The organism is Spongiactinospora sp. TRM90649 (genome assembly GCF_029382225.1).
Classification (GTDB): domain Bacteria; phylum Actinomycetota; class Actinomycetes; order Streptosporangiales; family Streptosporangiaceae; genus Spongiactinospora.
In genome coordinates, this window is sequence record NZ_JARLTC010000019.1 from 173,015 (window position 1) to 216,155 (window position 43,141).

General features: G+C 72.4%; 40 protein-coding genes and 1 tRNA gene (1 of these 41 only partly in view). 19 read left to right on the forward strand and 22 right to left on the reverse strand.

From position 1 onward, the window contains the following. A protein-coding gene (locus tag P3X83_RS22595) for a hypothetical protein (RefSeq protein ID WP_277307155.1) crosses the window boundary here: on the forward strand, nt 1-96 show its final stretch. It extends 249 nt beyond the left edge of the window; only the last 96 of its 345 coding nucleotides appear in the window; the start codon falls outside the window, past its left edge; it ends in the stop codon at nt 94-96. Nucleotides 97-129: 33 nt separating this feature from the next. Here P3X83_RS22595 and P3X83_RS22600 read toward each other — a convergent pair whose 3' ends face one another. From P3X83_RS22600 to P3X83_RS22610, 3 genes are all read right to left on the reverse strand, one after another. Next, nucleotides 130-693 carry a thioredoxin family protein gene (locus P3X83_RS22600; RefSeq protein WP_277307156.1) on the reverse strand — a complete coding sequence of 188 codons (564 nt, stop codon included), beginning with the start codon at nt 691-693 and terminating at the stop codon, nt 130-132. Between the two features lie 156 nt (nt 694-849). Then, nucleotides 850-3,378, reverse strand: coding sequence for a DNA topoisomerase IV subunit A (locus P3X83_RS22605; protein WP_277307157.1), 2,529 nt, complete (start codon nt 3,376-3,378; stop codon nt 850-852). A 103-nt stretch (nt 3,379-3,481) separates the two neighbouring features. Then, a complete protein-coding gene (locus tag P3X83_RS22610) occupies nt 3,482-4,042 on the reverse strand; it encodes a GNAT family N-acetyltransferase (protein ID WP_277307158.1) in 561 nt (186 codons plus the stop codon). Between the two features lie 82 nt (nt 4,043-4,124). Here P3X83_RS22610 and P3X83_RS22615 point away from each other — a divergent pair, with 82 nt between their 5' ends. Further along, the gene (locus tag P3X83_RS22615; protein ID WP_277307159.1) at nt 4,125-6,218 is read left to right on the forward strand and encodes a RecQ family ATP-dependent DNA helicase; all 2,094 of its coding nucleotides are present in this window, start codon (nt 4,125-4,127) and stop codon (nt 6,216-6,218) included. Between the two features lie 137 nt (nt 6,219-6,355). On the opposite strand, the gene P3X83_RS22620 is transcribed toward P3X83_RS22615, so the two are convergent. Further along, the gene (locus P3X83_RS22620) at nt 6,356-7,249 is read right to left on the reverse strand and encodes a sugar kinase (RefSeq protein ID WP_277307160.1); all 894 of its coding nucleotides are present in this window, start codon (nt 7,247-7,249) and stop codon (nt 6,356-6,358) included. A gap of 201 nt (nt 7,250-7,450) precedes the next feature. Between P3X83_RS22620 and P3X83_RS22625 the strand changes: the two genes are divergently transcribed. From P3X83_RS22625 to P3X83_RS22635, 3 genes are all read left to right on the forward strand, one after another. Then, a complete protein-coding gene (locus tag P3X83_RS22625) occupies nt 7,451-10,078 on the forward strand; it encodes a bifunctional GNAT family N-acetyltransferase/acetate--CoA ligase family protein (RefSeq protein ID WP_277307161.1) in 2,628 nt (875 codons plus the stop codon). A 76-nt stretch (nt 10,079-10,154) separates the two neighbouring features. Next, complete coding sequence (locus P3X83_RS22630) at nt 10,155-10,745, forward strand: DUF5998 family protein (RefSeq protein ID WP_277307162.1); 591 nt, start codon at nt 10,155-10,157, stop codon at nt 10,743-10,745. A 39-nt stretch (nt 10,746-10,784) separates the two neighbouring features. Next, the gene (locus P3X83_RS22635; protein ID WP_277307163.1) at nt 10,785-11,621 is read left to right on the forward strand and encodes a sulfurtransferase; all 837 of its coding nucleotides are present in this window, start codon (nt 10,785-10,787) and stop codon (nt 11,619-11,621) included. Here the strand turns inward: P3X83_RS22635 and P3X83_RS22640 are convergent. The 4 genes from P3X83_RS22640 to P3X83_RS22655 are packed head-to-tail and all read right to left on the reverse strand — an operon-like array spanning nt 11,592 to nt 16,352. After that, complete coding sequence (locus P3X83_RS22640; RefSeq protein ID WP_277307164.1) at nt 11,592-14,120, reverse strand: CHAT domain-containing protein; 2,529 nt, start codon at nt 14,118-14,120, stop codon at nt 11,592-11,594. The genes P3X83_RS22635 and P3X83_RS22640 overlap by 30 nt on opposite strands. Nucleotides 14,121-14,144: 24 nt before the next feature. Next, nucleotides 14,145-14,603 (reverse strand): hypothetical protein, encoded by a 459-nt coding sequence (locus P3X83_RS22645; protein ID WP_277307165.1) that lies wholly within the window; start codon nt 14,601-14,603, stop codon nt 14,145-14,147. Further along, entirely contained in the window at nt 14,600-15,226 is a 627-nt protein-coding gene (locus P3X83_RS22650; RefSeq protein WP_277307166.1) for a sigma-70 family RNA polymerase sigma factor, read from the reverse strand. The genes P3X83_RS22645 and P3X83_RS22650 overlap by 4 nt, the downstream gene beginning before the upstream one ends. 22 nt (nt 15,227-15,248) lie before the next feature. Beyond that, nucleotides 15,249-16,352, reverse strand: coding sequence for a S8/S53 family peptidase (locus P3X83_RS22655; protein WP_277307167.1), 1,104 nt, complete (start codon nt 16,350-16,352; stop codon nt 15,249-15,251). A gap of 197 nt (nt 16,353-16,549) precedes the next feature. Between P3X83_RS22655 and P3X83_RS22660 the strand changes: the two genes are divergently transcribed. Then, nucleotides 16,550-17,044: a DUF3145 domain-containing protein gene (locus P3X83_RS22660; protein ID WP_277307168.1), complete on the forward strand. Its 495-nt coding sequence runs from the start codon at nt 16,550-16,552 to the stop codon at nt 17,042-17,044. Between the two features lie 120 nt (nt 17,045-17,164). Here the strand turns inward: P3X83_RS22660 and P3X83_RS22665 are convergent, their stop codons facing one another. From P3X83_RS22665 to P3X83_RS22690, 6 genes are all read right to left on the reverse strand, one after another. Beyond that, entirely contained in the window at nt 17,165-18,589 is a 1,425-nt protein-coding gene (locus tag P3X83_RS22665; protein ID WP_277307169.1) for a carboxyl transferase domain-containing protein, read from the reverse strand. A 10-nt stretch (nt 18,590-18,599) separates the two neighbouring features. Next, nucleotides 18,600-19,832: a beta-ketoacyl-ACP synthase II gene (gene fabF / locus P3X83_RS22670; protein ID WP_277307170.1), complete on the reverse strand. Its 1,233-nt coding sequence runs from the start codon at nt 19,830-19,832 to the stop codon at nt 18,600-18,602. Nucleotides 19,833-19,921: 89 nt separating this feature from the next. Next, entirely contained in the window at nt 19,922-20,161 is a 240-nt protein-coding gene (locus P3X83_RS22675; RefSeq protein WP_277307171.1) for an acyl carrier protein, read from the reverse strand. An 81-nt stretch (nt 20,162-20,242) separates the two neighbouring features. Next, on the reverse strand, nt 20,243-21,199 hold the full coding sequence (locus P3X83_RS22680) for a beta-ketoacyl-ACP synthase III (protein WP_277307172.1): 957 nt from the start codon (nt 21,197-21,199) through the stop codon (nt 20,243-20,245). Beyond that, a complete protein-coding gene (locus tag P3X83_RS22685; protein ID WP_277307173.1) occupies nt 21,196-22,092 on the reverse strand; it encodes an ACP S-malonyltransferase in 897 nt (298 codons plus the stop codon). Before P3X83_RS22685 ends, P3X83_RS22680 begins: the two co-directional genes overlap by 4 nt. A 117-nt stretch (nt 22,093-22,209) precedes the next feature. Continuing rightward, nucleotides 22,210-23,322: a helix-turn-helix domain-containing protein gene (locus tag P3X83_RS22690; protein ID WP_277307201.1), complete on the reverse strand. Its 1,113-nt coding sequence runs from the start codon at nt 23,320-23,322 to the stop codon at nt 22,210-22,212. A gap of 253 nt (nt 23,323-23,575) precedes the next feature. Between P3X83_RS22690 and P3X83_RS22695 the strand changes: the two genes are divergently transcribed. From P3X83_RS22695 to P3X83_RS22705, 3 genes are all read left to right on the forward strand, one after another. Continuing rightward, nucleotides 23,576-24,292, forward strand: a complete 717-nt coding sequence (locus tag P3X83_RS22695; protein WP_277307174.1) for a YafY family protein — start codon at nt 23,576-23,578, stop codon at nt 24,290-24,292. 81 nt (nt 24,293-24,373) lie between these two features. Next, nucleotides 24,374-24,781: a VOC family protein gene (locus P3X83_RS22700; RefSeq protein WP_277307175.1), complete on the forward strand. Its 408-nt coding sequence runs from the start codon at nt 24,374-24,376 to the stop codon at nt 24,779-24,781. A 159-nt stretch (nt 24,782-24,940) separates the two neighbouring features. Beyond that, a complete protein-coding gene (locus P3X83_RS22705; RefSeq protein ID WP_277307176.1) occupies nt 24,941-25,432 on the forward strand; it encodes a hypothetical protein in 492 nt (163 codons plus the stop codon). 3 nt (nt 25,433-25,435) lie between these two features. Here P3X83_RS22705 and P3X83_RS22710 read toward each other — a convergent pair whose 3' ends face one another. Further along, nucleotides 25,436-26,650 (reverse strand): ATP-binding protein, encoded by a 1,215-nt coding sequence (locus P3X83_RS22710; protein ID WP_277307177.1) that lies wholly within the window; start codon nt 26,648-26,650, stop codon nt 25,436-25,438. Then, nucleotides 26,647-27,300: a response regulator transcription factor gene (locus P3X83_RS22715; RefSeq protein WP_277307178.1), complete on the reverse strand. Its 654-nt coding sequence runs from the start codon at nt 27,298-27,300 to the stop codon at nt 26,647-26,649. The genes P3X83_RS22710 and P3X83_RS22715 overlap by 4 nt, the downstream gene beginning before the upstream one ends. A gap of 196 nt (nt 27,301-27,496) precedes the next feature. Between P3X83_RS22715 and P3X83_RS22720 the strand changes: the two genes are divergently transcribed. The 3 genes from P3X83_RS22720 to P3X83_RS22730 are packed head-to-tail and all read left to right on the forward strand — an operon-like array spanning nt 27,497 to nt 30,521. Continuing rightward, complete coding sequence (locus P3X83_RS22720) at nt 27,497-28,558, forward strand: peptidoglycan-binding protein (protein ID WP_277307179.1); 1,062 nt, start codon at nt 27,497-27,499, stop codon at nt 28,556-28,558. Further along, nucleotides 28,555-29,274: an ABC transporter ATP-binding protein gene (locus P3X83_RS22725; protein ID WP_277307180.1), complete on the forward strand. Its 720-nt coding sequence runs from the start codon at nt 28,555-28,557 to the stop codon at nt 29,272-29,274. Before P3X83_RS22720 ends, P3X83_RS22725 begins: the two co-directional genes overlap by 4 nt. Further along, on the forward strand, nt 29,271-30,521 hold the full coding sequence (locus P3X83_RS22730) for an ABC transporter permease (RefSeq protein ID WP_277307181.1): 1,251 nt from the start codon (nt 29,271-29,273) through the stop codon (nt 30,519-30,521). Before P3X83_RS22725 ends, P3X83_RS22730 begins: the two co-directional genes overlap by 4 nt. 54 nt (nt 30,522-30,575) lie before the next feature. Here P3X83_RS22730 and aceE read toward each other — a convergent pair whose 3' ends face one another. After that, nucleotides 30,576-33,329, reverse strand: coding sequence for a pyruvate dehydrogenase (acetyl-transferring), homodimeric type (gene aceE / locus P3X83_RS22735; RefSeq protein WP_346742734.1), 2,754 nt, complete (start codon nt 33,327-33,329; stop codon nt 30,576-30,578). A 396-nt stretch (nt 33,330-33,725) separates the two neighbouring features. Here aceE and P3X83_RS22740 point away from each other — a divergent pair, with 396 nt between their 5' ends. The 7 genes from P3X83_RS22740 to P3X83_RS22770 all read left to right on the forward strand — a co-directional run bounded on the left by P3X83_RS22740 (nt 33,726) and on the right by P3X83_RS22770 (nt 37,191). Then, complete coding sequence (locus P3X83_RS22740) at nt 33,726-33,920, forward strand: DUF1918 domain-containing protein (RefSeq protein WP_277307182.1); 195 nt, start codon at nt 33,726-33,728, stop codon at nt 33,918-33,920. Between the two features lie 9 nt (nt 33,921-33,929). Beyond that, nucleotides 33,930-34,337 carry a YjbQ family protein gene (locus tag P3X83_RS22745; protein WP_277307183.1) on the forward strand — a complete coding sequence of 136 codons (408 nt, stop codon included), beginning with the start codon at nt 33,930-33,932 and terminating at the stop codon, nt 34,335-34,337. Between the two features lie 147 nt (nt 34,338-34,484). Further along, nucleotides 34,485-34,913, forward strand: a complete 429-nt coding sequence (locus P3X83_RS22750; protein WP_277307184.1) for a DUF3052 domain-containing protein — start codon at nt 34,485-34,487, stop codon at nt 34,911-34,913. A gap of 127 nt (nt 34,914-35,040) precedes the next feature. After that, complete coding sequence (locus tag P3X83_RS22755) at nt 35,041-35,496, forward strand: peroxiredoxin (protein ID WP_277307185.1); 456 nt, start codon at nt 35,041-35,043, stop codon at nt 35,494-35,496. Between the two features lie 118 nt (nt 35,497-35,614). Further along, nucleotides 35,615-35,929, forward strand: coding sequence for a hypothetical protein (locus tag P3X83_RS22760; RefSeq protein ID WP_277307186.1), 315 nt, complete (start codon nt 35,615-35,617; stop codon nt 35,927-35,929). Between the two features lie 209 nt (nt 35,930-36,138). Further along, nucleotides 36,139-37,098, forward strand: coding sequence for an ROK family protein (locus P3X83_RS22765; RefSeq protein ID WP_277307187.1), 960 nt, complete (start codon nt 36,139-36,141; stop codon nt 37,096-37,098). A gap of 18 nt (nt 37,099-37,116) precedes the next feature. Further along, nucleotides 37,117-37,191, forward strand: a tRNA-Val gene (locus P3X83_RS22770). 56 nt (nt 37,192-37,247) lie between these two features. On the opposite strand, the gene P3X83_RS22775 is transcribed toward P3X83_RS22770, so the two are convergent. The 5 genes from P3X83_RS22775 to P3X83_RS22795 all read right to left on the reverse strand — a co-directional run bounded on the left by P3X83_RS22775 (nt 37,248) and on the right by P3X83_RS22795 (nt 42,983). Then, nucleotides 37,248-38,414 (reverse strand): site-specific integrase, encoded by a 1,167-nt coding sequence (locus tag P3X83_RS22775; protein WP_277307188.1) that lies wholly within the window; start codon nt 38,412-38,414, stop codon nt 37,248-37,250. Next, a complete protein-coding gene (locus tag P3X83_RS22780; RefSeq protein WP_277307189.1) occupies nt 38,414-38,635 on the reverse strand; it encodes a helix-turn-helix domain-containing protein in 222 nt (73 codons plus the stop codon). The genes P3X83_RS22775 and P3X83_RS22780 overlap by 1 nt, the downstream gene beginning before the upstream one ends. After that, on the reverse strand, nt 38,632-39,786 hold the full coding sequence (locus P3X83_RS22785) for an AAA family ATPase (protein WP_277307190.1): 1,155 nt from the start codon (nt 39,784-39,786) through the stop codon (nt 38,632-38,634). Before P3X83_RS22785 ends, P3X83_RS22780 begins: the two co-directional genes overlap by 4 nt. Then, entirely contained in the window at nt 39,783-40,685 is a 903-nt protein-coding gene (locus P3X83_RS22790) for a bifunctional DNA primase/polymerase (protein ID WP_277307191.1), read from the reverse strand. Before P3X83_RS22790 ends, P3X83_RS22785 begins: the two co-directional genes overlap by 4 nt. Nucleotides 40,686-40,964: 279 nt before the next feature. Continuing rightward, a complete protein-coding gene (locus P3X83_RS22795; RefSeq protein WP_277307192.1) occupies nt 40,965-42,983 on the reverse strand; it encodes a hypothetical protein in 2,019 nt (672 codons plus the stop codon). Nucleotides 42,984-43,141: the final 158 nt, after the last annotated feature.

The window sequence follows — 43,141 nt, forward strand, 5'->3', positions numbered from 1 at the left end:
GGCGAGCCCTGGCAGCTCCTGCTGTCCATCAGGACGGCCCGCCGCACCCCTACCGCCTCCGCCCACCACGCCTCCGCCCACCACGCCCCCGCCTGAGCACGCCGGCCCGGGCCTGTGGGGGCCGGGCGGTCAGGAGGGCTCGTTGCCCGGCTTCCACTTGATTCCGCAGCCCAGGCTGGGCTGCTGGGCGCCCGATGGCCTGCCGCCCGCGAGGACGGCGTCGGCGGCCGCGCGCAGGGCCGCTCCGGTGACCGGTGCGTCGTTGCGCGGGCGGGCGTCGTCGAACTCGCCCCGGTACGCCAGGCGCAGCTCGCCGTCGTAGAGGAAGAAGTCGGGAGTGCAGGCGGCCCGGTAGGCGGCGGCGACCTCCTGCGTCTCGTCGAGCAGGTACGGGAAGCCGAACCCCGCCCGCTGGGCCTGCTCGGCCAGGTGGGGAGCGTCGTCGTCAGGGTAGTTGACCACGTCGTTGCTGCCGATGGCGACGACGGCCACCCGGTCGCGGTAGTCGGCCGCGAAGGCCCCGATGCCGTGCTCGATCCGCCGGACATAGGGGCAGTGGTTGGACAGGAAGATCACGAGCGTCGCAGGGCTGCCCTTGAGATCGTCGAGGGACACCCGCCCGCCCCCGACCGCCGGCAGTTCGAACGCGGGCGCCTGGGTGCCGAGCGGAACCATGAACGAGGTGACTGGCATGCGCTCATTGTCGCTCACGAGGGCGGCCCGGCACGCTGTTCGGGCGAAAGCGCCGTGTGGGCCACGTGGGGCCGCGTGTGACCCGACCTGGCCCCCGGGCGGCCCGGCCGTCTGTTCGGCCGGGCCACGGCGTCGTGAGGCCCGTTCAGCGGGTGATCAGAAGAGCTCCGACGAGTCGTCGGCGGGGGAGTCGTCTCCGGAGCCTGAGGCCTGCGGCTCCGGGTCGGGGTGGGCGCCGAGGGCGCCGCCGACCGCCACGACCGTGTTGGTGAGCCGCACGCCGGAGCCGTCGCGCCGCCCCAGCTCGTCGGGCAGCGGGACCGGCTTGCCGGTCGCGGACGTGCCCCTGGCCGGCGCGGGGCCCGCCCAGGCGAGCAACAGGGTGTCCTCGCCCTTCAGGAACCGCTGGGCGCGGACGCCGCCGGTCGCCCGGCCCTTGGCCGGGTACTCCGCGTAGTCGGAGACCTTTCCGCCGCCCGTCTGGGTGCCGGGCAGGGCGGTGGCGGACCCGGCGATGGTGACCACGTGGGCGGGCACGCCGGGATCGACCGCGCCGAAGAAGAGCACCGTGTGGCCCGCGTCGAGGCGCACGCCCGCCATGCCTCCGGCGGGCCTGCCCTGCGGGCGCACCGATCTGGCGGGAAAGCGTAGCAACTGGGCGTTGGTGGTGATGAACACCAGGTCGTGGTCTTCCGAGGTGAGTTCGACCGCGCCCACCACCCGGTCGTCGTCCTTCAGCCCGATCACCTCGAAGTCGTCGCGGTTGCCCGGGTAGTCGGGGGTGACGCGTTTGACCACGCCGGAGGCGGTGCCCAGGGCCAGGCCGGGGCCGTCGGGGTCGAGGGAGCCGAGCCCGACGACCGTCTCGCCGGGGGTGAGGGTGACGTACTCGCTCACCGGGTGCCCGCCGGACAGCGACGGCGGGTTGGCCGACGGCGGCAGCGCGGGCAGGTCGATCACGGCGACCCGGATCATCCGGCCGAGCGAGGTGACCACGCCGATCTCGCCGCGCACCGTGGAGTTCACGACGGACACCAGGACGTCGTGGTTGGACCGGTCGCCCTCGCCCGCGAGCGGCCCGGCGTCGCCGGTGCGCGCCAGCAGCCCGGTGGAGGACATCAGCACCCGGCACGGGTCGTCGGGGACCTCCAGCGGGACGGCGGTGGCCGTGGCCACCCCGGAGGACTCGAGCAGGACCGTGCGCCTGGGGGTGCCGAACTGCTTGGACACCTCGGCCAGCTCGGCCGAGACCACCTGGCGCAGCCGGTCCTCCGACGACAGGATCGCGGTGAGCTCCGCGATCTCGTCCTGGAGGGTCTGCTTCTCGCGTTCGAGCTCCAGCTTGTCGAACTTGGTCAGGCGCCGCAGTGGCGTGTCGAGGATGTAGGCGGCCTGGATCTCCGACAGCCCGAAGACCTGCATGAGCCGCGACCGCGCCTGCGCCGAGTCGTCGGAGGAGCGGATGACCTGGATGACCTCGTCGATGTTGAGCAGCGCGATGACCAGGCCGTCGACCAGGTGCAGACGCTCCTCACGCTTGCGCCGCCGATAGGAGGAGCGGCGGCGGACGACGTCGATGCGGTGACCGACGTAGACCTCCAGCAGCTCCTTCAGGCCCAGCGTGCGGGGCTGCCCGTCGACCAGGGCGACGTTGTTGATCCCGAAGGTCTCCTCCATCGGCGTGAGCCGGTAGAGCTCCTCCAGCACGGCCTCGGGGTTGAAGCCGTTCTTGATCTCGATGACCAGGCGCAGGCCCTTGTGCCGGTCGGTGAGGTCCTTGAGGTCGGAGATGCCCTGCAGCCGCTTGGAGGTGACCAGCTCCTTGATCTTCGTCACGACCCGCTCGGGGCCGACGTTGAACGGCAGCTCGGTGACCACGATGCCCTTGCGGCGCGGCGTGACCTGGTCGATCGCGCACTTGGCGCGCATCTTGAAGGTGCCCCGGCCGGTCTGGTAGGCGTCGCGGACACCGTCGAGGCCGATGATCGTGCCGCCGGTGGGCAGGTCGGGGCCGGGGACGAAGCGCATCAGCGCCTCAAGCGTGGCTCCCGGTTGCTTGATCAGGTGGCGGGCGGCGGAGATCACCTCGACGAGGTTGTGCGGCGCCATGTTGGTCGCCATGCCCACCGCGATGCCGGTGGCCCCGTTGACCAGCAGGTTGGGCAGCGCGGACGGCAGGACCGTGGGCTCGGTCTCCTGGCCGTCGTAGTTGGGCTTGAAGTCGACGGTCTCCTCGTCGATCGACTGCACCAGCATGGTGGCCGCCGTCGCCAGCCGCGCCTCGGTGTACCGCATGGCGGCCGGCGCGTCGTCGGGGGAGCCGAAGTTGCCGTGCCCGTCGATCACCGGCAGCCGCATGGAGAACGGCTGCGCCATCCGCACCAGCGCGTCGTAGATCGCCGCGTCGCCGTGCGGGTGGAGCTTGCCCATGACGTCGCCGACCACGCGGGAGGACTTGACGTGCCCCCGGTCGGGCCGCAGGCCCATCTCGCTCATCGAGTACAGGATGCGGCGCTGCACCGGCTTGAGGCCGTCGCGGGCGTCGGGGAGCGCGCGCTGGTAGATGACCGAGTAGGCGTATTCGAGGAAGCTGGTGCGCATCTCGGCGGAGACATCGATATCGATGATCCGCTCCTCGAAGTCCTCCGGCGGGGGTGTGGTCGTTCGTCGGGCCATGTCGAACATTGTGCCGAAGGTGGGGGGCGTTCCGCGACCTGGACTCGGCTCGCCATACGGCATGCGCCGGATGTCTCAAACGTCGCTCTCGTCGGATATTTCGCCTTGCCGGCTATTCCGCGCCGGGCCACGGGCCGGGGGTCGCCCCCGGCTCCTGCCGTTCGCTCACCACGGCCCGGAACACGGTGAACCCGCGTGCCCGGTAGTTGGCCAGCGCGTACGGCCCGTCCATGGAGCAGGTGTGCACCCACACCCGCCGGGTCGGTTCCCGCCCCGCCACGCGCTCGCCCATGTCCCACGCGCGGGCGGCGCCCTCCGACAGCAGCAGCCCGCCGACGCCCGCGCCGACGGCGTACGGCAGCAGCCCGAAGTAGAGGATCTCCACCACGCCGTCCGCCTGGCCCTCCAGCTCGACGTATCCGGCGGGCGTGCCGCGATGCCACGCCACCCAGGTCTCCACCTGCGGCCGGTCCAGATGCTCGGCCCACCGCTCGCGCGACCACCCCAGCCGGTCGGTCCAGTGGTAGCCGCCGCCGACCGACGTGTAGAGGAACCGGCTGAACTCCGGAGAGGGGATCTCGGCGCGGACGACCTCCACCGCGAGCCGCGCGGGCCCGGCCGGGACCAGCCGGGAGCGGTCCGTCTGCTCCAGATGCCAGGTGGTGAGCTCCATGAAGGGCCAGCGTAACGCCGGGTTTCCACGGCTTGGCGCCGGGCGGGCCAAAGCGGGTGGGAAACCTGGTAACAAGGAGCACATGACTGACGTCCTTCCCGAGGCTGCCGCGGTGCGAGAAGAGGCAGAGGAGCGCCTGCGCGCCCTCGCCGGAGACGGCGCGAGACTCCGCGAAGACCAGTGGACCGCGATCGAGGCCCTGGTGCTCAAGCGGAGCCGGGTGCTGGTGGTGCAGCGCACCGGCTGGGGCAAGTCGGCGGTCTACTTCGTGGCCACGGCCCTGCTGCGCGAGCTGGGCGAGGGCCCCACCGTCATCGTGTCGCCGCTGCTGGCGCTGATGCGCAACCAGATCGCCGCCGCCACGCGGGCGGGCATCCGCGCCGTCACCATCAACTCGGCGAACACCGACGCCTGGCAGGAGATCTACGCCCAGGTCGCCGAGGGTGAGGTCGACGTCCTGCTGGTCAGCCCCGAGCGGCTGAACAACCCGGAGTTCCGCGACAACGTGCTGCCCGAGCTGGCCGAGAGCGCCGGGCTGGTGGTCGTCGACGAGGCGCACTGCATCTCCGACTGGGGCCACGACTTCCGGCCCGACTACCGCAGGCTGCGCAACCTGTTCGACGACCTGCCGCCCGGGGTCCCGGTGCTGGCCACCACCGCCACCGCCAACGCCCGGGTCACCCGCGACGTCGCCGAGCAGATGGGCGAGGAGACCCTGGTGCTGCGCGGCCCGCTGGAGCGCGAGAGCCTGCACCTGAGCGTGGTCCGGCTGGCCACCGCCGAACAGCGCCTGGCCTGGCTCGCCGAGACCCTGCGCGAGCTGCCGGGGTCGGGCATCGTCTACACGCTCACCGTGTCCGCGGCCCACGAGATCGCCGCCTACCTGCGCGAGCAGGGCCACGAAGTCGCCGCCTACTCCGGCCAGACCGACCCCGACGAGCGGCTGGCCGCGGAAGAGGCCCTGCTGCACAACAAGATCAAGGCGCTGGTGGCGACCAGCGCCCTGGGCATGGGCTTCGACAAGCCCGACCTGGGGTTCGTCGTCCACGCGGGCGCGCCGCAGTCGCCGGTGGCCTACTACCAGCAGGTAGGCCGGGCCGGGCGTGGTGTCGAGCGCGCGGAGGTCATCCTGCTGCCCGGCCCCGAGGACCGCGCGATCTGGGCCTACTTCGCGTCACTGGCCTTTCCCGCGGAACAGGTCGTGCGCACCACCCTGGCGGCGCTCGATGGCGGGGTGCTGTCCACCCCGGCGCTGGAGACCAGGGTCGATCTCAGCCGCAGTCGCCTGGAGATGATGCTCAAGGTCCTCGACGTCGACGGCGCGGTCCGCCGGGTCAAGGGCGGCTGGGAGGCCACCGGCGAGCCGTGGGTCTACGACGGCGAGCGCTACTCCCGCATCGCCGGGGAGCGGCGGGCGGAGCAGGAGGCCATGCTCGGCTACCTCACCACCTCCGAATGCCGTGAGGAGTACCTCCGCCGCCACCTCGACGACCCGGCCGCGCGGCCGTGCGGGCGCTGCGACAACTGCACGGGCACGCACCGCTCCACCGAGATCGCGCAGGCGGCGGTGGAGGGTGCGCGGGAACGGCTCGGCCGTCCCGGGGTGGAGCTGGAGGCCCGCAGGCAGTGGCCGACCGGCATCGCCGACCTGAGCGGGCGGATCAAGCCGGAGTTCGGCGCGGAGCCCGGCCGCGCCCTGGGCAGGCTCACCGACATCGGCTGGGGCAACCGGCTGCGCGCGCTCCTCGCCGACGACGCCCCCGACGGGCCGGTGCCCGACGACGTGTTCGGCGCGGTGGTGAAGGTGCTGTCCTCGTGGGACTGGCGGCAGCGGCCGGTGGCGGTGGCGAACCTGCCCTCGGCCCGCCGTCCGATCCTGGTGCGCAGCCTGGCCGAGCGGCTGGCCTCGGTGGGCAGGCTCACCTACCTGGGCGAGCTGGGATACCGCTCGGGCACGCCCGGCCGCCAGTTCAACAGCGCCCAGCGGGTGCAGGCGATCAGGGCGACGCTGATGACGCCGCCTGGGCTGGCCGAGGCCGTGGCCGGAGCGGGCGGGCCGGTGCTGCTGGTGGACGACCGGGCCGACACCGGGTGGACCATGACGATGGGGGCGGCCCTGCTGCGCCACGCGGGGGCACCCGCGGTGCTGCCCCTGACGCTCGCCGTGACCTCCTGAACCCTGCCGTCGCATCCCGGGCCCCGGAAAGGGGCCCGGACAGGCCGGAGAGGCCCCTGGGGGCCGTGGGAGAGCCTTTCAGCGAAGGCACGAGCCCGAAAAGCCGAGCGCGGGGCCTCAGGACGGCAGGCCGGGCTTCAGAGTCGGGGACGCGCGCCGAGGTGGGAGATCGCCTTGGCGGCCAGCCGGCACCCGGACGCCAGGGCGTCGGTCGGCTGCTTGCCCTCCAGCCACACGGGCAGAAAGCCCGCGGCGAAGGCGTCGCCCGCGCCGGTGCCGTCGACGACCCGGTCGACAGGCTCGGCGGGTACCCGCACCGGCTCGCTGCGGCTGTTGGTGTACCAGAGCGCGCCCTCGGCGGTCATCTTGATGACCACCTGCGGGAACCACGCGGTCAGCACCTTGGCGGCGGCGGCCGGGTCGTCGCGCCCGGTGAGCACCTTGGCCTGGTCGATGTTGGCGAACAGCAGCTTGGCGCCGTGGGTCCACTCCAGGAACGGCTCGGCGCCGGTGCGCTCCAGCGGCGCGGCCGAGGCGGAGTCGACCGAGATGCTCATGTTGGCCCGCCTGGCCAGGTCGAGCGCGGTCATCCCGGCGTCGCGTGAGCCCTCGTTGACCAGGGTGTAGCCGGACAGGTGCAGGTGACCGCCCGCGGCGAACAGGTCACGCGGCAGGTCTTCGGGAGACAGGGCCGCGTTGGCGCCCGGGTCGGAGAGCATGGTGCGCTCGCCCTTGTGGGTGACCAGGACCACGCAGGTGCCCGTGGGCCGCTCGGGGTCCATCACGAGTCGCGCGTCCACGCCGTAGCCCATGAGCTCCATGTCGCGGTTGCGCCCCGTGATGTCGGCGCCCCTGCGGCCGATGAAGGCCACATCGGCCCCCTCGACCGCGAGCCAGGAAGCGACATTGGCTCCGGAACCGCCACCGTGCATGGTGACGATCGCTGGAGTGTCGCTGGCTCTGGCGAGCGGGAAGCGGGCGCGCGCGACCGCATCGGTCATGAGATCGCCCACCACCACAACCCGGGTCATGACGTCACCGCCTTGCTGCACTGCCCTCACGCCTCACGTCTGACGCCGAGAAACCTAACAGTTTCCGGCGGGCCTTTGGGCCAGAGACCCGAGAGTGGGCGGCAGTCGATGCACAAGCGTTGTTGAACGGGACCGCATGGTCATGTCACCTGAGATGTCGGTTTACCCTCGGGACTGAGGGTGTGACAGTGGAGGCGTCTCGTGGAGGCATATTATCCGGCGCACTGGGAGGCCGACGTCGTCCTCGCGGACGGCGGCACGGCCCACGTCCGGCCGATTCGTCCGGCCGACGCCGACCGCCTCCTGGCCTTCTACTCCCGGCTTTCCGAGGAGACGATCTACTTCCGCTTCTTCGGCCCCCGGCCGCGCCTGAGCGACCGCGAGGTCGAGCGGTTCACCAACGTCGACTACACCGACCGGGTGGCGCTCATCGCGACCATCGGTGACGAGATGGTCGCGGTCATCCGCTACGACAAGATCGAGGACGGCGAGGCGGAGGTCGCGTTCCTGGTCGAGGACGCCCACCAGGGCCGGGGCGTCGCCTCGGTGCTGCTGGAACACCTGGCGGCCACGGCCCGCGAGCGCGGCATCGTCCGGTTCGTCGCCGACGTGCTGCCCGCCAACCGCCGGATGACCGGCGTGCTGCGCCAGGCGGGCTACACCGCCGAGAGCCGGTTCGCCGACGGCGTCGTCAGGATGACGCTCGACCTGACTCCCACCGAGACCTCCCAGGAGGTCACCGCCGCTCGCGAGCACCGGGCGGAGTCGCGCTCCATCCAGCGGCTGCTCACGCCGGGCTCGGTGGCAGTCATCGGCGCCTCAAGGGAGCCCGGCGGCGTGGGCCACACGGTCCTGCGCAACCTGCTCGCCGGAGACTTCGCCGGTCCCGTCTACCCGGTGCACCGTGAGGCGCGGGCGCTGGCGGGGGTGCGCGCCTACCCGAGCGTCACGGCGATCGACGGCGAGGTCGATCTGGCGGTGCTGGCCGTCCCGGCGGAGGGCGTGCTCGACGTCGTCGTGGAGTGCGCGGAGAAGGGCGTGCGCGGGCTGATCGTGGTGTCGTCGGGCTTCGGCGAGACCGGCCCGCAGGGCCGCGCCCGGCAGGACGAGCTGGTCCGTATCGCCCGCGCGCACGGCCTGCGCGTGGTCGGCCCCAACTGCCTGGGCATCGCCAACACCGACCCCGCCGTGCGCCTGAACGCCACCCTGGCCGCGACCATCCCCGCGCGGGGGCGCGTCGGCTTCTTCAGCCAGTCCGGCGCGCTCGGCACCACGCTGCTGCAGCGCGTCGCCGAGCGCAACATGGGCATCTCCTCCTTCGTCTCGGCGGGCAACCGCGCCGACGTCTCCGGCAACGACCTCCTGCAGTTCTGGGAGGAGGACCCCGCGACCGAGGTGGTCCTGCTCTACCTGGAGTCCCTGGGCAACCCGCGCAAGTTCGCCAGGCTCACCCGGCGGATCTCGCGCCGCAAGCCGGTCGTGGTGGTCAAGAGCGGCGGCGTGCCCGCCGGTCACGCCGCGCCCGTGCTCGGGCTGCCCGACGCCGCGCTCAGCATGCTGTTCGCGCAGGCCGGCGTGATCAGGGTGGACGACCTCACCCAGCAGTTCGACGTGGCCCAGCTCCTGGCCTACCAGCCGCTGCCCGCCGGGCCGAGGGTCGGCGTGGTCAGCAACTCCGACGCCCTGGCGCTGCTGGCCGGCGACGCCTGCGTCACGGCCGGTCTCGAACCCCGCCCGCCGGTCAACATCGGCGCGCAGGCGGGCGCCGCCGAGTTCGGCGAGGCGCTCGCGGGGCGGCTCGCCGACCCCGAGGTCGACGCCGTCGTGGTCATCTACATGCCGCCGATCCCGCGCGACGCCGCCGGTGTGGCGGCCGAACTGCTGCGAGTCTCGGCCGAGCGGCCGGGCAAACCGGTGCTGGCCACGTTCGAGGGCCGGTTCGGCATGCTGCCGGAGCTGAGCCGCGAGGGTCCCGGGCGCGATCCGGGACGCGGGTCCGTGCCGTCCTACGCCGCTCCTGAGGAGGCGGTCCGCGCGCTGGCGCACGCCGTACGGCACGCGATGTGGCGCGAGCGCCCCATGGACCACCCGCCGAGCGGCGGCGGCGAGGGCACCGCCCAGGCCCGCGACCTGGTGCACCGGACGCTGGATGGCGGCGAGGGCCCGGTAGAGCTCGACGCTGCCCTGCTGCTCGGCTGTTACGGCGTGCGGGTCTGGCCGTCGCCCCTGGCGGCGGGCCCCGGCGAGGCCGTCGAGATCGCCGAACGCCTGGGCTGGCCGGTCGTGGTCAAGGCCGCCGACCCGGAGGCCGCGAGCCGCGCCGGCACCATCCGCCTGGGCCTGTCCGGCCCCGACGCCCTGCGCCAGGCGTACGCCGACCTGTCGGCCCAGCTCGGCCCCGACGCCCCGATCGCGGTGCAGCGGATGGCGCCGCAGCCCGCCGTGCCCGCCGTGATCAACGTGGTGGAGCATCCGGCGGCGGGCCCTGTGGTGTCGTTCGGCCTGGGCGAGGTAACCGCCAGGCTGCTCGGCGACCGGGCCTACCGCCTCGCCCCGCTCTCCTCTGGCGACGCCGCCGAGCTGATCAGGTCGATCAAGGCGGCCCCGCTGCTGTTCGGCGAGTACGGCTATCCGCCGGTCGCGGTGGCCGCCCTGCGGGAGCTGCTGGTGCTCGCCGGGCGGATGGCCGATGAGTTGCCCGAACTCAGCCGCCTCGACCTGGACCCCGTCCTGGTGGGGGAGAGCGGCGTGACCGTGCTCGGGGCCCGCGCGGTGCTGCGCAACCCCTCCGGCCCCCGCCTGGACGGCGGGCCGCGCCGCCTGGCATAGCGCGAGGCCGCCACGCCCGGGCCCGGCCACGCCGCGCCGGGTGAAAGCGGCACCCCGGACAGGGCAGGATGGACCCATGAGGGAAACCCGAGTCTCGGCCGCGGGCCTGCGCGAGGCGATCGACCGCAGCGGCTACTACCCCGACCTCGTGGCCGACGCGGTCGAGTCCGCGCTGGGCAAGGAGGGGGTCGACGCCTACGTGGTGCACCACGAGGCGACCTTCGACCCGGCCATGGAAGTCCGCAGGCACGTCACCGTGCTGGTGCTCACGCCGACGCGGCTTCTGGTCTGCCACACCGACGAACATCCGCCCGCAGAGGGCGTGGCCGTGGCCCACGCCTCGACCACCACCGAGGCGGTGCGCCTGAGCCGCATTCAGTCGGTCGCCGTCACCAGGGTGGTGCCCGATCCGGCGACCTACGCCCCGGGGGTGCCGCCCACCGAGGCGACGCTCAACATCGGCTGGGGCGGCATCTCCCACGTCGATCTCGAACCCGCCACCTGCGGCGACGAGAACTGCGAGGCCGACCACGGCTACACCGGCGCGATCACCGCCGACGACCTGTCGCTGCGGGTGAGCGACGCAGCCGACGGCGCCGAGGCGGTCGCGCACGTGCTCAGCTTCGCCAAGGCCCTGTCGGAGTCCACCGCCCGCTCCACGTCGTAGCGCCACGACCGGGCACGGCCCGGGAAGGATCTGATCACCATGCTGATCACACCTGCCGCGCTCACCGCGCTGACCGGGCTGAGCGGGTCCGGGCGCCCGCCCGCGGTGCTCGACGTCCGCTGGCGGCTGGCGGGCCCGCCGGGCATCGACTCCTACAGTGAGGGCCACGTGCCCGGAGCGGTGTTCTGCGATCTCGACGCCGACCTCGCCGAGCCTCCGGCGCCGCCCGGCCCCGGCGGGCGGCATCCGCTGCCCAGCGCCGCGCGCTTCCAGGCCGCCATGCGCCGCCTCGGCGTCTCGGCCGCGCGCCCGGTGGTCGTCTACGACGACGCCGACTCCACCGCCGCCGCCCGCGCCTGGTGGACCCTCCGCTACTTCGGCCACCCCGACGTGCGGGTGCTCGACGGCGGCTTGCGCGCCTGGGCGGCCATCGGCCTGCCGGTGGAGACCTCGGCGCCCGTCGTCGAGCCGGGCGACTTCACGGCGCGGCCCGGCGGCATGCCGGTGCTGTCGGCCGACGAGGCCGGCGCGCTCCCGGCGAACGGCGTGCTGCTCGACGCCCGCGCCGCCGAGCGCTACCGGGGAGAGGTCGAGCCGGTCGATCCCGTCGCGGGGCACATTCCGGGCGCGGTGAGCGCCCCCACCTCGGCCAACGTTGATGAATCAGGCCGTTTCCTGGCGGCGGGCAGGCTCCGGGAGCGCTTCGCCGCCCTCGGCGTCTCCTCCTCGGTCAAGACCGGCGCCTACTGCGGTTCTGGCGTGACGGCCGCGCACGAGGTCCTCGCCCTCGAACTCGCGGGCATCCCCGCCGCGCTGTATCCGGGCTCCTGGTCGGACTGGATCACCTCACCCGACCGCCCCATCGCCACCGGCTGACCCGCCGTCCCCTCGGGGGAGGGGACGGTGCCCCGCGCCGAGGCAGACGAACCCGCGCACGCCGGTGGCGGCCGAGGCGGCGGTCAGCGCCGCCGCCGGAGGCCGGCCGGCGGCCAGCAGGTCGTGCAGCGCCGCCATCAGCGCGAGCGCCTGGTCGTCGCGCACCGGCGTGGTCCCGGCGATCACGCAGGCCGTGCCCCGCTCCAGCAGCGCCCCGGCCAGGCCCAGCGGACGCCCGTCGGTCGGCGTGCGGGCCATGCCGCCGTCGCAGGCCGACAGCACCGCCAGCGTGGGCGGCCTGCCCAGGCCCAGCAGGTCGTAGGCCATCAGCGGCCCGTCGTCGAGCAGCAGACTGGACATCAGCGGGCTGTGCGCGTGGAAGGTGCCGTGCGCGGCCAGGTGGGCCACGGCCGCCCCATCGAGCGCGGCGAGCACCTCCGGCGCGCGGGCGGGCACCCGTCGTGCGCCGGAATGCCTGGCCACGACGGCGTCGGCCTCCACCCGCGCGTGCGCGAGCCCCGGCCCGGCCACGGCCACGACGCCCGAGGGGGCGGCCGACGCCGCCGCGCGGTCGTGCGCGAGCCAGGCGGCGGCGCTCTCGGCCACGCACACCGGCCGGTCGGCCAGGGAGGGCAGCACCGGCCAGGGCAGGGCGTGCAGCGGGCCGGGCGGCACCACGATGAGCGGGCCCGGCGGCAGGTGACCGGCCAGCGGGTGGAGCAGTTCCGCGTCGACGGCGGCGGCCTCGGCGAGCACCGGTTCGTCGTCGGAGATCGACTCCGGGCCGTCGCGGAGGGCGGCGCGGCGCAGGGCGTAACGCAGGCGGATCGCGGCCTCGACGGCGGCCCGGCCGTCGCCGAGCGGGTGGAGGGCGATCTCGTCGCCGGTCATCACCACGGCGGCCAGGCGGTCACCGTGGCCCAGATACTCGACCAGCACCCCCTCGCCCAGTGCGGTCTCGCCCAGGGCGGCCCGCAGCTCGGCGAGGTCGGGGGAGTCGGGGCGCCCGGTGCGGGCCACCGCCCGCCAGCGTTCCGCCCAGGTCAGCGCGGTACGGCCGCGCCCGGTTCCGATCGCGACCGACAGGCCGAAGGCCGCCAGCCGCTCGCCCGCCTTGACCGCGTGGGCGCGGGTCACCGGCTCGCCCACCAGCGCCGCCGACGCCCCCACGTGCGCCAGCCCCCTGGCCGCCGCCCGCAGCGCGCCCTCGTGGTCGCCGCGCAGCGCCCGCGCCATCGCGACGGCGTGCTGCCTCGTCGTGGCGCCCGAGGCCGCGCGGGAGAGCCGCCGCAGCAGGCGCTCGGCCGTCCGCGCTCGGCCCAGCTCGATCGCGACCTCCGCCGCGCACAGGCGCAGGTCGTCGGCGGCGCCGGGCCAGGGCACGACGGACAGCTCCCCGGCGCAGGCCACCATGGCGGAGAGCCGGGGCGCGTCCGGGCGCGAGGCGGCCAGGCCCGCCCGCAGCATCACGTCGTCGGCCAGCGGCAGGAAGCCCGCGCGCCCCTGGGCGGCCAGCTCGGCGCGGGCGCGTCCGGCCGTGACCGCCGCCTGGTGGGCCGCCCCGGTGCGCAGTTCGAGCTGGGCGAGCAGCAGCCGTGCCTCGGCGAGCGCCCCGAGCGCCCCTGCGGACTCCAGTTCCGGCACGGCCATGTCGAGCAGCGCCCGCGCCTCGCCCGGCAGGTGGGCCGCCACCAGCGCGTCGGCGAGGTCGCAGCGCATCGTGGCCAGCCGCTCGGGGTAGGCGGCGAGCGCCTTCTCGGCCGCGCGGTAACGCGCGAAGGCCCCGGAGATGTCGCCCCGCCGCGCGGCCACGAACGGCAGGTTCGCCCTGGCCAGCGCGGTCAGGTGGCCGAGCCCGCCGCCCTCGGCCAGGGCCAGGCAGTGGCGCAGGTCGGCCTCCGCCCGATCGTGGTCGCCCAGGTAGGCGGCGGCGATGCCCCGGTTGAGCAGCGCCCCGGCGAGGAACCTTACGTGGTCGAGGACGCTCAGCTCGTCGGCGCCTCCACCGGCCACCAGTGGCGTCAGCACCCGCACCGCGTGGTCGAAACGGGCCAGCGCCTCGCGGAGCCGGCCCAGGCGGCAGAGCGCCACCGCGCGCTGGGAGTCGAGCTTGGCGCGCTCGACCCGGCACAGGTACGGCTCGGCGGCGTCGGCCACCCGCAGCGCCTCCGCCGGACTGCCCAGCTCGGTGAGCACCGTGACCAGCGACATCCGCGCCTGCGCGGCGCGCTGCGGCGGGGCCGTGGTGCCCTCGGCGACGGCCCTGCGCAGCTCCTCACCGGCGAGCGGGAGATCGCCCAGCTCGCGGGCGGCGAGCGCGAGCGCCCGCCTGGCCACCACCCGCGCCTCCAGGTCTCCGGCGCGTTCGGCCTCGGCCAGCACGTCGCGAGCCCGCTGCCAGCCCCGGGCGGGATCGACCGCGCTGAACAGGACGGCGTGCCGCGCGGCGGCGAGCGCGCCGTCCGGCCGGGTTTTCGGCACGGGGGAGAGGATCGGCATGGGCGGAACTCCTGGGGCGGCTGGTCAGGGACGCAGGCGGGTCCAGCGGGTGGCGACGGGCGGGCCGTCCGGGCGGTGGCAGACGACGCTGTACCAGCCGGGCGGCAGCCCGGAGGCGGCGAACTGGCCGGTGGCGGGCAGCGGGCGCGGATGGGTGTCGTGGAAGGTCCGGATCTCGACCCGGCCGCCGGGCCCGGGATGCGGCGTGACCCGCCCGGCCAGTTCGATGAGCCCGCCGCAGGCGGCGACCTCCAGGTCGACCACGAGGCCGTCGGCCGCGAACCGGTAGCGCAGGGCCTGGCCGTCGGCCGGCGGCGCGGAGCGCGCCCCAGAGCCCGGGGGAACGGGGACCCGCCGCGCGGTGACGGCGCCCGCCACGCGCAGCCGGTAGACCTCGCGGGCCGAGCGTGACACGTGGCCGGGCACCGGATCGCGGGCGGCGGCCAGGTGCAGCGCGGCGAGGGTGGCCTCGTCGTCGGTCATCGGTCTCCCCCCTGGGCGGCGACCATGCGCCGCAGCCGCCGCAGGCACCGCCCCTTGGTGGGGCCGACGCTGCCCATGGGCATGCCCAGGCGCGCGGCGATCCGCGCCGTGCCCGCGTCGGGCGTCGTCGCCATCAGCCGCAGCAGGCTGCGGCACGGCTCGGACATGGACTCCACGGCCAGCCACAGCCGCCCCGCCTCGTCGGCGTCGAGGACGGCGGCGGCGACATCGGCGGCGACGCCCGCGGAGCCCCGCGCGACCGGGTCGCCGGGGGCGCCCGGGGGATCGTCCAGGCCGGGATCGGCGCTGGGACACTCGTGGCGCCGCCTGCGGGCCAGCCGGACGGCCTCCCTGCGGGTCGTGGTGACCAGCCACACGCCCACCGCACGGGGCTCGCGGATGGTGGTCATGCTCTCCAGCAGCCGCAGCCAGGCGGCCTGCACGGCGTCCTCCGCGTCGGCGGAGGCCAGGCCGCAGGCCCGCGCGGCGGACCACATGGCCGCCCCGAACCGGTCGACCAGGGCGTTCCACGCCCCCTGGTCGCCTTCGGCGGCGGCCGGCAGCAACGCCTCCAGGTCGAGGTCACGGACCCCGCCCCGGGAGTGCGCGCGGTCGTCTGTCATGCGCGTCGCCCGCCTCTCGCGATCAGAGGCCGGAGGGGACGGCGGCCCCGAGACCGGGGACCGGGTGGCCGCCCGGCGGGGCGAGGAAACCCACGGCGGCCTCGCCGGGAGTGGAGGCGAGGTCGCTCCCGAGCGTGCCGGCGATCGCCGCCGACACCAGCGCGCTGGCGAAGGAGGTGCCGCTCCAGCGCGCGTAGCCGCGAAACCCGGCCGTGTGCAGGAAGCTGCTGGTGAGCCACTCGCCGGGCGCGCAGGCATCGACCCACGGGCCGTGCGCGGAGAACGGCGCGGCGGACTGGCCGGCGGTGTCGAGCGCCCCGACGGCGATCACCTCGGGCAGCGCGGCGGGCCAGAACGGGCGAGCCGAGGGCGTGTTGCCCGCGCAGGCGACGACCGCCGTGCCGCCGCCGCCCCGTGTGGACAGCCGGGCCAGCGCCGCGGCCAGCAGCGGCGGCGGCGCGTCGTCGGGGGTGTAGCCGCCGAAGGAGAGGTTCAGCACTTCCGGGGGATCGTGGCGGAGACGGTCGAGGGCGCGCAGCACCCCCGCCTCGTCGCCGACGCCGTGGCCGTCGAGCACCCGCGAGACCCGCAGGCGCACGCCGGGCGCTCCGCGCACCAGGAGCCCGGCGATGAACGTGCCGTGGCCCGCCTGGGTGTCGAGACGGCCGTCGCCGTCGGAGTCGGGGGTCTCGCCGTCGGCGTGGCCGACCTCGGCGAACCACGGGCTGGGCCGCCACCACGGGTGCCCGGCGATCCCGGTGTCGAGGACGGCCACCGTCACGGCGCGGGGCCCGGCCGGTTCGGGGGACCAGGTGACGGGATCGGCGGGCACCGGCCGCGAGGCGGGGCCGCCGAACCACAGCGGCTGCCCGACGAACACGTGGTTGGCGGAGGCGAGATGGCCGCGCGCCCGCAGGTCGGCGGCGATCCGGAGGGGATCGAGACCGGGGTTCAGCCACACCGTGCGGACGCCGCCCGCCGAGGAGGCGGCGCGGATCCATCGCTCGGCCGCGCGGGCGCCGCGACGGTCGGTGATGAGCTGTCCTGGGCGGATCAGGGAGGGCGGCCCGTCCGGGCGTTCCACGATCGCGATGTCGGTGTGCACGGCGGCTCCGCGTGGGGTCATCGATGAGTAATCGATCGGTCACGGAGTGTATCCTGCTTGCGCCGGTGACGTGTCAAGTGCCCCCGGCGCAACACATAGGTATGACCCGCCCCTGGTGTCACGTCACGACCGACGGTAGTCTCTCCTACAGTCACTAGTGATCATCCCAGCACGAGGCCGTTGGGGAAGGCGCACCTCGTACCGAAACGGGAGGTCCGGTGTCTGCTCGTGGCGTGCTTTACGTCCACTCGGCTCAGCCTGCGCTGTGCCCGCACATCGAATGGGCGGTCGCGGGCGTTCTCGGCGTGCCCGTCGACCTGACGTGGACCCCGCAGCCGGCCGCGCCCGGCACCGTGCGCGCGCAGGCCGAGTGGGAGGGCCATGCCGGTACCGCCGCGGCGGTCACGTCCTCACTCATGGGCTGGCAACGCATCCGCTTCGAGATAACCGAGGACGCCTCGCCGGGCGCCGACGGCGCCCGGCACGCCTACACCCCCACGCTCGGGGCGTTCACCGCGGTCATCGGGGCCGCGGGCGACATCCTGGTGCCCGAAGACCGCCTGCGCGCCGCCATGCTCTCGGCGGGGCAGGGCAGGACCGTCCTGGAAGACGAGCTCGACAGGCTGCTCGGTCGCCCCTGGGATGAGGAACTGGAGCCCTTCCGCTACGCGGGCGACGGCGCGCCGGTGCGCTGGCTGCACGCCGCCGTGTGAGGCGGGAGGGGTCCACTGGCACGTCGCGCGTGTGCGCGGTCGGGGAAGCCGCACACCCGCCGGCGGGTACGGCGAAGCCCCCGCACCGATCGGTGCGGGGGCTTCGCCGTCTGGTAAGCCCTAGAGCGGGATGTTGCCGTGCGCGCCCCTGGCCGGAGTGGCCTGGGCGAGCACCTTGGCGATGGCGCCCCTGGTGGCGGCGGGCGAGATGACCTCGTCCACCACGCCGAGGTCGAGGGCCCGGTCGAGGCCGCCCGCCAGCTTCTCGTGCTCCTCGGCCAGCCGGTCTTCGAGGGCGGCGCGCTCCTCCTCGGGCACCGCGGCCAGCTCGCGGCGCTTGATCACGCGCACGGCGGCCCTGGCGCCCATCACCGCCACCTCGGCGGTCGGCCAGGCGAACACGCGGGTGGCGCCCAGCGAGCGGGAGTTCATCGCGATGTAGGCCCCGCCGTACGCCTTGCGGGTGACCAGGGTGACGCGCGGCACGGACGCCTCGGCGAAGGCGTGCAGCAGCTTGGCGCCCCTGCGCACCACGCCGTCGTGCTCCTGGCCGACGCCGGGCAGGTAGCCGGGCACGTCGACGAGGACGACCAGAGGCACCCCGAACGCATCGCACATCCGGACGAACCTGGCGGCCTTCTCCGCCGAGGTCGAGTCGAGGCACCCGCCGAGGCGCATCGGGTTGTTGGCGATCACGCCGACCGTGCGGCCGGCCAGCCGCCCGAGGGTGGTCACGATGTTGGGCGCCCACTTGGGGTGCAGTTCCACACCCGGCTCGTCGAGCAGGTCCTTCACGAGCGGCTTGACGTCGTAGGCGCGGCGCGGGGAGTCGGGCAGCAGGTCGCCGAAGTCGACCTCGGAGACCTCTGTGGCGCGGATCCGGCCCTGGTGGCCCAGCAGCACGGCCAGCCGCCTGGCCTGCACCAGTGCCTCGGCCTCGGTCTTGGCCACGACGTGGACCACGCCGCTGCGCTTGCTGTGCGGCTCGGGGCCGCCGAGCGCGGCCATGTCGATCTGCTCGCCGGTCACGCTGCGTACGACGTCGGGGCCGGTGACGAAGATGCGGCCCTGGTCGGCGAGCACCACGATGTCGGTGAGCGCGGGGCCGTAGGCGGCGCCTCCGGCGGCGGGGCCCACCACGACCGAGAGCTGCGGCACGACGCCGGACGCCTTGGTCATGGCGGCGAACACGCGGCCGACCGCGTGCAGCGACTCCACGCCCTCGGCGAGACGGGCGCCACCGGAGTGCCAGACGCCGATGATCGGCACCCGCTCCCGGACGGCGACGTCGTAGGCGTGCACGATGTGCTCGCAGCCCTCGCCGCCCATCGCGCCGCCCTGGATCCGCGCGTCGCTGCAGAAGGCGACCACCGGCACGCCCTCGACGCGCCCCATCGCGGCCAGGACGCCGCTCTTGTCCTCGGGAGTGATCAGGCGGAGCGACCCCTCGTCGAGCAGCGCGGTCAGGCGCACCCGGGGGTCACGGGGATCGGCGGCCTCCTCATCGGAGGCAGCGGTCACCACCCTGTTGTCAAGTACCGTCATGAGCGGCTCCTCAGTGAGTGGTGAAGGCGATCGCGACGTTGTGGCCGCCGAACCCGAACGAGTTGTTGATCGCGGCGAGGTCTCCGCCGGGGAGCTTGCGCGGCTCACCCGAGACGATCTCGACCTCGATACCGTCGGCCGGGTCGTCCAGGTTCGCGGTGGCGGGCACGATGCGCTCGTGCAGGGAGAGCACGGTGAAGACCGACTCGATCCCCCCGGCGCCGCCGAGCAGGTGACCCGTCATCGACTTGGTGGCGGTCACCAGCGGGTGAGCGCCGATCGCCTCCTTGATCGCATGGGTCTCGATCTCGTCCCCGACGGGAGTCGAGGTGGCGTGCGCGTTGACGTGGATGATGTCGCGCGGGGTGAGGCCTGCGTCGCGCAGCGCGAAGTGCATGGCCTGCTGTCCGCCGATGCCGGACGGCTCGGGGGCGGAGATGTGGTGCCCGTCGCTGGTGTAGCCCGCACCGGCCGCGACGGCGTAGATCCGCGCCCCCCTGGCCTTGGCGTGCTCCTCGGACTCCAGCACCAGGATTCCCGAGCCCTCGCCGAGCACGAAGCCGTCCCGGCCCTTGTCGAACGGGCGGGAGGCACGCTGCGGCTCGTCGTTGCGGGTGGACATGGCGCGCATCGCGGCGAAGGACGCCACGTTCAGCGGGTGGATGGCCGCCTCGGTGCCGCCGGCCACGACGATGTCGGCCCGACCGGCGCGGATCATGTCGATCGCGTATCCGATAGACTCGGCGCCGGTGGCGCAGGCGCTGACCGTGGCGTGGGCCCCGGCCTTCGCGCCGAGGTCGATGCTGATCCACCCGGCCGCGCCGTTGGGCATGAGCATGGGCACGGTGAACGGCGAGAGCCGGTTCCAGCCCTTCTCACGGTAGGTGTCGTAGGCGGCGAGAATGGTGCTGATCCCGCCGATTCCGCTGCCGACCACCACACCCAGGCGCTCCCCGTCGACCTCCGGAGCCCCGGCGTCCTGCCAGGCCTCGCGGGCGGCGATGAGCGCGAACTGCTCTGTGCGGTCGAGCCGGCGCATCTCGGGCCGCGGGAGCACCTCGGCCGGGTCAACGGCGGCGACCCCGGCGAACTTCACCGGAACCGTGTCGACCCAGTCCTGGGTGAGCGTGTCGATGCCCGACCGACCGGCAAGGAGCGCCGACCAGGTCGAACCCGCGTCCCCACCGAGGGGCGTCGTCGCGCCGAGCCCGGTGACGACAACACGTACCTGGTCCCTAGCCACTTTGTGTGCACTCCTCTTGGTCGGTTTGCCTTGGGCGACAGGCCGTCCGCGGCGGGGGTCGCGGCTCGCGCCGCGGCCCGCCGGCGGGGTCAGCCCTGGATGAAACTGATGACGTCCTTAACGGTCTTCAGGTTCTTGAGCTGGTCGTCGGGGATCTCGACGTCGAACTCGTCCTGGGCGGCGACGGCGATCTCGACCATGGACAGCGAGTCGATATCGAGGTCGTCCACGAAGTTCTTCTCCGGGGTCACCTCCGCTGCCGGGATGCCGGTGATCTCGTTGATGATCTTGCCGAGGCCGTCCAGGATCTCCTGCTCGGTCATGGCCATGTCGCGACTACTCCTTGATCGGTTTTCTTTGACTTGGGTCTTGCGGTCCGTACGGCACGCGGTGCGCACGCCGTACAGGTCTCAGGGAAGCTCGACCACCTGGGCGGCGTAGGTGAGCCCCGCCCCGAAGCCGAGCAGCAGGGCCAGGCCGCCCGAGGGGACCTCACCACGCTCGATCATCCGGGACAGCGCCATCGGGATCGACGCCGCCGACGTGTTGCCCGCGAGCACGATGTCACGGGCGATGACGGCGTTGTCGGCGCCGATCTTACGGGCGATGGACTCGATGATCCGCAGGTTGGCCTGGTGCGGCACGAAGGCGGCGAGTTCGGAAGGGTCGATCCCGGCGCGCTCACAGGCGCTCCTGGCCACCGGGTGCAGCGAGGTGGTGGCCCACCGGAAGACGGTCTGGCCTTCCTGATGGAGGAACGACCGGCGGTCCTTGACGATGATCGCGTCGGACTTGTCGCCCTCGCTGCCCCACACTACAGGGCCGACGCGCGGAACGTCGGAAGGGCCGACCACCACGGCGCCCGCGCCGTCCGCGAAGATCACCGCGGTGGACCGGTCGGTCCAGTCGAGCCAGTGCGAGAACTTCTCGGTGCCGACCACCAGCACGTTGCGCGCCGAGCCCGCTCGCACCGCGTCGGCGGCGGCGGACAGCGCGTAGCAGAACCCGGCGCAGGCGGCGTTCACGTCGAACGCGCCGGGCGCGGCGATGCCGAGGCGGGTGGCGACCCGGCCCGCGGCGTTGGGGATCTGCGACTCCATCGTGCAGGTGGCCACGATGACCAGGTCGATGTCGGCGGCCGGGAGGCCGCTCGCGGCGAGTGCCTTGCCGCCCGCGTGGACGGCGAGGTCGATCTCGGTCTCCTCCGGCGAGGCCAGCCGCCGCTCGGCGATGCCGACGCGGCTCTGAATCCACTCGTCGTTCGTGTCGATCGTCTTGGCGAGATCGTCATTGGTCACGACGTTGGCGGGCTGGTAGTGGCCGAAGGCCAGGATTCTGGCGCCGGGCGCCCCCTGCGCGATCTTCACTTGAGCAGCTCCCTGGCACTGTCGAGGTCTTCGGGCGTCTTCAGGGCGGCGGTCGCCACCCCGCGCATTCCACGCTTGGCCAGTCCGGTCAGCGTGCCACCGGGGAGCAGTTCTATCATCCGGGTGGCCCCCAGCTCGATCATGGTGGTCATGCACGAATCCCACCGGACCGGGCTGGCGACCTGAGCGACCAGACGCGACAGCAGATCCGCGCCCGTGGCCACCGGCCTGCCGTCGAAGTTGGACAGCAGGGTGACCTGAGGGTCGCCCGGGGTCACGTCGGCCGCGGCGGCGCGAAGCTGCTCGACCGCCGGGGCCATGTGCACGGTGTGGAAGGCGCCCGCCACGGACAGCGGGATGAGCCGGGCGCGGGCCGGGGCGTCCTCCTTGAACGCCGCGAGCTGCGCCAGGGTGCCTCCGGCCACGATCTGACCGGCGCCGTTGATGTTGGCGGGGGTCAGCCCGTGCCGCTCGATCGCGGCCAGCACGTCGTCCTCGACGCCGCCGAGGATCGCCGTCATGCCCGTCTCGGTGATCGCGGCGGCCTTCGCCATCGCCTGCGCGCGTTCCCGGACCAGCCCGAGGGCCTGCTCCGGGGTCAGCACGCCGGCCACGCACGCGGCGGCGAACTCGCCCACGCTGTGTCCCGCGACGAGGCCGGGATCGGCGCCCAGTTGCTCGGCGGCGGCCAGCGAGGCGGCGACCAGGAGCGGCTGCGCGACTGCGGTGTCGCGGATCTCGTCGGCGTTCGCGGTGGTGCCGTAGGCGATGAGATCCAGACCGACGATCTCCGACCACGCGGACATCCGGTCCGCGAAGCCGGGCAGGTCGAGCCACGGAGCGAGAAAGCCTGGGGTCTGGGCGCCTTGGCCCGGAGCGACGATGACGAGCACGAAATCCAGCCTGCCCTGTAGAAGTTCACCACCCGGATAGAGATCCGCACGAACTTTGTCCACGGTTTCTTGTAGGGATCCTACAGGGGAGATTTCGTATCGATTACGGGATAAGGGCTAGGTTACGGGTGTCTCGGTCAACCTTCCCAGGATCAGCCCGACCTGCAGCGTGAACGCCGAACGCCCCTCTGTCGGCTGGTAACCGGTCAGTTCGGTGATTTTCTTGAGCCGGTACCTGACGGTGTTGGGGTGCACGAACAGCAGCCGCGCCGTGGCCTCCAGCGATGTGCCCTGCTCCAGGTAGGTGGCCAGGGTGTCGAGCAGCGGGGTGCCCGCCAGCGGGATGTAGACGTTCTCGATGAGCTGGTCCCTGGCGTCGGTGTCGCCGTCGATGGCCCGCTCGGCGAGCAGTTCGTCGGCGTTGACCGGGCGCGGGGCGTCGGGCCACCCTCCGGCGGCCCGCAGCCCGGCCAGGGCGGCGCGGGCCGAGCGGGCGGCGGTGTGCAGGTCGGGCACCTCCGGGCCGATCACGATGGGGCCGGTGCCGAAGCGCGGGGCCATCTGCCTGGCCGCCGCGGCGGCGCTCTCCGCCCCGCCGACGATCACGATGAGCCGGTCGCCCTGGACACCCGCCAGCAGGTCGAGCCCGGACCTGCGGCCCTTGTCGCGCAGGCCGTCGATGATGGACTCCGGCTTGCCCGGCGGGGTGCAGCCCGCGAGCACCACGACCGGCGAGGAGGTCCAGCCCAGCGCCGCCGCCCAGGAGTGCAGGCCGTCGTCGACCTCGCCCCTGACCAGGGCGTCCACGATCAGCGCCTCCAGGCGGGCGTCCCAGGCCCCGCGTACCTCGGCCTCGCGGGCGTAGACCTGGGCGGCGGCGAACGCGACGTCGCGGGTGTAGCGCAGCATGGCCTGTTCGAGCAGGCCGCCGCCGCCGGGCGCGGCCAGGTCGTCGACCTGGGCCTCGACCACCTCGACCACGACGCGCACGATGTCGACCGTCTGCTGCAGGGAGATCGAGCGTTTCAGCTCGCGCGGCGCGGTGCCGAAGAACTCGATGCTGGGGGTCGGCCGCCTGCCCTCGCCCGCGTGCTGGAACCACTCCACGAAGGCGGCGATGCCCGCCTGCGCCACCAGCCCGACCCAGGAGCGGTCCTCGGCCGACAGGGCGCGGAACCACGGCAGCCGCTCGTCCATGCGGGCCATCGCCGCGGTGCCGAGGGTGCCCATCGCGCGTTCCAGCCGCCGCGTGGTGTCCGCGCGGGCCCGGTCGCCGTTCTCGGCGTCTTCCGCGGGCCTGCTGTCGTATGCGGGCCGTACGGACCGCCTTTCGGATGCCTCGGTCACGCTCCTAGACTGCCAGCTCATCCAGGGTGCTCACGCGCGGACCCGGATTCACGGCGTTCCAGAGGCGATTACCGCCCCCGGATCGTCGTCGCGACGGTCTCTGGGGATTGTCGGTGTGCGGGCGTAACTTCGGAGTGTGAACCGTACCGATCGGCTGTACGCGCTCGTCGAGGAGCTGCGGGCGATCTCCCCCCGGTGCCGGTCCGCCACCGATCTGGCGGCCAGGTTCGAGGTGAGCGTGCGCACGATCGAGCGCGACATCGCGGCCCTCCAGCAGTCCGGTGTCCCCATCTACCCCCAGCCGGGCAGGCGCGGCGGCTACGTCCTCGACAAGGCCATGTCGCTCCCGCCGCTCAACTTCACCCCCGCCGAGGCGGTCGCGATCGCCGTGGCGCTGGGCCGCGCCGGGCGCCCGCCGTTCGCGCGGCACGCGCGCAGCGCGCTGCGCAAGGTCGTGGCGGCCATGCCCGGCCGCGACGGCGAGCGCGCCAGGGAGCTCGCGGCGCGGGTCCGGCTCTTCGACCAGGCCGAGGACGACGACCGCGCGGCCTCCGCCGAGATCGCCCGCGTGATCGAGGACGCGCTGCAGCACCGGCGGGTCCTGCGCCTCGGCTACGAGGACGGCAAGGGCGCGCTGACCACGCGGGACGTCGAGCCTGGCGTCTTCCTGGGCGGCCGGGGCGGCTACTGGTACCTGGTCGGCTACTGCCGGTTACGCGAAGACGTGCGGGTCTTCCGGCTCGACCGGATCACCGCCGCCGAGCTCACCGGTGAGCCCTGCCCGGAGCGCGCGCCCGATGAGTTCCCCACCGACATCCCCGACGCCATCATCCGCAACCCGGTGTTCGATTGATCGCTCGAAAACACCGACATGACGCTGTCGTTTACGCAGGAGAGCATAAGTGTGTTCGAGTTCCTACGGAAGGGCGCACAAATGGCTGACGTGGTCAACGCCGACCCGGTCGACGCCGATCTGGTCAACAAGGTGGCCTGGTTCGAAGTCGCCACCGACGACCCCGACGCCGCGCAGCGGTTCTACGGCGAGCTGTTCGGCTGGTCGTTCACCGCCGACCCGGCTCCCGGGGCCGACGGCTCCGAGTACCGGCTGATCCACTACCAGGGTGAGCAGGTTCCCTCGGGCGGCCTGGCGGGCACCGCGGGCGCGACCCCCGGTCACGCCATCTTCACGGTTCAGGTCGCCGATGTCGCGGCCACCTGCGCCGAGGTCGAACGGCTGGGCGGCAAGGTGCGCGCCAAGGTCGTCGGGGCGGAGCAGGGCCCCGACTTCGCCTACCTGATCGACACCTCGGGCGTCGTCTTCGGGATCTTCACCCCCCGCTGACCCGATGGCTTCCCGGGTGCGCCGCCGACCGCCGAGCGGCGGCGCACCCGGGAGATGATCACAACTGCCCACCCTTACGTCTCGCTAACCTCCGCCGCCCTAGACATGGACGCACACCCGCGAGGCGAACGTCCGCGCGGGGCTTCGGAGGTGGCTCAGATGAGGGTCCGGCGCGCGATGCTGATCGCCGGGACGCTGCTCGGCCTGTCGGCGTGCGGCCAGGCGCCGACGTCCACGGGGGTGGCGTCGGTGAGCGGGGGCGGCACGGCGAGTCCGTCGGCCTCGCCGGCCGTGTCCAGCGATCCGGTCAAGTTCGCCCAGTGCATGCGGGAGAACGGGATCCAGATGGACGATCCGGGCGGCAAGGGGGAGATCAAGGTCCGGATCCCGTCCGGCGACAAGAGCAAACTGGACAAGGCGCACAAGGCATGCTCGAAGTACATGGAGGGCAAGTTCGGCGGCAAGCGGTTGGACGACCCCAGGATGCGCGACGCCATGCTCGCCTTCGCCAAGTGCATGCGCGAGCGAGGCGTCGACATGCCCGACCCCAAGCCGGACGAGGGATTCATGGTCAAGCTGAAGAGGTCGGACCCGAAGTGGGAGCAGGCAATGAAGGCGTGCGAGGAGAAGCTGCCCGGCAAGCGTGGCTGACCCTCACGCGGCCGGGAGCCGGACCTCGACGGACAGGCCGCCACCCGCGCGAGGGGTGGCGGTGACCGTCCCCCGGTGCGCGGCCGCGATGGCGCGGACGATCGACAGCCCGAGCCCGGAGCCCGACGACGAGCCGATCCGGTCGTGCAGCCGGCGGAACGGCTCGAACAGCTCCTCCACCTCGTAGGGCGGGATCGCGACCCCGTCGTTGTCCACGCCGAGCACCACCTCCTCGCCCTCCCGCGAGAGCGCCAGCCGCAGGTCGCCGCCCTTGCGGTTGTACTTGATCCCGTTCTCGACCAGGTTGAACACGCAGCGCTCCAGCAGCAGCGCGTCACCGGAGGCGCGCACCGGGACGGCGCTGAAGGTGACGCGGATCCGCCGCCGCTCGGCGGCGGGCCGTGTCTGGTCCAGCACGGCGCCGACGACCTCGCCCAGGTTCACGGGCCGCGGGGTGACCAGCTCGTGCTGGGAGCGGGCCAGCAGGAGCAGCCCCTCGATCAGGCGCTCGTGGCGGGCGTTGGTGCTGAGCAGGGACGCGCCGAGCGCCCGCAGGTCCGCCGACGCGCCCGGCTCGTCGAGGGCCACCTCGATCAGCGTGCGGTTGATTGCGATGGGCGTGCGCAGCTCGTGCGAGGCGTTGGAGACGAACCGCCGCTGGTAGTCGAAGGCGCGCTGCAGCCGGTCGAGCATCGCGTCGAAGGTGTCGGCCAGGCGCTTGACGTCGTCGCGCGGCCCGCACAGCGCGATGCGCTCGTGCAGGGTGCTCTCCGACAGGCGTTCGGCCGCCGAGGTGACCTGGCGCAGCGGGCGCAGCGCGCGGCCCGTCATGGCCCAGCCGAACAGCAGCCCGACCGCGGCGACGACCACCATCAGCAGGATCGAGTTGCGCAGCACGTCCGCGAGGATCGCCTGGCGGCTCACCTCCAGCTTCTTGACCAGGTCGCTCCTGAAGAAGGCGATCGGCTTGTCGGCCCCGATCCTGTCGAGGGCCTCCTCCTGTCCCTCTTGCTCGACCTGGGGGCCGATGACCTTGCTGACCGACATGAGCGGCTGCTGGGTGAAGAACCGGTCGCCGATCGCGCGCTCGGTGAACGCGTACGTCACCGACACCAGGACGGCGCCCGCGACCAGGAAGAGCAGGCCGTGCAGCAGCATGATCCGGGCGCGCAGGCCGAGCGAGTTCAGCGCCCGGGCGACCGGCCGCAGGCGGGTCACAGGAGGTATCCCGCGCCGGGCACGGTGCGGATGACCGGCGGATCACCGAGTTTCCTGCGCAGGGTGGCCATGGTGACCCGCAGCGCGCCGGTGCCCGACTCGTAGTGCTCGTCCCAGGCGCGGGCCAGCAGGTCGCGGGTGGACACCGGCTCGCCGTCCGCGAGCAGCAGTTCCTTCAGCAGGGCGAACTCCCTCCGGGTCAGGGCGACGGCCCGGTCGCCCCTGGTCACCGTCCGCCCGGCCGGGTCCAGGCACAGCCCGGCGCGAGCCAGGACGGCGGGCCTGGCCGGCGCCGTCCGGCGGGCGAGCGTCAGCACCCGCGCCACCAGCTCGGCGAACGCGAACGGCTTGGGCAGGTAGTCGTCCGCGCCCAGGGCCAGGCCGTCCACCCGGTCGGCCACCTCGTGCGCGGCGGTCAGCATCAGGATCCGGCTGGCCGTGCCCATCCGGACCAGCTCGCGGCACACGTCGTCCCCGTGCGTCTCCGGCAGGTCGCGGTCGAGCACCACGACGTCGTAGTCCACGTAGGAGAGCCGCTCAAGCGCGTCGGTCCCGTCGTAGACCACGTCCACCGCCATCGCCCGGCGGCGCAGCCCGCTCGCGACGGCGTCGGCCATCTCCGGCTCGTCTTCGACCACCAGAACGCGCATATGACGCACCTCCGGTGAACCAGCGTGAAGCACCCGATGTTAGGCGCTGATAAGCGAAAACCGGCTTACCCTCCGTTAACCCGCCCGCTCCTAGAAATCGGAAGGTGCCACGGGCGTGGGTCCCGTGGCCGGGAGGTGAGGAGATGGGACGTGAGCGGCATGCCGCCGCCCCGCGAACCGATCCGGGAGGCGGCGGATGAGGCGGAAGGGCTCCCTGCTCGCCGGAGTCGCCGCGGTGGCGGTGCTGGGCGGCGGAGGCGTGGCGGCGCTGAACGCCTACCGCGCGGAGGGGACCGGGGCCACGCCGACCGCCGCGCCCCTCCCGGCGACCGCCGAGATCACCAGGGAGGACCTGGTGGACTCCCAGTCGGTGGGAGGACGCCTGACCTACTCGGGCGAGCGTGAGGTGGCCTACAACGGCTCCGGGACGGTCACCGCCGTCCCCGCGGAGGGCAAGGTGATCAAACGCGGCGGGGCGCTGCTCAAGGTGGACCGCCGCCCGATGGTCCTGATGTACGGCAAGGTCCCGCTCTACCGCGAGCTGAACTCCGGCGTGACCGACGGTCCCGACGTCGAGCAGCTCGAACGGAACCTGCGCGCGCTCGGTTACGGCGACGACCTGACGGTGGACGAGGACTTCACCTACGCCACGCGGCTGGCCGTCCAGGAGTGGCAGGAGGACCGCGGGCTGCCCGAGACCGGCAGCGTGGACGCCTCCCAGGTCGTCTTCCTCGACGGCCCGGTACGCGTCGCGAGCGTCGCGGTGCAGGTCGGGCAGCGCACCGGCGGCGGCCGGGCGCTGAACGTCACCGGGACCAGCCGGATCGTCCAGGTCGAACTGGACACAAGCGACCAGGGGCTGGCCCGGAAGGGGGCCAAGGTGAGCATCGAGCTGCCCGGCGGCAAGACGGTCAAGGGCAAGATCGTCCGGGTCGGCACGGTCGCCCAGACCCGCAGCGAGCAGGAGGGCGGCGGCTCGACCATCGACGTGGAGATCTCCCTTGGCGGCAAGGGCACCGGCCGTCTCGACCAGGCCCCGGTCAGCGTGAGCATGGAGAGCGAACGGGCCGAGGACGTGCTCACCGTCCCCGTGGAGGCGCTGCTCGCGCTGCGCGAGGGCGGCTTCGGCGTCGAGCTCGTCGAGGGCGGCGCCACCCGCCTGGTCGGCGTGAAGACCGGCGCGTACGGCGGCGGCCGCGTCGAGATCTCCGGCGACGGCCTGGACGCCGGCATGAAGGTCGGGGTGCCCAGGACGTGAGCGTCACCAACGTCGTCGAACTGGCCGGGGTGACCAAGGTCTACGCCGGTGACGTGGCCGCGCTGCGCGGCGTGGACCTGCGGGTCGGCGCGGGCGAGCTGCTGGCGATCGTCGGCCCCTCCGGCTCCGGCAAGTCCACCATGCTGCACATGATCGGCACCCTGGACATGCCCACCACCGGCACGGTCACCATCGCCGGTCATGACGTGGGCTCATTGTCCGACCGGCGGCTCTCCGCGCTGCGGGCCCGATACCTGGGGTTCGTCTTCCAGCAGTTCCACCTGGCCGCAGGGGTGAGCGCGCTGGACAACGTGGCCGACGGCCTGCTCTACGGCGGGCCGGCGCTGCGGCAGCGCCGCGAGCGCGCCGCCGCCGCCCTGGAACGCGTCGGGCTCGGCCACCGGCTGGGGCACCGGCCGTACCAGCTCTCCGGCGGCGAGCAGCAGCGGGTGGCCGTGGCCAGGGCGGTGGTGGGCGACCCGTCCCTGCTGCTGGCCGACGAGCCGACCGGCAACCTGGACTCCGCGGCGGGGGCGGAGGTGCTGGCCGTGCTGCGCGAGCTGCACGCCTCGGGCACCACGGTCGCGATCATCACCCACGACGCGGAGATCGCCGCGTGGGCGCCCCGGCGGGTACGCCTGCGGGACGGCCTCATCGTCGCCGACGAGCGCGAGACGGCCGCCCTCGGGGCCGTGACGGCCGGAGACGGCCGATGAGCCCGCGCCGGACGCGGGACGCGGGGGAGCAGCGCCTGGTCGCGACGAGGTTGCGGGAGGAGCGCCTGGTCGCGACGAGGTTGCGCGGACGCGACGTGCTGCGGGTGGGGGCGGCCGGGCTGCGCGCCCGCCCCACGCGGGTCGTGCTGTCCGCCCTGGGCATCGCGATCGGCATCGCCACCATGGTGGGCGTGATCGGCATCTCCGCCTCCTCCGCCGAGGACCTGCTGCGCAGGCTCGACACCCTGGGCACCAACCTGCTCACCGTGGAGCCGGGCAGCACGCTGTTCGGGGAGGGCGCCAAGCTGCCGGAGGACGCCCTGGCCATGGTCCGCAGGATCGCCCCGGTCACCTCGGCGTCGGCCACCGGGTCGATCACGGCCACGGTCCGCCGTACCGACCGGATCTCCGACGCGATCACCGGCGGCATCAGCGTGCAGGCCGCCGACGGCGAGCTGCTGCGGACGCTGGAGGGCCGGGTGCGCTCGGGGGCCTGGCTCAACGCCGCGACCGGGCGGTTCCCCTCCGTCGTGCTCGGCTCGGTGGCCGCCGACCGGCTCGGGCTGACCAGGGCGGGCGGCCAGGTGTGGATCGGCGGGCGCTGGTTCGCCGTGCTCGGCGTGCTCGACCCGCTGCCGCTCGCCCCGGAGATCGACAGGTCGGCGCTGGTCGGGTTCGAGGCCGCCGAGCGCTACCTCGGCTTCGACGGGCATCCGACGATGATCTACGAACGGTCCGCCGACGAGGCGGTGGCCGACGTCCAGGCGGTGCTGCCGCGCACGGTCAACCCGGAGAAGCCCGAGGAGGTCTCCGTCAGCCGTCCCTCCGACGCGCTGGCCGCCAAGGCGGCGGCCGCGGGGGCGTTCACCGGCCTGCTGCTCGGCCTGGGCGCGGTGGCGCTGCTCGTGGGCGGCGTGGGCGTGGCCAACACCATGGTCATCTCGGTGCTCGAACGCCGCAGGGAGATCGGCCTGCGCCGGTCGCTGGGGGCCACCAGGGGCCAGGTGCGGGTGCAGTTCATGGCCGAGTCGCTGCTGCTGTCCGCCCTGGGCGGGGTGGCGGGCGCGCTGCTCGGCGCGCTGGCCACCGCCGGATACGCCTACTCGCGGGACTGGCCGTTCGTGGTGCCGCCCTGGGCGCTCGGCGGCGCCGTCGGCGCGACCCTCGTCATCGGGACGGTCGCCGGGCTCTACCCGGCCATGCGGGCGGCCCGGCTGTCTCCCACGGAGGCCCTGGCCACCACGTGACAAGGGCGCCCCGCCGGTCGTACGGCGGGGCGCCCCCTTTCACGCTTCGTTCGCTCAGACGCCCATCGACTGGGTGTCGTTGGACTCCGCGCCGCCCGCCTCGGTCACGCCGTTCTTGAGGTGGTAGCGCGAGATCGCCTCGCGGAGCTGCTCCGCCTTGATCTCGCCCTGGTGGCTGAGCTGGGTGAGCACCGCCAGGGTGATCGACGCGGCGTCCACGTGGAAGTGGCGGCGCAGCGCCGAACGGGTGTCGGACAGGCCGAACCCGTCGGTGCCCAGCGAGGCCCAGTCACCGGGGATCCAGCGGGCGATCTGGTCGGGCACCGCCCGCATGTAGTCGCTGACCCCGACGAACGTGCCCGGCACGCCCGACAGCGTCCGCGTGATGTGCGCCACCCGCGGCTCGGCGTCGGGATTGAGCAGGTTGTGCTCCTCACAGGCCAGCGCGTCCCTGCGCAGTTCGGTCCAGGAGGTGGCCGACCAGACGTCGGCCGCCACGCCCCACTCCTCGGCCAGCATCCGCTGGGCCTCCAGGGCCCACGGACCCGCCACGCCGGAGACCAGGATGTTGGCCCTCGGCCGCTCCCCGGGGCCCTCGGGGGCCTCGGACAGCTTGTAGAGCCCGCGCAGCACGCCTTCGACGTCGAGCCCCTCGGGCTCGGCCGGCTGCGGGTAGGGCTCGTTGTAGACGGTGAGGTAGTAGAAGACGTTCTCCGGGTCGTCGCCGTACATGCGGCGCAGGCCGTCACGCACGATGTGCGCGATCTCGAAGGCCCACGAGGGGTCGTAGGAGACCGCGGCCGGGTTCGTCGAGGCGATCAGCGGCGAGTGGCCGTCCTCGTGCTGCAGGCCCTCACCGTTCAGCGTGGTACGCCCGGCGGTGGCCCCGAGCAGGAAGCCCCGGCCCATCTGGTCGCCGAACTGCCACATCTGGTCGGCCGTGCGCTGCCACCCGAACATCGAGTAGAAGACGTAGATCGGGATCATGTGCTCGCCGTGCGTGGCGTAGGCCGTGCCCGCGGCGGTCACCGAGCCCATCGAGCCCGACTCGGTGATGCCCTCGTGCAGGATCTGCCCCTCGGTGGACTCCTTGTACGAGAGCAGCAGGTTGCGGTCCACCGCCTCGTAGGTCTGCCCGTGCGGGGAGTAGATCTTCGCGGTCGGGAACATGGCGTCCATGCCGAACGTGCGCGCCTCGTCCGGGATGATCGGCACGAACCTGGCGCCGATCTCCTTGTCGCGCATGAGGTCCTTCAGCAGGCGGACGAACGCCATGGTGGTCGCCACGGACTGTTTGCCCGAGCCGCGCCGCAGGTCGGCGTACACCGGGTCGCCGGGCAGCTTCAGCGGCTTGGCCCGGACGACGCGCCTGGGCAGGTAACCGCCGAGCGCCGCGCGGCGCTCCTTCATGTAGGCGATCTCGTCGTCGTCCTCGCCCGGGTGGAAGTACGGCGGCAGGTCGCCCTCCAAGGCCGAGTCCGGGATCGGCAGGTATAGCCGGTCGCGGAACTCCTTCAGCTCGGCCTTGGTGAGCTTCTTCATCTGGTGGGTGGCGTTGCGGGCCTCGAAGTCCTTGCCGAGGGTCCAGCCCTTGATGGTCTGCGCCAGGATCACCGTGGGCTGCCCGACGTGCTCACGGGCGGCCGCGAACGCGGCGTAGACCTTGTGGTAGTCGTGCCCGCCCCGCGACAGCCTGCGGATCTCGTCGTCGGACAGGTGGGAGACCATCTTGCGCAGCCGGGGGTCGTCGCCGAAGAAGTGCTCGCGGATGTACTCGCCGCTCTCCACCGAGTAGGTCTGGAACTGACCGTCGGGGGTGGTGTTCATCTTGTTGACGAGCACGCCGTCGACGTCGGCGGCCAGGAGCGGGTCCCAGTCGCGGCCCCACACGACCTTGATGACGTTCCAGCCGGCGCCGCGGAAGAAGGACTCCATCTCCTGGATGATCTTCCCGTTGCCCCGGACCGGGCCGTCGAGCCGCTGCAGGTTGCAGTTGATGATGAAGGTGAGGTTGTCCAGCTCCTCGCGGGCGGCCAGGCCGATCGCGCCGAGCGACTCCGGCTCGTCCATCTCGCCGTCGCCGAGGAAGCACCACACGTGGCTGCGGCTGGTGTCCTTGATCTTGCGGTTGAGCAGGTAGCGGTTGAACCGCGCCTGGTAGATCGCGCTGATCGGCCCCAGCCCCATGGAGACCGTGGGGAACTCCCAGAAGTCTGACATCAGGCGAGGGTGCGGATAGGACGGCAGGCCCTTGAAGCCGTGCGAGAGCTCCTGCCGGAACGCGTCGAGCTGTGCCTGGTTGAGCCGTCCTTCCAGGAAGGCGCGGGCGTAGATGCCCGGCGCCGCGTGACCCTGGATGAACACCTGGTCGCCGGACTCGCCGTGGTCCTTGCCGCGGAAGAAGTGGTTGAAGCCCACTTCGTACAGCGAGGCCGCGGAGGCGTAGGTGGCGATGTGACCGCCGACGTTGGTCCGTGCGTTGGCGCGGGACACCATGACCGCGGCGTTCCACCGGATGTAGGCGCGGATGCGCCGTTCGATGTGCTCGTCACCGGGGAACCACGGCTCCCGCTCCGGCGGGATGGTGTTGATGTAGTCGGTGCTGCGCAGGCCGGGCACCCCGACCGAGTGCTCACGAGCCCGCTCCAGCAGGCGCAGCATCAAGTACCTCGCTCTCGATCGCCCTTCCGTCTTCACGACGGTGTCGAGCGATTCGAGCCACTCCTGGGTCTCGCTGGGGTCGACATCAGGGAGCTGGCTGGGTAGGCCGTCACTGATGATCGAGAAACGCTGGCGTCCGGAAGCCACTGGGTCTTCGCCTTCCGAGAATGGACTTGTGAAGCCTCTTCGTATTGTGTCTAGGTCACTTCCATCCTTGCCGCTTACCCCGCGACGCGCATCTCTACTACCAAGTAACTCTGATGTCGCCGCTGGCAGGCGCTTGGATGTGGCCTAGTCCACCGATGGTAGGACGATTCTGGCATGTGACCAGGGTGACGGCAAAGGTCCGGGGGGCGCCTAGGGGGCGCGGGAGCCGTTCGGCGTGGTGGCGCCGGGGTTCCGGGGCGTGCCGTTCACGGCCAGCGTAACGATTCGGTCGAAGTTCTCCTCGCACTAGCGCCGGGTTGCCCGTGCCCTCTTCCCCGGGGGCTTCCGCCGTACCAATGTGGAAGACACCTGGACATGCAGGAAGGAGGGATGCACATGAACGCGGCGATAGGCGATCGGCTCCTGGTGCACGGCAACGTGGTGGGGGAGCGAGACCGCCGAGGGGAGATCATAGAGGTGCGCGGCCCCGGCGGCGGCCCGCCGTACGTCGTGCGCTTCGACGACGGGCACACCGGCCTGGTCTTTCCCGGTCCTGACGCTGTCGTCGTCCCAGCTCAGCGACGGCCGTAAGATCGACTGGTGAAGTCAACCGAGATCGAGGTCACGACCGGGTCGCGAGATCGTGTGCACGACATCACCCGGGAGTGCGAGGAGTTCGCTCGTGACTGCGGAGGAGACGGGCTGCTGCACGTCTTCGTCCCGCACGCCACGGCTGGCGTCGCGCTCGTCGAGCTCGGCGCCGGCAGCGACGACGATCTGCTCACGGCCCTGGGCGACCTGCTGCCGGCCGACGACCGGTGGCGACACGCCCACGGTTCGCCGGGGCACGGCCGGTCGCACGTGATGCCGGCCTTCATCGCTCCGTACGCGAGCGTCCCGGTGCTCGGCGGACGCCTGGCGCTGGGAACCTGGCAGTCGGTCGCGATCGTTGATCTCAATGTGGACAACCCGAACCGTCGAGTTCGTTTGTCCTTTTTGTCCGACTAATCCGGGCAGACCACCGCCTGGCGCAGTTCGTTGCCGTGGCGACCGTTGACGACGGTGGGTCGCAGCGTGTGGACTGTGCCGAAGCGAAGGCCCACTTAGGGCCGGACGTCCGCATCGGGCGGGGTCATCCAAGCAGGAGGGATAGACGTGAGCGCGACCGCGGGTCAGGCGCAGGGCGAGCGCGGCCTGGCCGAACGACTCGGCCTGAAGCCGGGTCAGGTGGTGCAGGAAATCGGTTGGGACGAGGACAGCGACGACGAACTGCGCGAGTCCATCGAAGACCTGACCGGCAGCGAACTGGTCGACGAGGACTACGACGACGTCGTGGACGTGGTGCTGCTCTGGTGGCGCGACGGAGACGGCGATCTGTTCGACGTCCTGACCGGCGCCCAGACCGGACTTGCCGACGGCGGCCAGATCTGGTTGCTGACGCCGAAGGCCGGCAGGGACGGCCACGTGGAGCCGAGCGACATAGGAGAAGACGCCACGACGGCGGGTCTTTCACAGACCAGCAGTATCAGCGCCGCCGCCGACTGGTCGGGGACCCGATTGGCGACCCCGAAGACGCGTCGATAACCGTCGTTCGTATCGGGGGGCCGTTACCTGCCGTACGGCCGGCGTGTCGCAGGCCGTACGGCAGGTCGTGAGCGTGGAATCGAACGGCGCGAGCGTGTGCGGCCAAACATGGGTGGGAGGACCTGGCATGTCCGTCGAGGTCGGCTCTGTAGCCCCGGACTTCGAGCTGCGTGACCAGCACGGCACTCCGGTCAGGCTCTCCGGGCTGCGGGGCACGAAGATCGTCCTGATCTTCTATCCGCTGGCCTTCAGCGGCGTGTGCACCAGCGAACTGCGGGCGATCCGTGACGAGTTCGTCCCGCTCGGCGATGACACGCGGGTGCTCACGGTGACCGTGGACTCGATCTACGCGCTGCGCGCCTGGGGAGACCGGGAAGGGTATACGTTTCCCCTGCTCTCGGACTTCTGGCCGCACGGTGAGGTGGCCCGGGGGTACGGTGTGTTCGATGAGGTGAAGGGCCTCGCGCGACGGGGGACCTTCGTCATCGACGGTGCGGGCGTGGTCCGCTGGAAGATCGAGAATCCGGTCCACGAGGCGCGCGACACGGCACAGTACGCGGCGGCCCTCGCCGGCATCTCTTAAAGCTCCACTAAATAACCCGGCAAATCCGGACAAAATATTTCTCTCCCGGGCTCCGTATGGGCCCGGGCGCCTTCGTTTCCCATCTGGCTTCTTCAATCCGACATCTTCGGAGGCGACCATGCCCTGCTACCGCTGCGGGGCCCGGCAGACGGACCCGGTCCGCGGCGCCAGCCCTTGGCGGCGCGGCGTCAGTGCCGAGACCCAGGTCCTCATCTGCCCGGACTGCCAGGGCGCACAGGACCTTCGGCTCGACACCTGTGAGACGTGTGGGTCGACCCACCTCATCTGCCGCCTGGGTGAGGTCGAGTGCCGGGCGTGCGGGGCCGTCCGCCCGGCGGCCCCGCCCGCCGCCGAGCCCGCGGCGGCCGATCCGCCGCCCGGCCTCTCCGCCGAGGTCGAGGCCGCCCTCAACCGCGTCCTGGGCCGCCGGTAGGGGAGTTCCCCGTCGCGGTCTCTCGCGTTCCCTCCCGCGCTCCCTCCCGCGTCCGAATTGGGCGATCGAATTGGGCGATCGAGGTGGGCGTGAGCGGGTCCTGGCGGGCGATATGGCCGGGCTGCGCTATCGTCAAGGCGCACCCAGCCCCACAACGGGCATACGGGGGCGAACGTAACCTTTCAGATCCGATCCCCCGGGATGGCGGCATGAGCGCGTTCGTAGTGGCTCTCGACGTGGGTGGCACCTCCATGAAGGGAGGCGTCGTCACCCCCGACGGAGTCGTGCTACACACCGAGCATCGCCCCACCCCCAGGGCCGAAGGGCCGGACGCCGTCGTGGCCGCCATCCGCGCGTTCATCGACCACCTCTCCTCCGCCGCCCCGGACACCGAGGGCGCGCCCGCCGGAGTGGGCCTGGCCGTACCGGGGCTGGTGACCCCCGACACCGCCGTGTACTCCGCCAACATCGGCTGGCGCCAGGTCCCGGCCTCCGCCTTCACCTCCGCGCCGGTCCCCGTCCAGCTCGGCCACGACGTCCGCACCGGCGGCCTCGCCGAGTCCGTCCTCGGAGCGGGACGCGGCGTCGCCGACTTCCTCTTCCTCCCGATCGGCACCGGCATCGCGGGCGCGTCCATCCTGAACGGCGAGCCGTACGCGGGGGCCGAGGGCTGGGGCGGCGAGATCGGCCACACCCCCGTCTACCCGGACGGCGAGGCGTGCGCCTGCGGCCAGCGGGGCTGCCTGGAGACCTACGCCTCCGCCGCCTCCGTCGCCCGCCGCTACGCGAGCCGTACGGGCCTCACGGTGGACACAGAGGAAGTCGCCGCCCGCGCCGCCACCGGCGACGACCCGGCCGCCACCGAGGTCTGGAACGACGCGATAGAGGCCCTCTCCCTCTCCCTCGCCACCTACTCCCTCCTCCTCGACCCCTCCCTGATCGTCATCGGCGGTGGCCTCGCCGAGGCCGGCCCCACCCTCCTGGCCCCCCTCGCCGACCGCCTCGCCGCCCACCTCACCTTCCGCCCGGCCCCACCCCTCCGCCCCGCCGCCCTAGGCCCCCAGGCCGGCATGCTCGGCGCCGCCCTCCTCGGCTGGCAAGCCGCCGGTCACCCCACCATCGGCACCACCTGGACTCCCAAGGTGCCCAACACCACCCCGGTACCGTAGGGTGTGACGACCACAACGGGGCGGTTAGCTCAGTGGTAGAGCACTCGCCTTACAAGCGAGGGGTCACTGGTTCGAACCCAGTACCGCCCACCAGCCAAAACGCCCCGTTTCCGTGATCGGAAACGGGGCGTGAGTGACTATCTGAGTGACTAAGCGTCCGACGCCGCAGGAAAGATGCGATCCATCGCCGTCGCTCCCTCCTGGATGACGGGCCTGATCTGATGTCGGTAGACCGTCTCAGTGACCACCGTGTTGGAGTGCCCGACCAACCGTGAGATGTCCTCGATCGGGATGTCATGATCCGAGAGCAGCGACACGAAGCTGTGCCGTAGCTCGCGGGGTGCCCATTCCGCGCCGGTGAGCCCCGCAGAGTCGAGCACCTTCCGAAAGTCGCGCCGCACGTTATGAGCCGTCATGGCGGTTCCCGTGCCGGTCGAGAAGACCAGCTCCTGGCCGCCGTCCTGAGCGTCCCAGAGCGCTCTCAGCGCGTCCACGCAGCGCTTGGGCAGGGCCAGGCTTCGCCGGGACTTCGGAGTCTTGGTGTCTCCCTTCCTGCGCACCGAGCGCCAGACGTAGACGGCGAAGCTCTCGTGATCCCATCCCACTTCGGGCACCGGGTGCCATCGGCCGCCGTCCTGGTCGTAGGCCACGACGTGACTCCACCGCATGGCCCTGACTTCCTCGGTCCGCATGCCGGAGAGCAGGGACACCACGATGTAGGCACGCATGCGCGGCCGGGCGGCCTCAGCGGCTTTCAGGACCGCTTCCGCCTGTCTCATGGTCAGTGCTTTGGACGGGCGGCCATCGCGCCCGTCAGGGACCTCACAGAGGTCCACCACGTTGCGCTTGACCTTGTCCCGGCGCATGGCGTTCTTCATCGAGCGGTTGAGGATGCCGTGGATCAGCTTGAGCGACCGCGTGCCGAGTTCCCCGCGCTTGCCCAGTAGCCATTGGTCGATGTCCTCCACGGACAGATCCCGGAGCTTGCGCGCGCCCAGACACGGGATGACGTGCTTGGCCGCGTAGGTCCGGTACATCTTCACGGTGGAGTCGTCGCGTTTCGGTAGCCCGTTGTCCAGCCAGTAGGCGACCGCGTCGGCCACGGTGTAGCCCGCCGGCGCGATGGCAAGCCCATCCTCGTAGTCGCGCAAGATCTGCTTGAGCTTGTCCTTGGCTTCGGTCTTGGTCTTGCCGCTGCCCCGCTTCACGATCCGCTTCCCGGCGGCCGTGTAGCCGACCGTCACGGACGCGATCCAGCGCTGGCGCTGGTCGTCCCAGTGCAGCCCGCCGTCTCCTCTGCTGCGTCGCTTGGTCATCAAGCCGCCTCCTGTGCTTCCTTCTCCAATAGGGCGATGTAGTTCCGGATGCCGTTGGCGGTGAACAGCCGGGCGCGGCCCTGCTTGACCGACCGCAGGCGACCGGCGCGGATCTGCTCGTAGATCTCCGAACGGCTCAGACCAAGCAGGCGTACGGCGTCAGGGATGCGGTAGAGCTGAACGTCGCTGAGCCGGGGAGCGTCCGGCGCGGGTGCGGTCATGAGCTGTTCTCCTCACCGGGGACACCGGGGACATCCGGCAAGGGCAGGTGTCCCCCGGAAACGGACGGGTTTTCGCAGGTGGGCGCAGGTTCGGGGACAGCGGGGACGCCGGGGACACTTCCGGGGGACCGTGTCCCCGCCGTGCCGGGCAGGCGGTAGCGCCCGGCGGCGTCGGCGCAGAGCTGCCCGTCACCGGCCATCCGCTGGCAGGTCTTCTTGACCGTGTCGCGGGCTATGCCGATGGCCTCGGAGATGGCCTTGGGCGGGCTGTTCGGGTGCTTGCGAACGTGCCGGATGATGGCCGCGCGAGTCTCGCCGAGTGTGTGATCCTCGGGCGGTCCGTCCAAGAGATGCCAGGTCCCGGCGGCAGGTTGGAAGGACATGGCGTACTCGGCTTCCTCCACATCCCGCCCGGTGACGTGCAGCACGCCATCGGCGGTGCCGCGTGCCCGCTTGAGCACCAGCGTGGCGTCTGCGGCACCGGCCAGGCCGTTGGTGCCCGACACCTGCTCTAGGAAGTCCTCCGAGCCCATCTTGCGGACGTGATGCACCAGCACCACGGCCACGCCGTACTCATCGGCCAGCCGTTTGGCGCGGCCGATGGCGGCGTAGTCGGCGTCATAGGCCGACAGGCCGGGCGCAGTAGTGCCGCGTACTTTGGCGAACACGTCGATGACCACCATCCGTGCGCCCGGGTTGCGGTCCAGCCAGCGCGCGATGGCCTCATCACCGCCTTGCGGAAGGGGCGGGCAGCTCGTGGCCAGGGTCAGCCCGCGCGGCGCGGCGGCACCGCCCAGAATCTTGCCCATCCGAGACTGGAGACGGCGCGGGGTGTCCTCAAGAGCCAGGTAGAGCACCGGGCCGCCTTCCACGGCGATGGAGCCCAGGGCCTTGCCCGCGGATGCGACGGCCACGGCAGTGGCCAGCGACAGCCAGGATTTGCCGACCTTGGGCGGTCCGGCGAGCAGGTTCAGTCCTTCGGCGATGACGCCCGGTACGGCCCATCGGACTTCGGGGAAGTTGGTGGCCATAAGGTCATCGGCGGTCCACGCGGTGCGGAACGGTGCCGCAGCCGGGCCGCTCACATCGGATGGCCGGGATGTGTCCCCGGCCACTACGCACAGGTGGCCGGGACGGTTCGGACTGGTCATGCGGCGACCGTTCGCGGACGGCGCGCACCGGCCCGCAGGCCGGATGCGATGGTCCGGGTTGCTTCGCCGTAGGGCTGGCCGACCTGCCGGGCGGCGTCGGTGAGCCAGGCGGTCACGTCGGCTTGGGCCAGTTCGCCACCGGCCACGAGCTGCCCGAGCGCGACCGACGCCCGATACAGGGCGGTGTTGTGCCCGTCCGGCGGTGAGCCGGTCACCCGTTCCAGCTCGGATGCGACGGCGGTCCGCAGGTAGGCGCCGCGCCGGTCGGCGGGCAGTTCGACCACGACCGGGCGTTGGGGCGGCCGCGGTGCCGGGCGAAGCTGTTCGGCCAGCCAGCCGGGCAGGGGCGCGGCTGGTACGGCGTGGATCACGTCGTAGCTGCCGGTACCGTCCGGCAGGTCTACACGGCTGCCAGGGCCGACGATGATGCCGCCGTTGGCGCGGGTGTCGATCAGCCAGCCGAGACCGCCGTTGCTGCCTTGGGTGTTGCCGAGCGGCGGCCCGTCGCTGGGGGCGGTGTAGTACAGGTGGGTGCCGCCCCGCCGGGTGCGGACGGTGAACGTCTCGAACGGCAACGGCTGCCCGGCGCGCTCGCACAGCAGGGCCAGCACGTCCGCGCCGTCGTGGATGCCCGGCAGGTCCCAAGGAGACGGCGGGCGAAGCCCGTCCTTCGGCTTGTCCAGGTCGATCACGACCAGACGGGAGGGGCCGGTGGCGATGCCGACGTTGAACGGGCCGCGTGTCCACCAAGCCCGGATGGTGCCAGGGTCGGTGGTCGCGCGTTCCTGCCATCTGGTGAACCCGCGCGGCGGCATCTTCCCGCCCGGCGTGAGCGGGAAGACGTGCCACCCTCGGGCGGCGGCGGCAAGGGCGTAGCGGAGCATCGGGCCGGGGTTCATGGCGTGTCCTTGCTCGGCGGTAGTGGGCAGGGCGTTGATCGTGTGGCACCTGCCGGGTGCCACAGGCGGGGGCTGGGGGAGGGATATACAGGTCACCGGGGGTGCCACAGCGCGTGGCACCCGGCGTGGCACCTTCTGTGGCAGGGCTGTGGCACCCCCGGTGCGGCAGGTGTGGCAGCTTGATCAATTCGCGTTCCACGCGCTCCCACGCGCAGCCGTGCGCGCGTACCGGGGTGAGGGCGGGCCGCCCCCGGCGTGGCATTGTCGGCGGTGAGTCGGTCAGACTTCGGGGCGGTGTGGCATCAGGTACCGCTGGGCCTCGTCGTCGTAGCCGCCCAGCACCCCGGCTTCGTTGAGTCGCTTGAGCTGCTTTTGTACCCACGCGCGGCTCATGTCGGTGCTCTCCCAAAGCGGCTTGAGGTCGCCGGATGAGAAGTCCCGCGCCCCGCCGTCGAACAGTTCGTGCAGGTGCTTCATCAGCGCCGCACCGCGTTCTTCGGCGGTCATCCGCTGGGTGGGCTGGGCGAAGGTGAGCGGGGGCTGGCCGTCGTTCAGGTCGGGGATCTCGTCATCGATGCCGCCGGTCACGTGCGGGTCGGGGTCTTCGGTGGTCAGGTACTCGCCGGTCACGCTGGTCACGTCCGCGTCGTCTTCGCCCGCATCACCTTCCGGCATGGCCTGCCGGGTCTGCCCGGCCGGGCCGGTTCCGGCGGCGGGGGCGCAGACGGTGGCCGTGATCGGATCCGGTACCCGCGCGGAGGCGGGCCAGGCGGCGGCGTGCGCGCGCATGGTGGCGTTGCGTTCGGCGTCGGTCGCGCCCCAGTCGAACCCGCGCAGCGGCATCGCGATCCGTTCGCGGGCGATGGTGGGCGCGCCCAGGTAGGCCATCCCGGGCTGGCGGTTCTCCCACAGCTCCGGCTGCGCTCCGGCCGCCTCCTGAGCGTCCGACAGTCCCCATCCGGCGTCGTGGGTGTTGGCCACGCCGAAGCACATGTTTCCCGCCTGGCCCTTGGTCAGGGTCGGGACCTGGGTGGAGTCGCCGCGCTGGAGGCTGTAGACGACCGTGCCGCCGCCGGAGCGCAGCGCTTTCATCAGGGTGTTGAACTTGTCCATGTCGATTTCCTCGAACACGTCGGCGGCTTCCTCGATCCACAGCACGAGGTAGGACAGCCCGCACCCGGGCGCCCACTTCAACAACCCCTTGGCTGACAGGTGATCAGTGCGCTGCTTGAGGATCTTCTCCAGATCGGCAATCAGCCGTTTCGCCCCGGCCTTGGTGGTCTCCAACCGGTGCAGGGCCGGGCGCAGCGGGCCGAGCGTCTGTTCACCCTTGGTGATGTCCATGGCCAGCACCACCACCGCGTCGGCGGACTGGCCCGTCTCGGCGGCGTGGGCGGTGCCATCCCGGGTGATGAGTTCGCCGAGCATCGGCCAGCACCCGCCGAACGACTTGCCCGAGCCGGTCATGCCCATGATCTGCAAGTGGTGCCCGGTCAGCACGTACCGCACCGGGTCAAGGTCCTGCCAGACCCCGATGCGCAGCGGCTCGGCAGCGTGGCCGTGCGGGCGGGAAGGGCCGGGCCAGTAGATCGGGCGTTCCATCACCCGGGGGTCGGAGACCACCACATCGGCCAGGGAGGCGTCATCACGGTTGGCGGTCACGGTGACCGAGCCGGGCGGCAGCCGCATCCCCGATTCGATGTTGCCCGCCTTGCGCTGGGCGTCCTCGGCGGTCTTCTCCCCGGGCGGCAGCTCAAGACGGGCCTTGATCTTCGCCTCACCCTGCTCGACGGTGCGGAGCTTGGCCCCGCCGAGCCCGGAACGTTCGGCGTTCTGATCGAACAGGAACCCCAGCCGGTCATGCACGATCCCCTGCTGGTCCCAGCCCTTCATCCGGATCACCGAGCGGATGTTCCACGACAAGGCGGCGGTGATGGCCCCGATGACGCCGAGCCGCCACATCACCGGATGGGCGGGGCCGGTGACCACCACGCCCACGGTCCACATCCCGGCGGCGAAGGTGGTGATGGTGGTGTGCGCGCGGCCCCAGGTCCCACGGGCGTGGGACTGGCCGTAGGTGATCCCGGTCAGCACCACCACGCAGATGGTGAGCACGCTGGTCCAGGCGGCCACGGCCGTCCCGGCCAGGATGAAGTACAGCGCGGTGGCCAGGCCGAAGCCGAGCACCGACACCAGCCACGGCGTTGCCAGGGTCATCAGCTTGGAGGCTTCGCGGGCCTTGACCTTCTCCCACGAGGATTCGGTGTCCAGCGACACCAGGTCTTTCGTGCGCGCCATGATCAGTCGTCCTTGTTCCAGTCGAAGGTCGAGGGCCGCTTGTCGGGTTTGGCGTGCGGGAGGATGTCCACGAACTCCTTACGGAACTGGGCGTGGAACTTCACCAGCTCCACCCCGGCGCCCTGCTGGAGTTCGGCGGCGCGCTTGAGCCGCTTGAC

Excerpts from the sequence above, each read along its gene's own strand:
- P3X83_RS22600 (WP_277307156.1), bottom strand. The coding sequence starts at position 693 with ATGCCAGTCACCTCGTTCATGGTTCCGCTCGGCACCCAGGCGCCCGCG.
- P3X83_RS22605 (WP_277307157.1), bottom strand. The coding sequence starts at position 3,378 with ATGTTCGACATGGCCCGACGAACGACCACACCCCCGCCGGAGGACTTC.
- P3X83_RS22610 (WP_277307158.1), bottom strand. The coding sequence starts at position 4,042 with ATGGAGCTCACCACCTGGCATCTGGAGCAGACGGACCGCTCCCGGCTG.
- P3X83_RS22615 (WP_277307159.1), top strand. The coding sequence starts at position 4,125 with ATGACTGACGTCCTTCCCGAGGCTGCCGCGGTGCGAGAAGAGGCAGAG.
- P3X83_RS22620 (WP_277307160.1), bottom strand. The coding sequence starts at position 7,249 with ATGACCCGGGTTGTGGTGGTGGGCGATCTCATGACCGATGCGGTCGCG.
- P3X83_RS22630 (WP_277307162.1), top strand. The coding sequence starts at position 10,155 with ATGAGGGAAACCCGAGTCTCGGCCGCGGGCCTGCGCGAGGCGATCGAC.
- P3X83_RS22635 (WP_277307163.1), top strand. The coding sequence starts at position 10,785 with ATGCTGATCACACCTGCCGCGCTCACCGCGCTGACCGGGCTGAGCGGG.
- P3X83_RS22640 (WP_277307164.1), bottom strand. The coding sequence starts at position 14,120 with ATGCCGATCCTCTCCCCCGTGCCGAAAACCCGGCCGGACGGCGCGCTC.
- P3X83_RS22645 (WP_277307165.1), bottom strand. The coding sequence starts at position 14,603 with ATGACCGACGACGAGGCCACCCTCGCCGCGCTGCACCTGGCCGCCGCC.
- P3X83_RS22650 (WP_277307166.1), bottom strand. The coding sequence starts at position 15,226 with ATGACAGACGACCGCGCGCACTCCCGGGGCGGGGTCCGTGACCTCGAC.
- P3X83_RS22655 (WP_277307167.1), bottom strand. The coding sequence starts at position 16,352 with ATGACCCCACGCGGAGCCGCCGTGCACACCGACATCGCGATCGTGGAA.
- P3X83_RS22665 (WP_277307169.1), bottom strand. The coding sequence starts at position 18,589 with ATGACGGTACTTGACAACAGGGTGGTGACCGCTGCCTCCGATGAGGAG.
- P3X83_RS22675 (WP_277307171.1), bottom strand. The coding sequence starts at position 20,161 with ATGGCCATGACCGAGCAGGAGATCCTGGACGGCCTCGGCAAGATCATC.
- P3X83_RS22690 (WP_277307201.1), bottom strand. The coding sequence starts at position 23,322 with ATGGGCACCCTCGGCACCGCGGCGATGGCCCGCATGGACGAGCGGCTG.
- P3X83_RS22700 (WP_277307175.1), top strand. The coding sequence starts at position 24,374 with ATGGCTGACGTGGTCAACGCCGACCCGGTCGACGCCGATCTGGTCAAC.
- P3X83_RS22705 (WP_277307176.1), top strand. The coding sequence starts at position 24,941 with ATGAGGGTCCGGCGCGCGATGCTGATCGCCGGGACGCTGCTCGGCCTG.
- P3X83_RS22715 (WP_277307178.1), bottom strand. The coding sequence starts at position 27,300 with ATGCGCGTTCTGGTGGTCGAAGACGAGCCGGAGATGGCCGACGCCGTC.
- P3X83_RS22720 (WP_277307179.1), top strand. The coding sequence starts at position 27,497 with ATGAGGCGGAAGGGCTCCCTGCTCGCCGGAGTCGCCGCGGTGGCGGTG.
- P3X83_RS22730 (WP_277307181.1), top strand. The coding sequence starts at position 29,271 with ATGAGCCCGCGCCGGACGCGGGACGCGGGGGAGCAGCGCCTGGTCGCG.
- P3X83_RS22740 (WP_277307182.1), top strand. The coding sequence starts at position 33,726 with ATGAACGCGGCGATAGGCGATCGGCTCCTGGTGCACGGCAACGTGGTG.
- P3X83_RS22755 (WP_277307185.1), top strand. The coding sequence starts at position 35,041 with ATGTCCGTCGAGGTCGGCTCTGTAGCCCCGGACTTCGAGCTGCGTGAC.
- P3X83_RS22760 (WP_277307186.1), top strand. The coding sequence starts at position 35,615 with ATGCCCTGCTACCGCTGCGGGGCCCGGCAGACGGACCCGGTCCGCGGC.
- P3X83_RS22765 (WP_277307187.1), top strand. The coding sequence starts at position 36,139 with ATGAGCGCGTTCGTAGTGGCTCTCGACGTGGGTGGCACCTCCATGAAG.
- P3X83_RS22775 (WP_277307188.1), bottom strand. The coding sequence starts at position 38,414 with ATGACCAAGCGACGCAGCAGAGGAGACGGCGGGCTGCACTGGGACGAC.
- P3X83_RS22780 (WP_277307189.1), bottom strand. The coding sequence starts at position 38,635 with ATGACCGCACCCGCGCCGGACGCTCCCCGGCTCAGCGACGTTCAGCTC.
- P3X83_RS22785 (WP_277307190.1), bottom strand. The coding sequence starts at position 39,786 with ATGACCAGTCCGAACCGTCCCGGCCACCTGTGCGTAGTGGCCGGGGAC.
- P3X83_RS22790 (WP_277307191.1), bottom strand. The coding sequence starts at position 40,685 with ATGAACCCCGGCCCGATGCTCCGCTACGCCCTTGCCGCCGCCGCCCGA.
- P3X83_RS22795 (WP_277307192.1), bottom strand. The coding sequence starts at position 42,983 with ATGGCGCGCACGAAAGACCTGGTGTCGCTGGACACCGAATCCTCGTGG.